This is a genomic window from Arthrobacter cavernae (genome assembly GCF_017368795.1).
In the GTDB taxonomy this organism is placed as follows: Bacteria; Actinomycetota; Actinomycetes; order Actinomycetales; family Micrococcaceae; genus Arthrobacter; species Arthrobacter cavernae.
Genome location: NZ_JAFNLL010000007.1, coordinates 115,344 through 171,325 on the forward strand (window position 1 = coordinate 115,344; position 55,982 = coordinate 171,325).

At 66.3% G+C, this 55,982-nt stretch carries 57 protein-coding genes, 1 tRNA gene and 1 pseudogene (2 of these 59 cut by a window edge); 32 read left to right on the forward strand and 27 right to left on the reverse strand.

Annotation, left to right across the window (positions count from 1 at the left end):
• Positions 1-2,560 carry the 3' portion of a DUF4011 domain-containing protein gene (locus J1902_RS04570; protein WP_207615062.1) on the forward strand. The gene continues 1,553 nt to the left of window position 1, outside the view, so the window shows 2,560 of its 4,113 coding nt (coding positions 1,554-4,113); the start codon falls outside the window, past its left edge; it ends in the stop codon at positions 2,558-2,560.
• 17 nt (positions 2,561-2,577) lie between these two features.
• On the opposite strand, the gene cpaB is transcribed toward J1902_RS04570, so the two are convergent.
• From cpaB to J1902_RS04585, 3 genes are all read right to left on the reverse strand, one after another.
• Positions 2,578-3,330, reverse strand: coding sequence for a Flp pilus assembly protein CpaB (gene cpaB, locus J1902_RS04575; RefSeq protein WP_207615063.1), 753 nt, complete (start codon positions 3,328-3,330; stop codon positions 2,578-2,580).
• Positions 3,331-3,482: 152 nt separating this feature from the next.
• Entirely contained in the window at positions 3,483-3,755 is a 273-nt protein-coding gene (locus tag J1902_RS04580; RefSeq protein WP_207615064.1) for an FmdB family zinc ribbon protein, read from the reverse strand.
• Positions 3,756-3,904: 149 nt separating this feature from the next.
• Complete coding sequence (locus tag J1902_RS04585; protein ID WP_207615065.1) at positions 3,905-4,537, reverse strand: 5-formyltetrahydrofolate cyclo-ligase; 633 nt, start codon at positions 4,535-4,537, stop codon at positions 3,905-3,907.
• A 113-nt stretch (positions 4,538-4,650) separates the two neighbouring features.
• Here J1902_RS04585 and galU point away from each other — a divergent pair, with 113 nt between their 5' ends.
• From galU to J1902_RS04610, 5 genes are all read left to right on the forward strand, one after another.
• Positions 4,651-5,556 carry a UTP--glucose-1-phosphate uridylyltransferase GalU gene (galU, locus tag J1902_RS04590; protein ID WP_207615066.1) on the forward strand — a complete coding sequence of 302 codons (906 nt, stop codon included), beginning with the start codon at positions 4,651-4,653 and terminating at the stop codon, positions 5,554-5,556.
• Between the two features lie 4 nt (positions 5,557-5,560).
• Positions 5,561-6,187 (forward strand): GNAT family N-acetyltransferase, encoded by a 627-nt coding sequence (locus tag J1902_RS04595; protein WP_207615067.1) that lies wholly within the window; start codon positions 5,561-5,563, stop codon positions 6,185-6,187.
• A 300-nt stretch (positions 6,188-6,487) separates the two neighbouring features.
• A complete protein-coding gene (locus tag J1902_RS04600) occupies positions 6,488-7,225 on the forward strand; it encodes a hypothetical protein (RefSeq protein ID WP_307794368.1) in 738 nt (245 codons plus the stop codon).
• Positions 7,226-7,468: 243 nt separating this feature from the next.
• Positions 7,469-7,541 (forward strand) — tRNA-Ala (locus tag J1902_RS04605).
• A 343-nt stretch (positions 7,542-7,884) separates the two neighbouring features.
• Positions 7,885-8,037, forward strand: coding sequence for a hypothetical protein (locus tag J1902_RS04610; protein ID WP_207615068.1), 153 nt, complete (start codon positions 7,885-7,887; stop codon positions 8,035-8,037).
• Between the two features lie 105 nt (positions 8,038-8,142).
• Here the strand turns inward: J1902_RS04610 and J1902_RS04615 are convergent, their stop codons facing one another.
• From J1902_RS04615 to J1902_RS04640, 6 genes are all read right to left on the reverse strand, one after another.
• Entirely contained in the window at positions 8,143-8,694 is a 552-nt protein-coding gene (locus J1902_RS04615; RefSeq protein ID WP_207615069.1) for a HutD/Ves family protein, read from the reverse strand.
• 5 nt (positions 8,695-8,699) lie between these two features.
• Entirely contained in the window at positions 8,700-9,989 is a 1,290-nt protein-coding gene (locus J1902_RS04620) for an ammonium transporter (protein ID WP_207615070.1), read from the reverse strand.
• Positions 9,990-10,058: 69 nt separating this feature from the next.
• The gene (locus tag J1902_RS04625) at positions 10,059-11,042 is read right to left on the reverse strand and encodes a heme-dependent oxidative N-demethylase family protein (RefSeq protein ID WP_207615071.1); all 984 of its coding nucleotides are present in this window, start codon (positions 11,040-11,042) and stop codon (positions 10,059-10,061) included.
• Positions 11,039-11,995 (reverse strand): PDR/VanB family oxidoreductase, encoded by a 957-nt coding sequence (locus J1902_RS04630; RefSeq protein ID WP_207615072.1) that lies wholly within the window; start codon positions 11,993-11,995, stop codon positions 11,039-11,041. The genes J1902_RS04625 and J1902_RS04630 overlap by 4 nt, the downstream gene beginning before the upstream one ends.
• Positions 11,992-12,393, reverse strand: a complete 402-nt coding sequence (locus J1902_RS04635; RefSeq protein WP_207615073.1) for a dimethylamine monooxygenase subunit DmmA family protein — start codon at positions 12,391-12,393, stop codon at positions 11,992-11,994. The genes J1902_RS04630 and J1902_RS04635 overlap by 4 nt, the downstream gene beginning before the upstream one ends.
• Before the next feature lie 151 nt (positions 12,394-12,544).
• On the reverse strand, positions 12,545-12,925 hold the full coding sequence (locus J1902_RS04640) for a cupin domain-containing protein (RefSeq protein WP_207615074.1): 381 nt from the start codon (positions 12,923-12,925) through the stop codon (positions 12,545-12,547).
• 233 nt (positions 12,926-13,158) lie between these two features.
• On the opposite strand from J1902_RS04640, the gene glnT reads away from it, so the two are divergent.
• From glnT to J1902_RS04675, 7 genes are all read left to right on the forward strand, one after another.
• Positions 13,159-14,538, forward strand: coding sequence for a type III glutamate--ammonia ligase (gene glnT, locus J1902_RS04645; RefSeq protein WP_207615075.1), 1,380 nt, complete (start codon positions 13,159-13,161; stop codon positions 14,536-14,538).
• A gap of 55 nt (positions 14,539-14,593) precedes the next feature.
• Positions 14,594-15,502: a class II glutamine amidotransferase domain-containing protein gene (locus tag J1902_RS04650; protein ID WP_207615076.1), complete on the forward strand. Its 909-nt coding sequence runs from the start codon at positions 14,594-14,596 to the stop codon at positions 15,500-15,502.
• A gap of 40 nt (positions 15,503-15,542) precedes the next feature.
• Entirely contained in the window at positions 15,543-16,268 is a 726-nt protein-coding gene (locus J1902_RS04655) for a GltB/FmdC/FwdC-like GXGXG domain-containing protein (RefSeq protein WP_307794369.1), read from the forward strand.
• A gap of 9 nt (positions 16,269-16,277) precedes the next feature.
• A complete protein-coding gene (locus J1902_RS04660) occupies positions 16,278-17,657 on the forward strand; it encodes an FMN-binding glutamate synthase family protein (RefSeq protein ID WP_207615077.1) in 1,380 nt (459 codons plus the stop codon).
• Positions 17,657-18,805: an FAD-dependent oxidoreductase gene (locus tag J1902_RS04665; protein ID WP_207615078.1), complete on the forward strand. Its 1,149-nt coding sequence runs from the start codon at positions 17,657-17,659 to the stop codon at positions 18,803-18,805. The genes J1902_RS04660 and J1902_RS04665 overlap by 1 nt, the downstream gene beginning before the upstream one ends.
• On the forward strand, positions 18,802-20,022 hold the full coding sequence (locus J1902_RS04670) for an allantoate amidohydrolase (RefSeq protein WP_207615079.1): 1,221 nt from the start codon (positions 18,802-18,804) through the stop codon (positions 20,020-20,022). Before J1902_RS04665 ends, J1902_RS04670 begins: the two co-directional genes overlap by 4 nt.
• Before the next feature lie 79 nt (positions 20,023-20,101).
• A complete protein-coding gene (locus tag J1902_RS04675; RefSeq protein ID WP_207615080.1) occupies positions 20,102-20,734 on the forward strand; it encodes a helix-turn-helix domain-containing protein in 633 nt (210 codons plus the stop codon).
• Between the two features lie 109 nt (positions 20,735-20,843).
• On the opposite strand, the gene J1902_RS04680 is transcribed toward J1902_RS04675, so the two are convergent.
• The gene (locus J1902_RS04680; protein WP_207615081.1) at positions 20,844-22,562 is read right to left on the reverse strand and encodes a dihydroxy-acid dehydratase; all 1,719 of its coding nucleotides are present in this window, start codon (positions 22,560-22,562) and stop codon (positions 20,844-20,846) included.
• A 4-nt stretch (positions 22,563-22,566) separates the two neighbouring features.
• Positions 22,567-22,812, reverse strand: a complete 246-nt coding sequence (locus tag J1902_RS04685) for a hypothetical protein (RefSeq protein WP_207615082.1) — start codon at positions 22,810-22,812, stop codon at positions 22,567-22,569.
• Between the two features lie 752 nt (positions 22,813-23,564).
• Here J1902_RS04685 and J1902_RS04690 point away from each other — a divergent pair.
• The 3 genes from J1902_RS04690 to J1902_RS04700 all read left to right on the forward strand — a co-directional run bounded on the left by J1902_RS04690 (position 23,565) and on the right by J1902_RS04700 (position 26,669).
• Positions 23,565-24,752, forward strand: a complete 1,188-nt coding sequence (locus J1902_RS04690; RefSeq protein WP_307794370.1) for an alcohol dehydrogenase family protein — start codon at positions 23,565-23,567, stop codon at positions 24,750-24,752.
• A gap of 2 nt (positions 24,753-24,754) precedes the next feature.
• A complete protein-coding gene (locus J1902_RS04695; RefSeq protein WP_207615083.1) occupies positions 24,755-25,879 on the forward strand; it encodes a mandelate racemase/muconate lactonizing enzyme family protein in 1,125 nt (374 codons plus the stop codon).
• A 109-nt stretch (positions 25,880-25,988) separates the two neighbouring features.
• Positions 25,989-26,669, forward strand: a complete 681-nt coding sequence (locus J1902_RS04700) for a GntR family transcriptional regulator (protein WP_242701614.1) — start codon at positions 25,989-25,991, stop codon at positions 26,667-26,669.
• Here the strand turns inward: J1902_RS04700 and J1902_RS04705 are convergent.
• The 7 genes from J1902_RS04705 to J1902_RS04735 all read right to left on the reverse strand — a co-directional run bounded on the left by J1902_RS04705 (position 26,666) and on the right by J1902_RS04735 (position 33,325).
• The gene (locus tag J1902_RS04705; RefSeq protein WP_207615085.1) at positions 26,666-26,950 is read right to left on the reverse strand and encodes a hypothetical protein; all 285 of its coding nucleotides are present in this window, start codon (positions 26,948-26,950) and stop codon (positions 26,666-26,668) included. The genes J1902_RS04700 and J1902_RS04705 overlap by 4 nt on opposite strands.
• 67 nt (positions 26,951-27,017) lie before the next feature.
• Positions 27,018-27,809 carry a 2-keto-4-pentenoate hydratase gene (locus J1902_RS04710; protein ID WP_207615086.1) on the reverse strand — a complete coding sequence of 264 codons (792 nt, stop codon included), beginning with the start codon at positions 27,807-27,809 and terminating at the stop codon, positions 27,018-27,020.
• Positions 27,810-27,894: 85 nt separating this feature from the next.
• Entirely contained in the window at positions 27,895-29,481 is a 1,587-nt protein-coding gene (locus J1902_RS04715) for an aldehyde dehydrogenase (NADP(+)) (RefSeq protein WP_207615087.1), read from the reverse strand.
• Between the two features lie 86 nt (positions 29,482-29,567).
• Entirely contained in the window at positions 29,568-29,984 is a 417-nt protein-coding gene (locus J1902_RS04720) for an ester cyclase (RefSeq protein ID WP_207615088.1), read from the reverse strand.
• A complete protein-coding gene (locus tag J1902_RS04725; protein ID WP_207615089.1) occupies positions 29,981-30,550 on the reverse strand; it encodes a flavin reductase family protein in 570 nt (189 codons plus the stop codon). Before J1902_RS04725 ends, J1902_RS04720 begins: the two co-directional genes overlap by 4 nt.
• Before the next feature lie 12 nt (positions 30,551-30,562).
• On the reverse strand, positions 30,563-31,885 hold the full coding sequence (locus tag J1902_RS04730) for a flavin monoamine oxidase family protein (RefSeq protein WP_207615090.1): 1,323 nt from the start codon (positions 31,883-31,885) through the stop codon (positions 30,563-30,565).
• Positions 31,886-31,915: 30 nt separating this feature from the next.
• A complete protein-coding gene (locus tag J1902_RS04735) occupies positions 31,916-33,325 on the reverse strand; it encodes an LLM class flavin-dependent oxidoreductase (RefSeq protein WP_207615091.1) in 1,410 nt (469 codons plus the stop codon).
• Positions 33,326-33,629: 304 nt separating this feature from the next.
• Here J1902_RS04735 and J1902_RS04740 point away from each other — a divergent pair, with 304 nt between their 5' ends.
• The 8 genes from J1902_RS04740 (at position 33,630) to J1902_RS04775 (ending at position 39,888) form a co-directional block, all read left to right on the forward strand.
• Positions 33,630-35,003 (forward strand): MFS transporter, encoded by a 1,374-nt coding sequence (locus tag J1902_RS04740; RefSeq protein WP_307794371.1) that lies wholly within the window; start codon positions 33,630-33,632, stop codon positions 35,001-35,003.
• A gap of 103 nt (positions 35,004-35,106) precedes the next feature.
• On the forward strand, positions 35,107-35,922 hold the full coding sequence (locus J1902_RS04745) for an IclR family transcriptional regulator (protein WP_207615092.1): 816 nt from the start codon (positions 35,107-35,109) through the stop codon (positions 35,920-35,922).
• A 20-nt stretch (positions 35,923-35,942) separates the two neighbouring features.
• Positions 35,943-36,776 carry an HpcH/HpaI aldolase family protein gene (locus J1902_RS04750; RefSeq protein WP_207615093.1) on the forward strand — a complete coding sequence of 278 codons (834 nt, stop codon included), beginning with the start codon at positions 35,943-35,945 and terminating at the stop codon, positions 36,774-36,776.
• A gap of 12 nt (positions 36,777-36,788) precedes the next feature.
• Entirely contained in the window at positions 36,789-37,754 is a 966-nt protein-coding gene (locus J1902_RS04755; RefSeq protein ID WP_207615094.1) for a quinone oxidoreductase family protein, read from the forward strand.
• A gap of 19 nt (positions 37,755-37,773) precedes the next feature.
• On the forward strand, positions 37,774-38,034 hold the full coding sequence (locus J1902_RS04760) for an SDR family NAD(P)-dependent oxidoreductase (RefSeq protein ID WP_207615095.1): 261 nt from the start codon (positions 37,774-37,776) through the stop codon (positions 38,032-38,034).
• On the forward strand, positions 37,959-38,129 hold the full coding sequence (locus J1902_RS19660) for a hypothetical protein (RefSeq protein WP_207615155.1): 171 nt from the start codon (positions 37,959-37,961) through the stop codon (positions 38,127-38,129). Before J1902_RS04760 ends, J1902_RS19660 begins: the two co-directional genes overlap by 76 nt.
• Before the next feature lie 171 nt (positions 38,130-38,300).
• Complete coding sequence (locus tag J1902_RS04770) at positions 38,301-39,119, forward strand: IclR family transcriptional regulator (protein ID WP_207615096.1); 819 nt, start codon at positions 38,301-38,303, stop codon at positions 39,117-39,119.
• A 529-nt stretch (positions 39,120-39,648) separates the two neighbouring features.
• Positions 39,649-39,888 (forward strand): hypothetical protein, encoded by a 240-nt coding sequence (locus tag J1902_RS04775; RefSeq protein WP_207615097.1) that lies wholly within the window; start codon positions 39,649-39,651, stop codon positions 39,886-39,888.
• Positions 39,889-39,907: 19 nt separating this feature from the next.
• Here the strand turns inward: J1902_RS04775 and J1902_RS04780 are convergent, their stop codons facing one another.
• Both J1902_RS04780 and J1902_RS04785 read right to left on the reverse strand, forming a co-directional pair.
• Positions 39,908-40,087 (reverse strand): helix-turn-helix domain-containing protein, encoded by a 180-nt coding sequence (locus tag J1902_RS04780; RefSeq protein ID WP_207615098.1) that lies wholly within the window; start codon positions 40,085-40,087, stop codon positions 39,908-39,910.
• 19 nt (positions 40,088-40,106) lie between these two features.
• Complete coding sequence (locus tag J1902_RS04785; protein ID WP_207615099.1) at positions 40,107-40,529, reverse strand: riboflavin kinase; 423 nt, start codon at positions 40,527-40,529, stop codon at positions 40,107-40,109.
• Between the two features lie 574 nt (positions 40,530-41,103).
• On the opposite strand from J1902_RS04785, the gene J1902_RS04790 reads away from it, so the two are divergent.
• The 3 genes from J1902_RS04790 to J1902_RS04800 all read left to right on the forward strand — a co-directional run bounded on the left by J1902_RS04790 (position 41,104) and on the right by J1902_RS04800 (position 43,529).
• Positions 41,104-41,457: a zinc ribbon domain-containing protein YjdM gene (locus J1902_RS04790; protein ID WP_207615100.1), complete on the forward strand. Its 354-nt coding sequence runs from the start codon at positions 41,104-41,106 to the stop codon at positions 41,455-41,457.
• 61 nt (positions 41,458-41,518) lie between these two features.
• Positions 41,519-42,538, forward strand: a complete 1,020-nt coding sequence (locus tag J1902_RS04795) for an NYN domain-containing protein (RefSeq protein ID WP_207615101.1) — start codon at positions 41,519-41,521, stop codon at positions 42,536-42,538.
• A 460-nt stretch (positions 42,539-42,998) separates the two neighbouring features.
• A complete protein-coding gene (locus J1902_RS04800) occupies positions 42,999-43,529 on the forward strand; it encodes a ferritin (protein ID WP_207615102.1) in 531 nt (176 codons plus the stop codon).
• Positions 43,530-43,561: 32 nt separating this feature from the next.
• Here the strand turns inward: J1902_RS04800 and zapE are convergent, their stop codons facing one another.
• From zapE to J1902_RS04815, 3 genes and pseudogenes are all read right to left on the reverse strand, one after another.
• Positions 43,562-44,140: an AFG1/ZapE family ATPase gene (zapE, locus tag J1902_RS04805; protein WP_242701592.1), complete on the reverse strand. Its 579-nt coding sequence runs from the start codon at positions 44,138-44,140 to the stop codon at positions 43,562-43,564.
• Positions 44,137-45,131, reverse strand: a pseudogene (gene corA, locus J1902_RS04810) (magnesium/cobalt transporter CorA). The gene zapE and the pseudogene corA overlap by 4 nt, the downstream one beginning before the upstream one ends.
• A 91-nt stretch (positions 45,132-45,222) precedes the next feature.
• Complete coding sequence (locus tag J1902_RS04815) at positions 45,223-45,744, reverse strand: Lrp/AsnC family transcriptional regulator (RefSeq protein ID WP_207615103.1); 522 nt, start codon at positions 45,742-45,744, stop codon at positions 45,223-45,225.
• Between the two features lie 162 nt (positions 45,745-45,906).
• Here J1902_RS04815 and J1902_RS04820 point away from each other — a divergent pair, with 162 nt between their 5' ends.
• Complete coding sequence (locus J1902_RS04820) at positions 45,907-47,142, forward strand: MFS transporter (protein ID WP_207615104.1); 1,236 nt, start codon at positions 45,907-45,909, stop codon at positions 47,140-47,142.
• 3 nt (positions 47,143-47,145) lie between these two features.
• On the opposite strand, the gene J1902_RS04825 is transcribed toward J1902_RS04820, so the two are convergent.
• Complete coding sequence (locus J1902_RS04825) at positions 47,146-47,652, reverse strand: Lrp/AsnC family transcriptional regulator (protein ID WP_207615105.1); 507 nt, start codon at positions 47,650-47,652, stop codon at positions 47,146-47,148.
• Between the two features lie 132 nt (positions 47,653-47,784).
• Between J1902_RS04825 and J1902_RS04830 the strand changes: the two genes are divergently transcribed.
• Complete coding sequence (locus J1902_RS04830; protein WP_207615106.1) at positions 47,785-48,948, forward strand: trans-sulfuration enzyme family protein; 1,164 nt, start codon at positions 47,785-47,787, stop codon at positions 48,946-48,948.
• Positions 48,949-48,978: 30 nt separating this feature from the next.
• Here the strand turns inward: J1902_RS04830 and J1902_RS04835 are convergent, their stop codons facing one another.
• Positions 48,979-50,217, reverse strand: a complete 1,239-nt coding sequence (locus J1902_RS04835; protein WP_307794372.1) for an MFS transporter — start codon at positions 50,215-50,217, stop codon at positions 48,979-48,981.
• A gap of 144 nt (positions 50,218-50,361) precedes the next feature.
• On the opposite strand from J1902_RS04835, the gene J1902_RS04840 reads away from it, so the two are divergent.
• Complete coding sequence (locus tag J1902_RS04840; protein ID WP_207615108.1) at positions 50,362-51,336, forward strand: LysR substrate-binding domain-containing protein; 975 nt, start codon at positions 50,362-50,364, stop codon at positions 51,334-51,336.
• Here the strand turns inward: J1902_RS04840 and J1902_RS04845 are convergent.
• Complete coding sequence (locus tag J1902_RS04845) at positions 51,311-52,360, reverse strand: NAD(P)H-dependent flavin oxidoreductase (protein ID WP_207615109.1); 1,050 nt, start codon at positions 52,358-52,360, stop codon at positions 51,311-51,313. The two genes, J1902_RS04840 and J1902_RS04845, sit on opposite strands and share 26 nt — an antisense overlap.
• Before the next feature lie 136 nt (positions 52,361-52,496).
• Here J1902_RS04845 and J1902_RS04850 point away from each other — a divergent pair, with 136 nt between their 5' ends.
• Positions 52,497-53,372 (forward strand): N-acetylglucosamine kinase, encoded by an 876-nt coding sequence (locus J1902_RS04850; RefSeq protein ID WP_307794374.1) that lies wholly within the window; start codon positions 52,497-52,499, stop codon positions 53,370-53,372.
• 56 nt (positions 53,373-53,428) lie between these two features.
• On the opposite strand, the gene J1902_RS04855 is transcribed toward J1902_RS04850, so the two are convergent.
• Entirely contained in the window at positions 53,429-54,451 is a 1,023-nt protein-coding gene (locus J1902_RS04855) for a pirin family protein (protein ID WP_207615111.1), read from the reverse strand.
• 49 nt (positions 54,452-54,500) lie between these two features.
• Between J1902_RS04855 and J1902_RS04860 the strand changes: the two genes are divergently transcribed.
• A protein-coding gene (locus J1902_RS04860) for a glycoside hydrolase family 35 protein (RefSeq protein ID WP_207615112.1) crosses the window boundary here: on the forward strand, positions 54,501-55,982 show its 5' portion. 312 nt of this gene lie beyond the right edge of the window; the window shows 1,482 of its 1,794 coding nt (coding positions 1-1,482); its start codon is at positions 54,501-54,503; the stop codon falls past the right edge of the window.

Here is a 55,982-nt window from a genome sequence, read left to right on the forward strand (position 1 = left end):
AATCCGTTTGGGCGCAAACTTCACCGAGTGGGGTGGGCAGCTCGAACTCCTGATGGCTGTCCGGGAGAGCCTGGACAAATTCACCCCCGACATTTTCGACCGCCCGGTCCACGACTTGATTTCCGCCACGGCAAGCTCCGCTTGGCGCCGGGAACATCATCTTGAAATGCCGTCCATGCAGCGCTCCCGCCTGCGCCGAGTGGCCAAAGAATACGTCCGCCCCGGCGTGCACATCGCCGACCTCCACAGCTCCCTCGTGCAAGTGCAGGAGCAACGTGCGCAATGGTCCGGGTACGCCACAACGCAGCGGCACCCGGCGGTGCCATCCGGCCTGGCCGATCTCGGGACCCTGTACCGCGAGCTGGACCGCGACTTGCGTGGTCTCGGGGATGCCCTCCAGCACACCGCCGACGGCGGAGGTCTCCACGGCACCGACTACCTTGAACTCGTGGCCCGCCTGGAAGGGCTGGTTGCAGACTCAGCCACGCTCGAAACGCTGCCAGAGCGGACACTTCTGATCGAGAACATGCGCGAGCACGGACTCGCGGAGCTGCTGACGGACCTCGCCGAGCGGGAAGTCCCGGCCGGATCCGTCGCTGCGGAGCTGGACCTCGCCTGGTGGCAGTCCGCATTGGAAGCCATGATCAGCGGGGACGACTACCTGGCAATGTCCGACGGCGATTCCCTCCGCAAGCTCGAAGCCGAGTACCGCCTCGCGGACCAGGCACACGTTGCCAGCGGCGCAGCCCGGCTACGGTGGCAGCTTGCCGAAAGGTGGCGGGCGGGCATCGCGGAGAACCCCCGCCAGGCAGAACTGCTGAAGGCACTGATCAAGGACGGCCGCGTAACACTGGCAGCCCTGAGCGCCCAGGCACCGGACCTGGTGCCTTTGCTGGTGCCCGTCTGCTCGGTCAGCCCCTATCTGCTCACCGGTGTGCTGCCGGCGGAGCAGAAATTCGATGCCGTTGTCATTATCGATGCCGAGACCACCTCGCTGCAGGCCGTGTTGCCGGCCATCGCAAGGGCAAAACAGGTAGTGGCCTTTGGCGATGCCAAGGTCGCCAACGCGCGGATATTCAGCGTCGCCGTGGAGCCGCCAGTTGCGGGCGTGGCCAGCCATGAAGCCGTGGACAGTGCCTTCAGCGCGCTGGCGCGGGTCCTGCCCACGTGGCAGCTTAACTGGGTCTACCGGGCCGTGGATGAAGACCTCGTGCTGCAGCTGAGCAAGAACTACTACGACGGTGCCCTCAGGCGCCTGCCCGACGGCCAGTCGGTGACAGGCCTCGACCGTTCCATCCTGGTGGAATACATTCCTGATGGCACGGGATTGCCTGGCGCCGACCACGAGGGCGTTGAGTCCGTGGCCGCCGAGGTCAATCGCGTGGTGGACCTGGTCTTCGAGCACGCCCGGCAGCGGCCACGCACGTCCTTGGCGGTTGTGACGGCCAGCCTGCGCCATGCCGCCCGCGTTGGCGAAGCCATCCGCCTCCAGTTGCCGAACCACCCCTCGCTGGCACCGTTCTTCGGCGCAGGGCCGGAATCCTTCCGGGTGGTGGACCTCGAGCGGGCCCAGGGCCTGGTCCGGGAACACGTCATCTTCTCGCTCGGCTACGGGCGGACACCACACGGCCGCGCGCTGCACACCTTCGGGCCGCTGTCGGTGGAAGGCGGGCGCAACCGCTTCGCACTGGCGATGACCCGTGCCAGGCGGTCCATGCACGTCCTGAGCTGCTTCCGGCCAGAGGACCTGGACCTTGACCGACTGGCCCACGGCGCGGTCGACTTCTACGAACTGCTTGACCGGGAGCTGTCCGGCAACAGCAACCTCGGGACGCCCGCGTCGAGGTCGGCCGCGAGCGAGCAAGCGCTGGGCGAGGATCCTCTTGTGGCGGACCTTGGCGAGCGGCTTCGGGCACGGGGTGCCCGCGTCTGGCATCTCTACGACGGCGCCCTGGACATTGCCGCTGCTGCCGATCCGGTCCACACCATCGGCCAGGACCACGCTGAGCTCCCCACGCCCGTGGCCATCGAATCCGACGGTACGGAACGGTACCGCCGCATGAGCGTCCGTGAGCGCAGCAGGCTCCGGCCACAGCTCCTGGAACGCATGGGGTGGCGCTACATGTCTTTGTGGACCATCGAGGTGTTCACCGACCCCTCCACGTGTGCTGACCGGATCGCAGCCTACCTGGGCCTTGAGAAGCAAACGGATCGCCGCGTGGGTGCAGCGGAGCATGGCTTCCTGGACGTGGATGTTGAACAATTGGATCTGGAAAACATGACGGCGCTTGGCAGCTACCGGGCGGCGGCAGGCTCGGAACACACGGAAGGACCGGCCGTGGAGCAGAAGCACGAACGTCATCAGGGCATCGCCGACGCCGGTGCCAACGACACGAAAAACGCAGGAGTGAAGACAGGCTTGAACGACACCGCGAGGAAAGACACGGGGGGAGTCCTGCCGAACAAGGCCTCGGAGGATGACCCGAGCCGTTGGGGCGACAATGCGGGCTATGACCACGACGCGTGGCTGAAGGAGCAGAAGCCCCCGCACTGGGGCTGATTGTTTGTCGGCAGCGCTCAACGGGGCGCTCCCGGACCGGGTCCGGCGATGGTGGCCGGGGGATTGACCAGCACGAAGAACAGCTTGCCCTGTGTCGACGCACCGGCAAGCTTTTCGGCCTGCGCAGGGCCCGCTGCCACCACCACCAGGCCGTCGGTCTCTCCGGTACCGAGCCACTGCCCGGGTTGTCCGCCCTGTGCCGAGGTCCAAAGCACCGGTACGGCAGTGGCGAGCACTTCGCTTTTCCTGGATTCCTCGAAGCCGCCGGTGCCGGTCAGTACGATCGTGATGAGATGTCCGGGGGAGAGCAGACGGATCGACGCCGGATCGGCTACTCGCAGCGGCACCGCGGCGGAGCCGGCCGGAGCGCCCGTGAGGAGCCCAGGGCCGAGGAGCTGCGCTTCGGTGGGGATCTGGCCCCTTTGCAGGGGAGCGGCGAGCTGCCTGCCGGAAAAGGCGGTGCCCGCCTGCATGGCGCCTGGCAGGGCCATGTCGGGCGGCACGTCCAGGGGCATGAGATCGGCAGCGCCCAGACTTGAACCTGCGGGAAGGTCCCGGGCCGCTGCCAGGACCTGAAGGCGTTGCTCAGAAGCCGGGGTCAGTTGATGGACGGCAATGCCTGCGGCGGCGCACAACAACAGTGCCACCATCAGGCGGCGGTTCCGGTTCAGCCAGCCACTGATTTTCCGGGGCAGTGCCATCCGGCCGGCGACGGAGATCGTCTCGCGGTACCCGGCTCCGTTCTGAAGACGGTGCGGGGTACGTGCCATCCGGCCGGACCCCGCAGACTGCTGTGGGCGCCGTGCGCCAGCCGGGGACCGTGCGGGCTGGGATGTCTGGAATCGTTGTGGCATGCAGCCACGCTAGCCAGCATCCGGCGTCGAACGGCAGGGCCCGGAGGCCCTATGTGGATAAGTAGTTGCTAGCTGGCCGCGGCAACGGGGGCCGGCGCGGCGGCAGGTGCCGCGGCGGGGGCCGGGGGTGCCGAGGGGGCGGCGGACACGGTGCTGCCCTTGGCGTCCCGGGAGTCAGTGCGGTAGAAGCCTGAACCCTTGAAGACCACACCAACGCTGTTGAACTTCTTGCGCAGGGAGCCCTGGCATTCGGGGCACTCCGTCAAGGAGTTGTCTGTGAAGGCCTGGACGATGTCAAAGGCATGGTCGCAGTCCTTGCAGGCGTAGGCATATGTGGGCACTGATGATCCTCCTCCAGGACAAAGTTCAGGTCCTGCGCTGCGGTACCGGATGTTACGGTGCCTAGCAGTCTCAGGGCCTGAGTGCCAATTCTATCATCCGGGAGGTTCGTCTCGGCCATGGAATATGCCGGTTATCACAAGCGGCAGTGTTAAGGCGCACCCGGTCCGGGATCCGCCGTCGACCCCGGACCGAGCCGGACGACGCCGGAGGGCGTCAGCGCCTCGGCCACGGGGCGGTCAAACGGCTCCGCCGGGATGGTGCCGGCAGGCAGCACTTCGCTGTCGTACACCACAGCGATGGTCGGCGGCCGGACTCCCGAACTGTCGAGGAAATCAAGAAGCCGGTCATAGTAGCCTCCGCCCTGGCCGATCCTGTTGCCGTCCCTGTCCACGGCTGTGGCAGGCAGGAAGATGCCCGCCGCGCTGGCCGCCGCCGTACTGGGAAGCCGCTCGCCAACAGGCTCGTTAATGGGGGCGTAGCTGGAGCTGACAAATGGCGTGGAGGGCGTCCAAAGGACCCAGCTGAGCTGCCGCGAGGGCTCGCACACAGGAAGGAGCACCCGGTGTCCTGCCGCATGGAGTGCAGCCATGAGCAGGAGTGTGGGTGGTTCAAAGGAAACCCCCAAGTAAACGGCAAAGGCAGCCGGGGCTCCACCGGCCCGCCCTGCTGCCCAGTCTGCGCCGTGCACGGCCACGCCTGAACCGGCATCCTCCAGTTGGGTCGGGCTAAGGGTCTTGCGGAGGCGCCGGTGCTCACTCCGGATCTCTTCCTTGGATGCCATGCTCTTCCGTTCCTTTGTACCTGGCCGCAGTCGCGGTCGGGCCCAGGGCCACGAAGAAGTGCCCCTGGACCGGTGTTTAGTTGTTGTTGTTGCCCTTCCGTTAGATTAGTCCCGTGACTTTCGACAACAATGCCGTCCGTAAGGCCGTGATTCCCGCCGCAGGGCTCGGAACCAGGTTCCTGCCCGCCACGAAAGCTATGCCAAAGGAGATGCTGCCTGTCGTGGACAAGCCGGCCATCCAGTATGTGGTGGAGGAAGCCGTCAAGGTTGGCCTGAACGACATCCTGATGATCACTGGCCGCAACAAGCGCGCCCTGGAGGACCACTTTGACCGTGTTCCCGCGCTTGAAGCCACGCTTGCGGAGAAGGGCGACACAGGCAAACTGGAGGCCATCCAGTCCGCTACAAACCTCGGCGACATCCACTACGTCCGCCAGGGTGACCCCAATGGTCTCGGCCACGCCGTCCTGCGTGCCAAGCAGCACGTGGGTAATGAGCCTTTCGCTGTGCTCCTCGGCGATGACCTCATCGATGCCCGTGAAGACCTGCTCGCCGAGATGATCGCCGTCCAGCAGAAGACCGGCGGTTCCGTTGTGGCTCTGATCGAGGTGGAACCTTCGAAGATCAGTGCCTACGGATGCGCCGACATCGAGGAAACAGATGAGGACGGCTACGTCCGCATCAAACAGCTCGTGGAAAAGCCCACCGTCGAAGAAGCCCCTTCGAATCTCGCGGTCATCGGCCGCTACGTGCTGCACCCCGCCGTGTTCGATGTGCTGGAAAACACGGCGCCGGGCCGCGGTGGTGAAATCCAGCTGACCGACGCGCTCGAAGTCCTGGCTGCGGGCCAGGGCGAAGGTTACGGCGTCTACGGCGTCGTGTTCCGCGGACGCCGCTACGACACCGGCGACAAACTCAGCTACCTGAAGGCCTGCATCGAGCTTGCTTGCGAACGTGAGGACCTTGGTCCTGAACTGCGCGGCTGGCTCCCGGGCTTTGCCTCCACGCTGAGCAAGTAGCCCCATGTGGGGCTCGGCCATCTGGCCGGTGACACTGGAGCACGGCGATCTTGCGCTTCGGCCGATCCGCTACCGCGACCGCCGGGAATGGACCGAAGTACGTTCCCGCAACAGTGAATGGCTGGCGCCGTGGGAGGCCTCCAACCCGGCGCCGGGAGGGCACCTGCCCAATTACCGGCAGATGGTGGCATCCCTCAACGAGCAGGCACGGCATGCGTCGGCGCTGCCGTTCGTGATCACGGAACGGACGCCCGGCTTCAGGAAACCAAAGATCGTGGGCCAACTGACTGTCTCCTCGATCGTATGGGGGTCCGCGATGATGGCAACCCTGGGGTATTGGGTCGACAAGGAGCGTGCCGGCCGTGGCATAGCACCGACAGCCGTGGCCTTGGCCACCGACCATTGCTTCCGGACGCTCGGGCTCCACCGCATGGAGATCAACATCCGCCCGGAAAACGCCCCCAGCCTGCGGGTAGTGGAAAAGCTTGGCTTCAGAGACGAGGGATACCGGGAGCGGTTCCTGCACATCAACGGGGAATGGGCGGACCACCGCACCTTTGCCCTCACCTCCGAGGAAGTCCCAGAAGGGATCCATGCCCGGTGGATGAAGGGCGGCGCCGGGTCTGCGTAGGGGAGCCTGGCGTCATATATCCAATCATTCGAGGACTGTGGGGCGACACACCGCATCTAATGCGGCGGCCCCTATCGAAATGCTTCTACGGTTTTGATTGTGGACTTCCCTCTCAGTAGCTCAGTGATACTCGTGGTCACTGTCGCGCTCTGGATGGTGTGGGTGGCACCCCACATTCTCAGGAACCGACGGCCGCAGCTTCAGGCCGCCGGCGCAGGGATGGCGGACACAATTGACGATGAAGCAGACGAGCCGCGCGCCGGGATGGTCCTGAAACTGGCCCCTCAGCAGGAGAAACCAATGGAGACTATGCACAGCACCGCCACCGCATTGCCCCAGGGATCCGGCGAGACTGGGCGTTTGCCTGAGGCAACGGCGGCCCCTGCAGCCTTCAAGGTCAGGTCTGGCCGGTGCGCCATTGCCCTGGCTGGACTTGGCTTCCTGCTGACGGCTGCGGTATCCGGAGTGCTGCGTATCTTCGGGCTGGGCTCCGCGGCCCTGCCGATCGCCTCGCTTCTCGGGACCTTTGGGGTTGTGGTGCTTTTGCGCCAGCTGGCCCTCCGCGATCGGCGGGTCAAGCGCGCTGCGCGCGCTGCGCGGGCTGCCGCACCGCCGGCGAAGCCGGTGACGGAACAAGCCGATGAAGCCGTTGAGCCTCCCGCGACGGAAGTGTTCGACGCCGAAGCCGGCCGCCGCGAGGGAGCCCGCCTGTCCGCCGTCGAGCTCCGCCAGGCCGCACTGGCCGTTGCCGTGGCGGCCGGTGACGATTCGGTCCGCAGCTCCCCTGACGCGAAGAGCGGAAGCTGGAAGCCGGTCGACGTCCCCAAGCCCACGTATGTCGCTGCGGCCAAAGCCCCGCGCCCCGCACCGGAACCGCTGGATCTCCCTGCGGCGCCCAAGCCGCTGGGCAAGCCGTCCCTGAAGCAGGGCACTGCCGAGCAAGCCGTTGCCACCGCGGCTACGCAGGCCCAGGCCACGGCCAAGGGCCAGAGCGCACTGGGCAACCTGGACGATGTCCTGCAGCGCCGCCGCGCCTAGCCTGGCATGACCTCCATCTTGCGTCGTTGGTGGAACCGGGTAGATCGGCCGTGAGCTCGTACGGCGGGCTGGCCGCAGCCCAGGCGGCGGGCGCGCCGAAAGCCGTGGCGCCTACTTGGGCGCGGGAAAGGACCTGCTCCCGGAACAGCGGTGCGGCTCCGATACGTTCGTGTCGTGGTTGGCAAAGCGCCGGGATAGTTTGTAGCCTAGGGACACTGGCCGCGCCACGTTGGCGCCGGCCCGGGGGCTATAGCTCAGTTGGTAGAGCGCTTCGTTCGCATCGAAGAGGTCAGGAGTTCGAATCTCCTTAGCTCCACACAGAAAGCCCTTTGACCCGCGGAAACGTTGGGTTGGAGGGCTTTTCTCTTGGCCGTTTCCGGGCCAAGCCGAGCGGCAGCGGAGGTCTTGGTGACATCAAGCCTCCAGTCGAGAGAACAGCCAGGAGTCGTAGTCTGTCCGGCTGATGCGCAGGTGCCTGCCGATTCGGTAGGCGCGAGGACCCAGGTGTTTAACCCGCCACTGGGGACGGCCATCGTAACTGCCTTGATCATCAACGCCCGCCCTCAAACGGTGGGACCTGGATCCCAGGAATAAGAGGCAAGGACCTCGCTCACAGGCAAGCCAGTCTCTACCGACGGACCGCATCCGGATGTCCCCGGATGCGGTCCCACGTTGCCCGCGCTAGCCAGAACTCGGACACGTCCTGGGGTTTCCTTGAGCCGGGAACCACCGTCCACATGGCGCCGGGCTGGCTCGGGCGCTGGGTGATCGCGGAGCCGATCACGAAGGTCTGCACCGTTATCAACCTCTAAGGGTCTGGCCGCAGGCCGAGCAAAAGCTCCATGGAAGAGGCACGCCATGAGGCTTCTTCCATGGAGCCTTGGCCGATACCTACGTCAGGGGGGGCGGCTTCGCGGTTATACCGTGCCCAGTGTGATCACGGCAAGCCGGCCTTTTCCGTGGACGGTCCGGGGCGAAGGGGCCGCCAGGACCGTGTCCAGAAGCGCCAGTTGGTGGCCTTCGACGGCGGCATGCCCTTCGAAGAGGACAGCCATTTGGCCGGTCTGAAGCTCCATTTCCGGCCCGGACAGTGTTTCTACCCTGACTGACCCGTTCATCGTGCCGGTCATGAAGATCAGGTTGAGATTCCGGACCGGGCCCGCGAGAAGGGAGGCCTCGGTCTTCGCTCCGCCGTCGAAGATAAACGGGCGGAACCGCCCGGGCGAATGTCCCACTCCGTCGACCACCAGGCCGAGGGGCCCGCCTTCGATCACCGTCAGGATCCGCGTGGTGCCGGGGAAGTGCGAGAAGGGCCCGGGCGCCCTTACTTCCGCGACGCTCAGCCGCCAGTCCCAGCCCGCATGGCTGCCGCCGGCACGGGGATCTCCCGCCGTGCCGGCCGCGATTTCCCTGGTGCTCCCGCCGCCGTTCAGCCAGGGAACGGAGCCGAGACCGGCGAAACTGACCACGCCATTCATGTCCGCGACGGCGAACCGAGTTGCACGGGCTCCTCATCGATCACGTAGGCCTCCTCCGCGTGGGCGGCGATATCGATGCCACGCAGTTCGTCCTCCGGATCGATCCGCAGCCCCACGGTGAGCTGGACGATCTTCGCGCTGATCCACGTGACAACGAAGGAGTACACCAGCACCGCGGCCGTGGCCAGGGCCTGCGTTCCGAGGAGCGTGAACCCGCCGCCGTAAAAGAGGCCCGCGGTCTTGTTCGGTGCGGCTTCGATGGCGAACAGCCCGATCAGCAGAGTGCCGATGACGCCGCCCACCAGGTGGACGCCGACGACGTCGAGCGAGTCGTCGAAGCCGAGGCGGAACTTCCACTCGATGGCCAGGGAGCACACAGCCCCGGCGATCGCTCCGATGGCGATGGCGCCCAGTGGGCCGACGGCGCCGCAGGCCGGGGTGATGGCGACCAGGCCGGCGACCAGGCCGGAGGCGGCGCCCACACTGCTGGCCCGTCTGAGACGCAGGCGTTCGACGGCGATCCAACCCAGCAGGGCTGCCGCACCGGCGACTGCCGTGTTGAGGAAGACAACCGCGGCGGAGTTGCCGGCAGCCAGGGCCGAACCGGCGTTGAAACCGAACCAACCCACCCAGAGCAGGCCTGCGCCCACCAGGACCAAGGGGCGGCTGTGCGGACGGACGTGCTCACTCTTCGGCCAGCCGGCGCTGCGGCCCAACACCAGGGAAAGTGCCAGGGCGGCGATTCCGGCGTTGATGTGTACGGCGGTTCCTCCGGCGAAGTCGATCGCCTTAATGCCGTTGAGGATCCAGCCGCCCGTAACGGAGCCATCGGGGGAGCTCAGCGCGAACACCCAGTGCGCCACCGGGAGGTAGACGAGGGTGGACCAAATCCCGGCGAACAGCATCCAGGCGCCGAATTTCATCCGGCCTGCGGCGGCGCCGGCGATGATCGCCGTGGTAATTCCTGCGAAGAGGAGTTGGAAGGCCGCGAACAGGGCAACGGGGATGGGGGCGTCCGGGTTATCTGCCAGCAACTGGTCGAGGCCCGGGTATTGGGTCACGTCGCCGATCAGGCCAAGCTTGCCGACGGAATTGCCGAAAACGGCCGAATAGCCGAAGAGGGCCCAGAGGACGGCGACGACGCTCACGCCGCCGAAGCACATCATCATCATGTTCAGGATGCGGCGGGAACCGACCATGCCTCCGTAAAAGAGTGCCAGGGCCGGGATAAGGATGCAGACCAAGGCCGCTGCGGCCAGGATCCATGCGGTGTGTCCGGTATCCACGGAAACTCCAATCGTTGGGTGCGTTGGGATGGTGAAGGATTGGGATGGTGAAGGAACGGAGAGGTGCTGTCAGGCGCCGAGGAGCCAGCGCGAGGCGGCGTGCCTGTACCGGCTGATGCCTTTGTAGTCGGCCATGTCCTCGGGAAGTTCGGCGAGCACTTTGCCGAGGCGTTCCCGCCAGGCGGGGACCGTGGCCAGTTCTTCGAGGGAGGCCAGGTGGGTGCGGACAAGGAACATCAGGGCTCCCGACCGGGGGAGCCGGACGAGGTGCTGCACTTCGACCCGCAGGTGGAGGCGGGCGGGCAAAGCCGGGTCATCGGCCACCGAGGTTCTGTCCGGCCCCCACTCCGGGTAGGTTTCGATCGAGGTATCGAGGCGGCGGCCCACCGTCATGGTCCAGTTGCTGCGCCGGTAGTCCTGGCCCGGCTGCAGCCTCATGAGGAACTGCTGGGCGCGGGTGATGATCTCTTCCTCGCGGATGCGGGGCACCGGCCCGTGCACCTCCAGGAAGCGCATGCCGACGTCGAAGCCCATGGACCAGTCGGCCGCGAAGGTCACCACTCCGCCGTCGAGCCATAATGCGTCCTCCCGCTGGTCCAGCAGGACGATGTCCTCCTGGACCTGGCTCGACAGGAAACCGAGCGGGCCGCCCGGGAGCGAGGAATCGTCTCCCACCGTGAATTCCCACTCTTCGCCGAGGAGCCGGTTGTTCCAGCGACAGGCCCGGCCGGCGCGGCTGAATTCCATGTCTTCGGGGTATTCCGAGGCCAGAGTCTCCAGGACGGTCAGCAAAGCGTCCCAAGCTGCCGGGCGCATGTGGTCCAGCAGCGCCAGGCGGCTGGGATCGCGCCGCAGGATGGCGTCCCGTTCGGCGAGTTCGGCGCGGTAGTCGCCGTCGATCTCGATCAGCTTGTCTCCCCAGCTTCCGGCGGGGGTTGCCACGGTTGTCAGGGCCGGTTCGACGTTCGCGCTGTAGCGGTACGCGTCCTCTGGGAAGGGGAACGGGAACCGTGCCAGCCGGTGATCCAGGGTTGCAGGGAGGGCGGTGTTCATAGCTCCAGCTCCAGGTGTGGCTCGTGGCTGCGGGAGACGCAGCACATGATGGTGGTGTTGGCGGCCTTATCGCTTTCGGACAAATACAGGTCGCGGTGTTCGGGGCGGCCCTTGCTGACCGGAATGCGGCACTCCCCGCAGACTCCCTGCCGGCACAGGTTCGGCACCGGCACGCCGGAGTTTTCGAGTGCCTCCAACAAGGAGGTGCCGGACGGTACGTCCACGGACCGGCCGGTACGTGCCAGGTGGGCGGTGAAGGGCTTTCCCGGGTCAAGGTCCGCGGCTCCGAAGGCCTCCAGGTGCAGCCGTGATTCGGGCCAGCATGCGGAGCGTGCTTCGGCAATGACGCTGTCCATGAAGCCAAGCGGACCGCAGACGTGCAGGTGCGTGCCAAGCGGCTGTCGCCGCAGTGCTTCGGCCAGCCCGGTCCGGAATGCCTTCCGTTCCGTGAACTCCATGAGAAACAACGACGGCGAACTTCCGCACAAGGCGCGGATGTCCTCCAGATGGGCGGCGTGCCCGGGCCGGAACGAGTAGAGCAGCTCGGCCTCCCGGCCCCAGGCTGCCGCGGCCCGCAGATGGGAAAGAATGGGGGTGATCCCGATCCCGCCGGCGATGAGCAAATGGCGCCGGGCCGTAGCGACGGGCGGGAACGCGCTCCGGGGGCCGGACACTTTGACCCGCTCGCCGTGCCGGAACCGGTGGACGGCAGAGGAACCTCCTCGGCCGTCCGGGCGTAGCTGGACGGAGATGCGGTACTCCTCAGGGGAATCGCCGGACCCCGTGAGGGAGTAGGCGTTGGCCCTGCCCCCGCACTCTATGACGATGTGGCTTCCGGGGATGTAGCTGGGCAGGACCTCCTGCTGTCCAGCGGATATGCGCCGCAGTACGATCTCGCGGATGTCCGGGGCAATGTATTTTGAGTCCGCGACGGCGAGTTCCAGCACGTTCATCGGATGGCCTCCAAGATTCGTCCTACGCCGGCTGGCGTCGTTCTTCCAGCCGGCTCTTCGGCGCCGGCCATGAAGCCCAGGTAGCTTGCGGTCCGGCGCGAAAAATGGTGATAGATCTCAAGGTTCCGGCCGCAGCCGGAGCACGGAACGATGGCCCCGATGCCCTGCAGGGTCGCTGTCCGTGCCTTGCAATGGGGACAAAAGACGCGTTTCGCCCGGTCACTGGTCACCGCCAGGATCAGCTCTTCGCCGACGAGTCCCGATTCGAGGGCAAGAGCCGAAGCCCGCTGCACGTCGACTTGTGGTCCGGCCAGCAGGATCCGAATCCCGACGGCGGCCGAGGTGATGTATTCGTCGAGCCTGCCGATGGCGAAACGGTCCGCTTCTTCCGCAACCACATGGCGTCTCCGCGACGGGGAAGGGGACCGGGCGAGCCACGCATCGGCAGCCGCCCTGCCCTCCTCTCCGAACGACAATGCAAAGAACTCGCGGGCCCGCCCAGGTGGAGCCGGTTCGTTGGTTGCCGGGACGCTGCTGTGCTGCCTCATCTCAGGGAGCGAAGGTGCGGTCGCCGACAAAGAAGCCCACGGCATGGTCCGGCGTCTCGAATTTCACCGTGGTGCCCTGGGGAAAGAAGAGGATGTCGCGTTCCTTGGCAACAGTGGTTTCGCCGCTCGCCATGTCGGTCAGGATGAATTCGCCCTGCACGACGATCTTCATTTCGTCGTAGGTGTACTCGTAGACCAGCGGTTCGCTCTTTTTGAGTTCGAAGAATCCGGCGCACATCGCCGAACCGCCGGGGTTGGCCAGGGAATCTCCGATGAAGGCTTCGGATCCCGGCACGTCCATGCCAGGCAGGCCGAGGTAGCCACTTTCGACTTTCTGGATGGCTCCGGCGGTGCTCAGGGTGCCCATCAGGGTGCTGTCCATTGCTTGCTCCTTGGGTGATGTGTGTAGCGAGGGTCGATCACTAACAAGAAACAATAATCACTGACATTCAACCGCAGTGGGTTTCGGTCGGGTTAATTCGGCGTTGCCCCTCGCGGCGTCCGGCCGAAACACCGTTTTTACATGAAGGGCGTTGTTCTGAAACATTCACTATGAGTAACTGTAGTCAACATAGTTTCCTGACAGGGAACGGATATGGAAAGATTGGATGCACGATGACAGCACTCGTTTCAGACTCCGCCGCCGACCTGGCTGCCTTTAGCCAGGAAGCCCCCGGTCCCTTGGCCGAGCTTGCGGCCGCCCATGGCACGAGGTTCATCCTTGCCACCTTCGTGGACATGAACGGCAAGCCCTGTGCCAAGCTGGTGCCGGTCTCCGCGGTTGCCGAACTTGAGGCCGGGAAGCTCGGCTTCGCCGGTTACGCGGCGGGCCTGATCGGCCAGGACCCGCAGGACGGCGATCTGTGCGCCATGCCGGACCCGGCGAGCTTCACCCCGCTGGACTCGGTGCGTCCGGGCCTTGCGCTGGTCCATTGCGATCCCTACGTGGATGGCAAGCCCTGGCCATTCGCGCCCCGGGTCATTCTGAAGCAGGCGCTGGCGCGGCTTGCGGAGCGGAACATGTCCGCCAAGGCCGGGGCCGAAGTGGAGTACTACCTGGTGACCAAGGACGACGACGGTGTACTCGCCACGGCCGACGCCAAGGACGACGGTGCCCACCCCTGTTACGACGCACGTGGCGTGACCCGGATGTATGAGCACTTGACGGAGATCTCGGACGTCATGAACGGCTTGGGCTGGGGCAATTACGCCAACGACCATGAGGACGGCGCGGGCCAGTTCGAGCAGAACTTCGACTACGACGATGCCCTGGTCACCGCGGACCGCGTGGTCACGCTCCGGTACCTCCTCAACGTCTTCGCCGAGCAGCGCGGCATGGTGGCGACCTTCATGCCCAAGCCGTTCACCAACCGCACGGGAAACGGCCTGCATTTCCACCTTTCGCTCTGGGATGCCGACGGCGGCGGGGAACTTTTCCCGACAGCAGGCGAGGACCCGCATGGGCTGGGTTTTTCAGGAACTGCGTACAGCTTCCTGGCGGGAATTCTGGACCACGCTCCGGCGCTGCAGGCGTTCCTTGCTCCCACGGTCAACTCCTATAAGCGGACCGGGGCGACCAGCACAGAGTCCGGAGCCACCTGGTCCACCAACAAGGCCTCCTACGGCGGCAACGACCGGACCCACATGATCCGGGTTCCCGACACCCACCGCATCGAACTCCGTTCCGGGGACGGTTCCGCCAACCCGTACCTCGCGATCGCTGCCGTCATTGCCGCCGGCCTGGACGGACTGGACCGTCAACTCGATCCGGGAGCGCCGTGCGGGCCTGGAGAACGCCGGCTCGACGCCGCGACCTTGCCGCCCACGCTCCTGCACGCCATGCAGGCACTGCGGGAGGACCCCGTGATCTTGTCCGCGCTCAGCGGATCCGAAGACGTAGGACGCTACTACGCCGCCGCGAAGGAGACCGAGTTCTTCCAGTGGCACAACCAGGTCACCGATTGGGAAGTCGCCCAGTACCTGACCGCCATCTGACCCTGGACCACAACCGCCCGCAACCACCAAAGAAACCAAGGAAGAGGAACACGCCATGTGCGGAATCGCCGCATTGCAGCTTCGCAATCCCCAGCTGCGCCCGAAAATGGGCTCCCTGCTCTCCACCATGCTCTGCGAAATCGTCGACCGCGGCCCGGATTCGGCCGGCCTCGCCGTCTATGACAACCCCGAACTCAACACTCTCGGAAAGAGCACCCTCAGCCTCCTGGGCGCGGATCTGGAGATCAGCTCCGCGGACATCGACGCCCTGCTGGCCGAGCTGCTTCCGGAAGGAGCAACGTCCGAAGTCCGGATTGTCGGAGACACCACCCTCGTCTCTGCAGAAGTCGCCACCGAGGACCTCGCCGGTGCGGTGGCGCGGGCCTACCCGGAAGCGGTCGTCGCCGGACGTGGCGAGCGGGTCACCGTCATGAAGAGCGTGGGCCACCCCGTGGAAGTGGCTGAACGCCACGGACTTGAGGGCATGTACGGCTCCCAGGCCGTGAGCCACACCCGGATGGCGACCGAATCGGCCGTCACCGCGGGCGGTTCGCATCCTTTCTCGGTGGCCAACGACCTGTGCCTGGTGCACAACGGTTCCTTTTCCAACCATGCGTCCGTGCGCCGGGAACTCAAGCGCCTCGGGGTCGAGTTCGATTCCGAGAACGACACCGAGGTGGGCGCCCGTTACGTGGCCCACCGCCTCCAGCAGGGCGACGACCTCGAAACGGCACTGGTGAACCTCGGCAAGGTCCTGGACGGCTTCTACACCCTGGTGGTCACCACAGCGGACAGCATGGCCGTGGTCCGCGATCCCATCGCCTGCAAGCCGGCAATCATCGCCGAAACCGATGACTGGGTGGCCATGGCCTCCGAGTTCCGTGCCCTTGCCGAATTGCCGGGGATCGAGAACGCCCGCATTTTCGAACCCGAGCCCGGCCGTGTTTACACCTGGTCGCTCTGAGTCCGCGCCGATCTTTCCCTACAGTCCCTAAGGAGTCCCAGTGACCACCACCCTTGAAACCAGCCTGACGGCGCAAGGCGCCGAAGCGCCTGTGGAAACATTCGACCTCAAAGTCGACGATGTCCGCGCCCTCAACAAGGCAATCCACCAATCGGCAAACGGCAGGTCCTTCGCCGTCGAACACCCCGGCGGCAAGCACAGCCTCGCGGTCGGCGTGAACGCAAGCCTCGACGTCGAAATCAACGGCCATGCCGGCTACTATGCAGCCGGCATGAACCAGGGCGGGCGCATCACCATCCACGGCAACGCCGGTGTCGGTGTCGCTGAAAACATGATGTCCGGCATCGTCCACGTGACCGGTGATGCCTCCCAGTCCGCCGGTGCCACCGCCCATGGCGGACTGCTGGTCATCGACGGCAACGCCTCGGCGCGGTGCGGAATCTCCATGAAGGGCGTGGACATCGTGGTCGGCGGGAACATCGGCCACATGTCCGCCTTCATGGCCCAGGCAGGACGACTTGTAGTGTGCGGCGATGCCGGGGAGGCCCTGGGCGACTCCATTTACGAGGCCCGAATCTACGTCAAGGGCAAGGTCGCTTCCCTGGGGGCGGACTGCGTCGCGAAGGAGATGCGCGAGGAGCACCTGGCCGAACTCGCAGGCCTCCTCCACGCCGCCGGCCGGGACGGTGACCCCGCGGATTTCACCCGCTACGGCTCCGCCCGCACCCTCTACAACTTCCACGTCGACAACTCCAGCGCCTACTAGGAGACCGCCATGACCCTCACCGCCCCTGACCACACCCAGGCAGTCCCGGCCCTTGCCGCACCTTCCCTCGCGGAGCTCGGCCTGCGCGAATCAGCCACCTTCGATCGAGCCACCATCGCGGACATCCAGCGCGCCGCCGAAACCGGCATTTACGACATCCGCGGCTGGGGCGCCAAGCGCAAGGTTCCGCACTTCGACGACCTGCTCTTCCTCGGCGCCTCCATGTCCCGCTACCCGCTGGAGGGCTACCGCGAAAAGTGCGGCACCGACGTCGTGCTCGGTGGCCGCTACGCCTCCAAGCCCCTGCGCCTGGAGACCCCGGTGACCATCGCCGGCATGAGCTTCGGCGCTCTCTCCGCTAACGCGAAGGAGGCCCTGGGCCGCGGCGCCAGCGCCGTGGGCACCTCCACAACAACGGGCGACGGCGGCATGACGCCTGAGGAGCGCGGCCAGTCCAAGCACCTCGTCTATCAGTACCTGCCCTCCCGCTACGGCATGAACCCCGATGACCTGCGCAAGGCTGACGCCATCGAAGTGGTTCTCGGCCAGGGCGCGAAGCCGGGCGGCGGCGGCATGCTCCTGGGCCAGAAGATCACCGAACGCGTGGCCGGAATGCGCACGCTGCCGATCGGCATCGACCAGCGCTCGGCCTGCCGGCACCCCGACTGGACCGGCCCGGACGACCTCGAGATCAAGATCGCCGAACTGCGGGAAATCACCGACTGGGAGAAGCCGATCTACGTCAAGATCGGTGCTTCGCGCCCCTACTACGACACCGCGCTGGCCGTGAAGTCCGGCGCGGACGTCGTGGTCCTTGACGGCATGCAGGGCGGAACCGCCGCCACCCAGCAAGTCTTCATCGAAAACGTCGGCATCCCCACGCTCGCCGCCATCCCGCAGGCTGTCCAGGCGCTGCAGGAGCTCGGCATGCACCGCAAGGTCCAGCTCATCGTCTCCGGCGGCATCCGCACCGGCGCCGACGTCGCCAAGGCCATGGCCCTGGGTGCGGACGCCGTCGCCATCGGCACGGCCGCGCTCATCGCCCTCGGCGACAACAACCCGCGCTACGCCGCCGAATACGCAAAGCTCGGCTCCGCGGCCGGCTTCTACGACGACTTCCAGGACGGCCGCGACCCCGCGGGCATCAGCACCCAGGACCCGGAGCTGTCCGCGCGGCTGGACCCCGTGGCCGGCGGGCGCCGCATCGCCAACTACCTCCGCGTACTGACCATGGAGGCCCAGACCATCGCACGTGCCTGCGGCAAGGCCCACCTGCACAACCTGGAACCGGAGGACTTGGTGGCACTGACCATCGAGTCGGCCGCGATGGCCCGCGTCCCGCTCGCCGGCACCTCCTGGGTTCCCGGCGCCACGGGTACGGGTTTCTGATGGACAGCTATGACTACGTCGTGGTGGGTGCCGGTCTTGCCGGTGCCGCCACGGCGTGGCGTCTGGCCGCCCGCGGGCACCAGGTCGCCGTCGTCGAACGCAGTGAACCCGCGAACGACGACGGCAGCTCGCACGGATCCGCGCGGATCTTCCGGTACGCCTACGCGGAGTCCGGGTACTCGGCCATGGTCAAGGAATCCCTGTCCGGGTGGGCGGAACTCGAAGGCCTCGCCGGGGATCCCCTGATCATCCCGACAGGCTGCGTGGACTACGGCCAGGACCGCGAACCGGAGGGACTCGCCGCCGTGCTCTCCGAGGTTGGCGTGGACCACGAACTGCTGTCCGCCGATGACGCCCGCAGCCGCTGGCCGCAGTTTGCCTTCGACACGGAGGTGCTCTGGCACTCCGGCGCGGGAGTGCTCGACGCCCACCGGACGGTCCACACCATGGTGAGTGCCGCCGTCGGGCTCGGAGCGCATTTCTACGGGAACTGGCCGCTGGCCTCCGCACGCCGCTCGGGCGCCGGGTTCCTGCTCACCAACGGGCGCGGCGAACAGCTGCGGGCCGGGCATCTGGTGGTCGCCGCAGGCGGCTGGCTCCCGGGGCTGCTGGGCGGATTGGACCTCCCGACGGCGTTCCTCGCCGCACTGCCTACGTTCAAGGTCATGCAGGAGACGGCGTTCCACTTCCCTTACAAAGAACAGCCGGCTCCCGGGGACAGCTGGCCCACCTTCATCCACAAACTGCCCGGCATCCAGACCTATGGACTGCCCGGCGGCCGGGACGCGGACTTCCGGGGCCAGAAGCTGGCCGAATTCAACGGCGGCAAGGCCATCCCGGATGCCTCCGCGCACGACCACCTGATCGATCCGGCCCACCGTGCCCGCATCATCGACTACGTCAAGCAGTACGTTCCAGGCCTGGTTCCTGAGCCCTATGCCGAGACCACCTGCTTGTTCACCAACACCCCCACGGAGGATTTCGTCATCGACAGCACCGACGGCATCACCGTGCTCTCACCCTGCAGCGGCCACGGCGCCAAGTTCGCGCCCCTTCTTGGCACCCTCGCGGCAGACCTCGCCACCGGGGCAGGTTACGTTCCCTCGCGGTTCCGCCCCACCCTCGCAGCAGCAGGACGCGGCGCATGACGGCAACTGTCTCGGGCCTCATGGCCGAAATCGCAGACACCGGCCGCGACGACGCCCGGGGCGGGTACAGCCGGCCCGTGTATTCGACTGCGGAACAGGACCTGCGGGAATGGTTCTCCGAGCAGGCGCGGCGGCGCGGCCTGGATACCGGAACCGACAGCAACGGCATCATCTGGGCCTGGTGGGATACCCCGTTCGGAGTCCGGGATGACGCGGTGGTGACCGGAAGCCACCTTGACTCCGTGCCCGGAGGCGGCGCATTCGACGGTCCGCTGGGGGTGGCCTCCGCACTCGCCGCCGTCGACCTCCTGCGGGAGCGCGGGTTGACCCCGGCCAAGCCGATCGCGCTCGCGGTCTTCCCGGAAGAAGAGGGCTCGCGCTTCGGCGTCGCCTGCCTTGGCTCGAGGCTGCTCACCGGTGCCATCGATCCGGACAAAGCCAGGAACCTCCGCGACCCGGATGGAAACACCTTCGCCGACGTCGCTGCCGCCGCCGGCCTGGATCCGCGCCACGTGGGCCCGGACCCGGACGCGCTCGGCCGCATCGGCTCCTTCGTGGAACTGCACGTGGAGCAGGGCCGCGGCCTGATCGACCTCGACCAGTCGGTGGGCATCGGCTCGTCCATTCTTGGCCACGGCCGCTGGCGGCTGCGGGTGCTGGGGCAGGGAAACCACGCCGGCACCACCCTCATGGAGGACAGGCACGATCCCATGGTTGCCGCCGCCGGGATCGTCACAGCCGTGCGCGACTGCGCCCTGCGCCACCCCGGCGCGCGGGCCACGGTGGGGCGGATGGTGCCCGTTCCCGGCGGAACCAACGTGATCGCGTCCGCCGTCGATCTGTGGCTCGACGTCCGGCATGCCGACGACGCCGTGACGGCCGCCGTCGTCGAAGCCATCCACGCCGAGTCCCTCCGGGTGGCGGCGGCGGAAGGCTGCACTGTCCGGCTCACCGAGGAATCATTGAGCCCCACCGTCCACTTCGACCCGGCACTGCGCTCGCGGCTTGGCGGCTTGCTGCCCGGCGCGCCGGTCCTGGACACCGGGGCCGGCCACGACGCCGGGGTTTTGGCGGCGGCCCTGCCTACCGCCATGCTCTTCGTCCGGAACCCCACCGGAGTTTCGCACTCGCCTGAGGAGCACGTGGAAGACGACGACGCCGAGGCCGGGGCACGCGCGTTGGCGGACGTTCTGCAGGGGCTGGCAGGAAAGGGCTGAGGAACCTGATGCAGTGGCGGCAGGCATGGCAGTAGCAGGAATTGCGGGGACGCACGCCATGCCTGCCTATACTCAATCCATGTCAACCAGGGAGGCCGAAGGCCCACAGCAGGGCGAAGCCGAGCCAACGGACACCCAGGAACCCGCGGGTCCGGGTTCGCTTGAGGCCGTCATTGCCTCGCAGGTCAAGCGGTACCGGACGGAGGCGGGAATGTCCGCGGCCGAGCTCGCAGTCCGGACGGGCCTTTCCAAGGCGATGGTCTCCAAGATCGAGTCGGCAAGCACCTCGTGCTCGCTGACCACTCTCCAGCGCCTCGCCCAGGGCCTCAACGTGCCCGTCACTTCACTGTTCCAGGGGGCGGACACCGAGCGGGAAGCGACCCTGACCCGTGCCGGCGAGGGCAGCGTCACGGTCCGCACCGGCACAAGGCACGGCCACGAATACCGCTCCCTCGGCTCCCTGAAGCGCCGGGAGAACGCGGTTGAGCCCAGCCTCGTCACCCTGACGAGTGCCTCGGACATCTTCCCGCAGTTCCAGCACACCGGCACGGAGTTCATCTACATGCTCGAAGGACGGATGGTCTACGGCCACGGCTCCTACGAGTACGAGCTCGCCGCCGGGGACTCCTTGGTCTTTGAGGGCGAGGGCCCCCACGGTCCGCTGCGCCTGATCGAGCTGCCGATCCGCTTCCTGGCAGTCGCTGCGCACTAGGATGTTGCGAGATTGACAAAGCGTATCCCGTTCCCATGGGCCACAGCCTAGACGTTGCACCCCAGACGACGCCGTGGTTGCTCGGTGTTGGGTGATCGCCCGGATTCGACTACTGCAAGAAGTCCAGGTCCGCGCCGTCGGAAGCCTGGGTGACGCTCGAGGCGTAGAGCCTGCTCCAACCGCGTTCGGGCAGGGGCGGGGCTGCAAATGCGGCCCGGCGGCGGGCGAGTTCCTTGTCATCGACCAGCAGGTCCACGGTGCGGTTGGGCACGTCGACGCGAATGGGATCGCCGTCGCGTACCAGGGCAAGCGGCCCGCCCAGCGCGGCTTCCGGAGTGCAATGCAGCACGATCGTGCCGTAGGCGGTGCCGCTCATCCGGCCGTCGGAAATCCGCACCATATCCTTGACGCCTTGTTCGGCCAGGTACCTCGGGATGGGGATGGACCCGGCTTCCGGCATGCCCGCCCCCACCGGCCCGATGTTGCGCATCACCAGAACATGGCCGGGAGTGAGGGCCAGGGATTCGTCGTCCAGCCGGGCCTCAAGGTCTTCGAGGGAGTCGAAAACGCAGGCAGGGCCTTCGTGAACCAGCAAATGGCCGGACGCGGCCGCAGCTTTGATGACCGCGCCATCCGGGGCCAGGGAGCCGCGCAATGCGACCAGCGAGCCGGACGGACCCAAAGGGTTGTCCAGGGTGCGGATCGTGTCCTGCCAGGGTTGCGGACCTGTCATGCCGTCCAGAACTTCGCCGAGGGTTTCGCCGGTAATGGTGAGGGCGTCGAGATCGAGCAGCGGCTCAAGCGCCTTCAACAAAGCCGGCACGCCGCCGTCGCGATGCATGTCCGGAAGGTAGTTCCTGCCGGCAGGCTTGCAGTCCACCAGGAGCGGGACGCCGGCGGCGATCCGGTGGATGTCTTCGAGCGACAGCTCGATCTTCAGCCGCCGCGCGATGGCTGTTAGGTGGATCACGGCATTGGTGGAACCGGAAACCGCAGCGAGGACCGCCGCGGCGTTGCGGAATGACCCTTCGCTCAGGAGGTGGGACGGCCGGCGGTCTGCGACGGCGATCTCCACCGCGCGTCGTCCGGTTGCCACGGCGAGGCGCAGTCGCTGGGACGAGACCGCGGGAGCCGTTCCCGAAAACGGGAGACCCATGCCCAGGGCCTCGACAATGCAGGCCATGGTGGACGCCGTCCCCATCACCATGCAGGTCCCGGCGGTGGGGGCCAGTTCCTGGCTGACCTCGGCGATCGACTCTTCGTTGAGCCGTCCGCCGCGGTAGTCGCTCCACATCCGGCGGCAGTCCGTGCAGGCGCCGAGGCGCTCGCCTTTGTACGAACCCACGGACATGGGGCCGACCACCAGTGAAATCGCCGGAACATCGGCGCTCGCCGCGGCCATGAGCTCTGCGGGGACTGTCTTGTCACAGCCGCCCAGCAGGACCACAGAGTCCATCGGCTGGGATTTGATCTGCTCTTCCAGCTCCATGGCCATCAGGTTGCGAAACAGCATGGTGGTCGGACTGGTGAGGATTTCGCCCAGGGACATCACGGGGAAGACGAACGGCAGTCCGCCGGCTTCCATGACGCCGCGTTTGACGTGCTCGATCAGCTGCGGCATGTCGCGGTGGCACGTGGTGTAGTCCGATGCCGTGTTGACGATGCCGACCACCGGGCGGCTGAGGTCTTCGGCGTCGAGTCCTGCCGAGGCGAGGAAGGTGCGGCGGAGGAACTTGCTGAAGCCGGGGTCGCCGTAGCTGGTCAGCCTGCGGTCCACGCCGCGCGGGGTGTCGTTCCCGCTGGGTGCTTCCTTCGCCGGAGTTTGCATGGGTCTACTTGCCGCTCAGCAGGGTGTCGAGGAAGCGGTCCAGTTCGACGGCGACGGCGGCGTCGCCCGGGTGCGGAGCCTCGGCGGCGTTCCCCTGTTCGAGGTAGAGGCCTTCCCAGGGCAAGCAGCTGATCGTTGAGGAGCTGATCGGCGAGGAGCTGTGCTCCTCGCTGACGGGACGCGGCGCGTGGTCCACGCTGGTGGACTTGCGGGAGATGAACGGGGCGGAGAAGCGGTGTGCGATGGCCATGATGGCTTCCTCTCTGAAGCTGACGGGCTATCCAAAATTGAACGTGACGTTCATTTAATGAACGTTGTTGAAAGTATGGCATGGGTCACAGGGTGTTTGCAAGGGTCCGCCGGCCGCCTTGTGCCGCGGAGGGGATGGGTTGTCATGGCCCTTCGCCTAGCGGCGACCCGGGTGGGTTCCATCGCGGAGATCCCTAATCCGCCATGTCGGGAAATAGCGGTCCGCTGTAGTCCACGGCCGGCGCCGCCGCCTTGGGTGAATCATCCCTGGCCGCCACGAAGTTGGCTGCATCCCGATTTTCCCTACTGACCCTGTCTCGACGTGTCATTGCGGATCACTCCTCTAGATTTGAACGTGGCGTTCAAAATATGAACTAACTTCAGTGTGGCATGTATCACAAGAAAGTCAAGAGAAAATGAACGCGATGTTCAATTTGTGAAAGCTCTGCCTCTCCATCCAGGGATCGCGACCTTCCAATCCAGTGGCTTGCGGCCGGATGGGCCGGGAAGGCCATTGGCGCAGATGATCACCCTGTCGCCCCGGAGCAGTGTTGTTTCGCGTTCCAGGGGTTCGCATCCTGCGGCGGTGACGCGTTGGCAAGGTGCGCCGCGGATAGCGCCCGTCAATGTTTTCGGTTTACCGTTGACAATCTCGTTTCGAGGATCGTATGTTGAACGTCACGTTCACCTTGTGATCTGAATCAAGTGGGCGCTCCATTCATCAACCTCAGCGGATACGAACAAAGGAATGCCGTGAGCATTAGTACGGAAGAAGGGGTCGGTATGGACAAGCTGCCGTCCAGCAATGTGCCGACCAGCAAGGAACTGCCGGCAACGATGGCTGCGGTGCTGCTTACCGGCCACGGTGGCCTGGAGAAACTCGAGTACCGCACGGACGTTGCTGTCCCGCTTCCGGGCGACGGCGAAGTCCTCATCCAGGTCGCCGCGGCAGCCATCAACAACACTGACATCAACACCCGGATCGGCTGGTACTCAAAAGCCGTCGATTCCGGAACGAATGCTGGCGGTGCTGCGGGTTTCGCCGAGATCACCGATTCCGACGCCGCTTGGTCCGGTGAGGCGCTGACGTTCCCCCGGATCCAGGGCGCCGATGTCGCCGGCCGCATCGTCGCCGTCGGCGCCGGTGTTCCGGAGGAACGGATCGGCGAGCGGGTATTGGTGCGGAACATGCTGCGTACGTATGTCGGGTACCGCCCGTACGAATGCTGGACGTTCGGCAGTGAATGCGACGGCGGATTCGCCCAGTTCGCTGCTGCTCCGGCCCGCGAAACCTACGCGGTGAATTCCGACTGGAGCGACGCGGGTCTGGCAGCCATCCCTTGCGCCTACTCGACGGCGGAAAACATGCTGCACCGTGCAGGCGTCGGCGCCGAGTGCGTTCTGGTCACCGGAGCATCCGGTGGAGTGGGCCTTGCCGCCGTCCAGTTGGCCAAGCGCCGTGGTGCAACCGTGACTGCAGTCTGTTCCGCTGAAAAAGCCGAGCAGGTCCGGGCCGAAGGCGCAGACCGGACCGTCGACCGAGGAAGCGATCTCGTTGCCGAGCTCGGAAGCAACTCGTTCGACGTCGTCATCGACATGGTCGGCGGCAGCCAAGCGGGTCAACTTCTGGAACTGCTCCGGTCCGGCGGCCGGTACGCCATCGCAGGCGCGATTTCCGGCCCCCTGGCGCAGATCGACCTGCGCACCATCTACCTCAAGGACCTGAGCCTGCTCGGCTGTACCTTCCAGGAAGACGAGGTCTTCGAAAACCTGATCGGCTACATCGAAGCAAACGGGATCCACCCCGTGGTCTCGAAGACCTACCCTTTGGCCGACATCGCCCGGGCGCAGGAAGACTTCCTGTCCAAGAAGCACACCGGAAAGCTCGTCCTCATCCCACCGGCCGTGAACGCGGCCAACCCCAACGGAACGGAGATCTGACAATGAAGATCGATCGCATTGAACTCTTCCAGGTGGACCTGCCGTACTCCGGCGGCACCTACCACTTGTCCGGTGGCCGCACCTACGAATCCTTTGACGCCTCCATCGTCAAGATCACCGCCGACGACGGAACAACAGGCTGGGGCGAAAGCACGCCGTTCGGTGCCACGTGGATCGCCGCCCACGCCTTGGGTGCCCGTGCCGGCATTGCCGAATTGGCGCCGGCCCTCCTGGGCCGCGACCCCCGCCGGGTGGACCGGAACTTCGACCTCATGGACGCCACGCTGGTGGGGCACAACCACGCAAAAACACCGCTGGACATCGCCTGCTGGGACATCTTCGGAAAGTCGGTGGGCCTGCCCGTTTACGAGCTGCTGGGCGGCGGCACGGGAACGCCCATGGCCATGATCTCCTCCATCCACGCGGGGGACCCGGAAGAAATGCGCGCCCGGGTGGCCGACCACCGCGCCCGCGGCTACCGTGGCCATTCCATCAAGGTCGGGACGCCAGACAGCGAAGGCGGGCCCGCTCTCGACGCCGAGCGCATCATCGCCTGCCTCGCGGACCGGCAGCCGGGGGAATTCTTCCTGGTTGACGCCAACGGCGGCATGACGCCCGAAAGCGTCCTGCGGATGCTCGCCATGCTGCCGTCCGGGCTCGACATCGTCATCGAGGCCCCCTGCGCCACCTGGCGGGAAACCATGTCAGTGCGGCAACGCTGCCCGTATCCGATCGTCGTGAATGAACTTATCCAGCAGGACGAGGACGTCACGTGGGCCATTGCCCAGGACGCGGCGGACGGCATCGGCTTGAAAATCTCCAAGTCCGGCGGACTCACGCCCGGGCGGCGGCAGCGCGATATTGCCCGTGCCGCCGGACTGACGGTCAGTGTCCAGGACACGGTAGGTTCCATGATCGCTTTTGCCGGCATCGCCCAGCTCGGTGCGACGGTTCCCGAAAAGCTGCTCCGCTGTATCTTGAACACCGCAGACATGGTCACCCTCAAGACTGCGGAGTTCGACTTCATCCAGCGCGACGGCGGCATCCTGCCCCCGGAGGCCCCTGGCCTTGGCATCACCGTCAACGAAGAGGTTCTCGGCGAGCCCGTCGCTGTCTGGGGCGATTAGGAACAATCCGGAAGCCTGACTCCTTGCGAGGGCAGAAGTGGGCACGGTAAACGGCAGACCGTTTACCGTGCCCACTAGACTGAACGGGGAAACAGGAAAGGTGGAAGACATGGCTGGAGCGCGGCGCATCACCAGGGCGGAAGCACTCGGCGCGCAGGTAGTGTCCGCATTGCGGGCCGATATCCTGACCGGCGATCTTCAACCGGGGGATCTGCTCGTCGAGGCTTCGCTGGCGGAGAAATTCGAAGTCAGCCGCGGCCCAGTCCGGGATGCCTTGCGCATTCTGTCCGGGGAAGGGTTGATCGCGTCCTCGGGCCGGAGTTTCCGTGTGGTCGGCTTGGATGAGAAGGACCTCCGCGATCTTTTCGCACTGCGTGAACTGCTTGAGATAGCGGCCGCGCAGCAGTGCGCCACCTCGAACCCGGAAGGGTTCCGGCAGGTGGCCGACGCAGCTCTTGAGGACATGCGGAACGCGGCCGCGAACGGAGATACAGATGCTTTCGCCCGTGCCGACGTCGCCTTTCATTCGGCATTCTTCAGCGCATGCGGGAACCGCCGGCTGCTGGCGGTCTGGGAGCAGCACGTCCCTACCTTCGCAGAATTGTTCCGCCTGACCACAGCCTTGGATGAACCGTTGTCGCGTTCGGTGGAATGGCACCAGCAGATGCTCGACACCGTCATGGGCAAGGATGCGGATTCCATTGCGGCCGAGGTCCACAAGCTTGTGGTGGGCGGCGAAGAACAAATCGTCGCTGCCCAACGGCAATTGCTGGAGCAGCGGAACAGCTAGTCCCGGCCGTACGAACGGTTCCGGCGTGCGGTGGTCTTGCGTTTCCGGTACACCCGGAGCCGGTCGGTCTTGTGGACCATGGATCTGCCCATGCCGTCCTTCTGCATGATCCAGAAGACGCTGCCGTCCGGGCCGCGCATTTCCACGTGGCCGGAGGTGCTGGGGAAGCCGTTGGCGTAGATGACAACTTCGTCGCCCCGGGACAGCGTTGTCCAGTTGGCTACGGGTTCCAATGATGCGGTTCCCTGCTGCTCAGGGTCCAGTTGACGGGCGGCACTCATTCCTGTCCTTAGTGATCAGATGCGAAAGGTGGCCGGGGCACTTGCCCCGGCCACCTTGTCTTCGAAATCAGGCTCCGACAGTCACGTCGAAGTCGATGCTTCCCCAGCCTTCGAAGGTGCCGGTCCAGCGGCCGGCCTCATTCATGGGAACGGCCTGGAGGCAGCTGCCCGGGAGGATGACCTGCCCGGCTTCGAACTCGACGTCGTACTCCGCCAGGCGGTTGACGAGCCAGGCGACGGCGGCAATCGGGTTCCCGAGGATGTTCCGGGTGTTTCCGGAAATCACTTCCTTGTCGTTGAACCGCAGCACGCCGCGGGTGTCGCGCAGGTTCAGTTCGGTGATCTTCCGGGGCGTTCCGCCAAGGAGCACCGCGCCGGTGGAGCCGTTGTCGGCCAGGGTGTCCGGGAGCCCGATGGCCCAGTCCTTGACGCGGGAATCGATGATTTCGATGGACGGCAGGGCGTAGTCGATCGCATTGATGACGTCCGCAACCGTGGTGTTCCGGCCGCCCAGGTTCCGCTTCAGAACGAAGGCCGGCTCCAGCTCCACGAACGGCGCGATGAAGTCTTCGCGGCGCAGGCTGGTTCCTTCGTACGCGAAGAAGCCGGCCAGCAGGTGGCCGTAATCAGGCTGGTCAAGGCCGAAGGCGTCCTGCATGACCTTGGCGATGTTGCCGAGCTTGTAGCCGACCAGGCGGTCGCCGTTGGCGACGGCGTGCGCCACACCCGCTTTCTGGACGGCGAAGGCGGCGTCGACGTCCAGGGCCGGCCAGGTTTCCGTCGGGGCGGCGATGGGCGATCCCTGCAGGCGTGCGGCCCGCAGGGTGTCGGCGATGTTCTCGATGGCGAGGGTAGACATGGGCGTGTTCCTTTGGTGAGTGGATTTCCGGCCCGGGCGCTGTATGGCACCGTTGCGAGTTTGCCCGGGCCGGAAGTTGGGGGAGTTACTGCTGGGCGAGGGTGATTTCGCCGTCGATCAGCCGGTTCACGTTCCAGGGGTTTGCGTCCCGCAGCGGTGCCGGGAGCAGCTGCTGGGGGAAGTTCTGGTAGGAAACCGGCCGCAGGAAGCGGTCGATCGCCAGGGTCCCCACGGACGTGGTCTTGGAATCGGACGTGGCGGGGTACGGGCCGCCGTGGACCATCGCGTGGCCCACTTCGACGCCGGTGGGCCAGCCGTTGATGATGATCCGGCCCACCTTGCGTTCCAGCACAGTGACGAGCGGCGCAACCGTGGCGTAGTCGGATTCAGCTGCCTGGAACGTTGCCGTCAGCTGGCCTTCGAGCCGGAGCGTGGCGCCGATCAGGTCCTCAACGGCTTTGTACCGGACAACGAGGCTGGCGGCCCCGAAGATTTCTTCGTGCAGGGTCCGGTTCTTCTTGAAGACATCGAGGTCCACGCTGAAGATCGCGGGGGCCGGTGCGTTCGCCGTCGAACCGGAAGTGCCGCGGGCCACGAGTTCAGTTTCCGCGACGTCGTCCACGGCCTCGAAACCGGACTGCCAGGAGGCTGCGATCCCCGGGGTGAGCATCGTCTGGCCTGCTTGGCCGCCAACCGCCTTGGCCACAGCGTCGACCAGGCGGTCGCCGTCGTCGCCCACCGGCACAAACAAGAGCCCGGGCGAGGTGCAGAGCTGGCCGGAGCTGCCGGTGACGGAGGTGGTGTATTGGGCGGCGAGGGCCTCGAGGTCGCCCTCCAGGGCGCCCGGCAGTACGTAGACCGGGTTGATGGAGGACATCTCAGCGTAGACCGGAATGGGTTCGGGGCGTGCTGCGGCGGTACGCATGAGGGCGGTGCCGCCGCCGCGGGAACCGGTGAACCCGACGGCCTTGATGACGGGATCGGAGACCAGGGCCTGGCCGATCTTGCTGCCGGCACCGTAGATCAGCGAGAAGACGCCCGGGTGCAGCCCGGCTGCGCGCACGGCCTGCGTGATGGCGCGGCCCACCAGCTCGGAGGTGCCCGGGTGGGCGTTGTGTGCCTTGACGATCACCGGGCAGCCGGCGGCCAGCGCGGAGGCGGTGTCTCCGCCCGCAACGGAGAATGCCAGCGGGAAGTTGCTGGCGCCGAAGACGGCTACCGGGCCCAGAGGAACCTGGCGCAGCCGGATGTCGGCGCGGGGCAGCGGGGTGCGGTCCGGAATGGCGGGGTCGATCCGGACGCCGCGGAAGTCGCCCTGGCGGACAACCTTGGCGAACAGCCGCAGCTGGCCGATGGTGCGGGCGCGCTCGCCCTGCAGGCGGGCGGCGGGAAGGCCGGTTTCCGCAGAGCCCCGCTCGATCAGCTCATCGCCGATCGCCTCGATGTTGTCGGCGATGGTTTCCAGGAAGCGGGCGTGCTTTTCCGGGTCGAGGTTGCTGAAGGATTCGAAGGCGTCCGCGGCGGCATCCGTTGCCGTGCGGAGCTGCGCTTCGCTGATCAGGGTGTAGGCGGGTTCGAGCTGTTGGTTGTTTGAGGGGTCGATGCCGAAGGAAGTGCCGTCGGTACCGACGATCGTTTCCCCGGCGATCAGGGAGTGTCCCGTGAGTGTCATCGTCGCGTCTCCTGTGCGATTGGAAGTGTGAAGGTACGACGGCGGCCCGGCCTGGCCGACCGCCGTCGTGGGTTGTTGCGGGACGGTCAGTTACCGGCACCCAGGTGCCAGATGCCCAGCGCGGAAAGCAGCTCGCGCGGATCCCAGACGACCGTCTCCTCCGCCAGTTTTTCGCCTTCGAAGCGCAGGAAGGAGGCGCCGGCGACGGTGACGCTGCGGCCGGTGGCCGGCACGTCCATGAAGCTGCCCTGGTGGCTTCCCTGGGTCTGCCAGTGGATGGCAACGGTGTCCCCGTTTTCGACGAACTGCAGGATGTCGGTGCGGGTGTCGGGGAAGGCTGCGTGCATCGCCTCGATGTTCGCCTTCAGGGTTTCGTAGTCTTCGCTGCCGGACTTGGAACGGCGGACATAGCCGGGGGCGATGAGTTCTTCGAATGCGGCGAGGTCGCCGTTGCCCCAGGCGTCGTTCCAGGCCTTGAGGATGGTTTCTTTACGGTTGCTCATGATGCGCTCTTTGCTTCAACGGGGGCGGGTGCCGCGGCAGGTGCGGGCATTTCGATGGGGAGGTACTGGCCGAACTTTCCGCCCCGGAACAGGAGGGCGTCGCCGCTGCCCTGTTCCATGGAGACGATGGAGCCGACCACCATGTAGTGGTCGCCCACGGCGACCTCCGCGGTGACGACGCAGTCGATGTACGCGGTGGCGCCTTCGATGTGCGGGGTGCCCAGGGCACAGGTGCTGTTGGGTACGTCTTCGAGCTTCCGGGGGCCCTTGCTCGAGAGCTTGCGGCAGACCGGGACCTGGTCATCGGCGAGGATGTTCGCCGTGAAGTTCTGCAGCTTGCGCACCTTGGGCCAGGTCGAGGAGGACTTGTCCACGCAGAACATGACGAGCGGCGGATCGATCGAGAGCGACTGGAAGGTGCCGACCACCAGGCCGAGCTTCTCGCCGTCGTCGTTGACGCCGGTGATGGCCGTGACGCCGGTGGGCAGGAGCCCGAGGATCTGGCGGTAGTAGGCGGGAGTGATCTCCATGGCCGGAACCTTTTCGGCCGTTGGGGTGATATCCATGACGGGTTCCTTTTACTTTGCTGGGGAGTGCAGTTCTGCGTTGGACTGCAGTTCTGTGTGGACGAGGCGGCCTGCGCGCAGGCCGCTTTCGATGGCGCCGTCGAAGAAGCCGGCCCAGATGTTGGCGGTGTCTGCGCTGGCGAAGTGCAATGCGCCTTCGCTGGCCTGCTGTGCGGCGTGGTACTTGGTGAGCTGGCCGGGGCGCTGGATCTGCCAGGTCTCCTCCGCGTAGGGGTCTTCACCCCACTTGTGTCCGGTGACCTCGAGGACTTCCAGATCGTCGCGCCAGACCTTGATGGCTTCCTGGATCTGCTGGGGATCGGTGACATCGATGCGGTGGGCATCGGCGCCGAAGCCCACCAGCACGGCGTCGGTGTCGCCGACGAACTCGGTGCGGATCACGGACAGCGGCTTGTCTTGGGCGGAGTACGCGAAGAACGGCTTGATCGGGCCCTTGACCCGGATCCAGGCCTTGACGCCCTGGGAGGCGGTCTTTTCCCGGCTGGGGGCCAGCTTGCCTTCGGAAAGGGCGGGCTCGACGTCGAGCTTGTGCAGCACGTTCTGGGGGAGCGTGATGACAACCTTCTTTGCCTGGATTTCCTGGCCGTCGCCGTAGCTGACGGTGGCGCTGTCGGCGTTGTGCCGGACGGCGGTCACCGGGGCGTTGAGGCGGAGGTCCGCGTTGGCGTCTTCGGCGATGGCGTTGGCCAGGCCGTCGTTGCCGTCCTTCAGGCGGTAGATCGCCGAGGCCTCGTGCATCAGGTGCCAGTGCCCGGAGGAGCCGGCGGTCCAGCGCAGCGCGTTGACGTAGGCGCACTGGTCCAGCGGAGCGTTGAAGTGGCCCACCCAGGCGGCCTCGTTCGCGTTCCGCTCGTCCTCGGAGAGGTCCAGCTTGTCCAGCATCTCCTGCAGGTTGTACTGGTCCACGTCGGCCAGATTCTCCACGGTCAGCGGTGCATCCGGGCGGGGCAGCCACTTCATGGTGTCTTCGAGCAGCCGGGTCATTCCGGGGTCGATCAGTTTCATAAAGTCGTCAAGGTTGCCGCGGCGTACTTCGTCGCCGGCCAGCCAGTAGGTTTCCTCCGATCGCGGACCGCGAGAGACCTCCAGCCCGTAGCGGGTGACCTCGGCCCAGACGTGGGGCTGGGTCCAGTGCAGCCAGTTGCCGCCGAGCTCAAGGTTCTGGCCAAGGCGGCGCTCGGTGTAAAGGCGGCCGCCGATCCGGTCGCGGGCTTCCAGGACCACAACCTTGTGGCCGCGGTTACCGAGTTCGCGGGCGGTGATGAGGCCGGCAAGGCCGGCACCGATGACGACGACGTCGGTCTGTTCAGTCATGTGTATCTCCGTTGATATCTGTCGGGATGCTTAGCTGGCGGTGGAGTCGGCTGCGGGGGCTAGCCGTCCCGTGCGGTAGCCGGTGGCCGGGTGGCCGTCCAGGGTGTACTTCTGGCCGAACAGCTTTTCGCGCAGGGTTACCGGGTCCTCGTCCTCCGTGCGTGCAGGGGCCACGAGGCCTTCGGCGCGAAGCACGGGGAGGGCGAGTTCGATGAAGTCATCCCAGCCGCCCGGCTTGGTGATGTAGCTGAGGTTGATGCCGTCGACGCCGGCTTCGTCGCGCCAGCGGCGCAGCTCGGCAGCGACCGTCTCCGGGGAGCCGACGATCGTTGACCCGGTGCCGCCGACGGCGAGGAATTCGGCGATCTGGCGCGGGGTCCAGTCGCGGTCCGGGTCGGCCTTGGAGAACATGTCCACCATGGACTGGCCGGCCTTCGTGCCGACAGACCTCAGAGGAGTGTCCAGTTCGTACTCGGCCATGTCGATGCCGGTCCAGCCGCTGAAGCGGGCCAGGATTCCGTCGATCGGGGCGGTCTCGACGGCCTTCCGGTACTTGGCCTGGGCTTCCTCATCGGTAGGTGCGACGACGACGGTGAGCAGGATGACGATCTTGACGTCCTTCGGGTCGCGCCCCGCATCGGCCACGGCCTGGCGCAACTTGTCCACCGAGCGCTTGGTACCCTCCACCGACGTCCCCTGGAGGAAGACGGCTTCGGCGTGCTTACCGCCGAACGCCATGCCGCGGGAGGAAGCACCGGCCTGGAACAGGACTGGGGTGCGCTGCGGCGAAGGCTCGCAGAGGTGGAACCCGGGGACCCGGAAGTGCGTGCCGGAGTGGTTGATCTGGTGCACCTTGGCGGGATCGATGTAGGTGGCCGACTCGGCGTCGCGCACCACCGCGTCCTCTTCGAAGGAGCTTTCCCAGAGCTTGTAGACCACGTCCATGTACTCGTCTGCCATGTCGTAGCGCTCTTCGGGACTGAGCTGCTGTTCCTTGCCGAGGTTCCGGGCGGCAGCTTCGGAGTAGGACGTCACGATGTTCCAGCCGACCCGGCCGGAGGTGAGGTGGTCCAGGGAACTGAACTTGCGGGCCAGCAGGTACGGCGGCTCGTAGGTGGCCGAGCAGGTGACGCCGAAGGTGAGGTGCTTCGTGACGGCGGCCATGCCGCTGATCAGCACGGTGGGGTCGTTGATGGGGAACTGCGCGGCGTCGCGCAGGGCAGCATCTCCGTTGCCGCGGTAGACATCGTGGTAGCCGACGTTGTCGGCGAAGAAAATGCCGTCGAATCCGGCCTCCTCAAGCTTCCGGGCGATGCCGGTCCAGTACTGGAGATCGGTGTAGCGATGGCCTTGATCGCCTTCGTTGCGCCACGAGCCCGAGGTCAGGTGGGCCGGGGCGAAGACGTCAAAGGCAAAGAGGCTCAGAGGCTCGTTTTTCATGGCGACGGTACTTCCTTGGACTGTGCCGGATGATGCGGCAGATTCATCGGGTCATGCTCAATAAATGAACGTTGCGTTCAATTTAGGTGTTGCGCAGCTCACTGTCAAGAGGTGATCCAAGTCGCGAAAAGTTACGCCCCGACTCTTGACACTCGATGTGGCCGGTGTCATATTTTTGATCACGACGTTCGAATCTTGAACTCCCCGGACTATGAATTCCGGCCCCGAATCCCCACTCCTTGCCGAACAGAGAAGAACCGGCATGTATCCCGTTCGAAGAGCACGATCTACAAGGAAGTCCATCGTGAGTACACCTGTTTCACCGGTCTCCGGACCGTCATTGCAGCCGTCAGCCGGGCCCGGCCCTGACAAGAACCAGGATCCGCACAAGAAGCGGTTCCTCTACAAGCTCAGCGGGGTGATCGCCGGCGGCATGTTCATCGACGGCTTCATCCTGGGCGGCATCGGTCTCGTCATGCCGGCCCTCACCTCGGACCTGAGCCTCTCCGCCACCTGGCAGGGCCTGATCGGCGCCTCGGCCCTGATCGGCATCTTCTTCGGCGGCCCGCTCGGCGGGTATTTCGCCGACAAGATCGGCCGGAAGCCGATGTTCATCGTCGACCTTTCCATCTTCCTGGTCGGATCGGCAGCGCAGTTCTTTGTTGCCGATGGAATGCAGCTGTTCTTCATCCGCCTGCTCATGGGCATGGCGATCGGCGCCGACTATGCCATCGGGTGGCCTCTGCTTGTTGAGTTCTCGCCGGCTAGGCTGCGTGGCAAGCTCATGGCCTTCCAGGAAGTCGCCTGGTACGTCGGCTACATGGGCGCCTATGCACTGGGCTACGTCATGTCCACTGCCATCCACGTTGATTGGCGCATCATCCTGGGCATGAGCACGGTTCCTTCCCTGATCGTCTTCCTGCTACGCCTTGGTACTCCCGAATCCCCGCGCTGGCTGATCAGCAAGGGGCGGACCGAAGAAGCCATGGCCATTGCCAAGGAATTCATGGAGGAGGAGGACGTGCGGGATCTGCAGCATGAGAAGCCGCAGCGCCCCAGCTTCCGCAAGCTGTTCTCGCCGCAGTACTTCAAGTCCACCTTCTTTGTGTGCATGTACTGGGTTACCAATGTGACCCCTTACTTCGCCATCGGCACCTTCGCTCCGATCGTGCTTGAAAATCTCGGCATGGAAGACGGCCTCACCGGTGCGCTGGTGCTCAACGGCGTGGTGGTTGCCGGCTCCGTGGCCGCGATGTTCCTGATCGAAAAGGTGGGCCGCCGCAAGCTGTCGATTCCGCCCATGTGGATCGCCGCCGTCGCGCTGGTTGCCATCGGACTGTTCTCGCACGTCTCGCCGGCCATCATCCTGGTGTCCTTCATGGTGTTCTCCTTCTTCAATGCGATTTCCACCGCGCTCACCGGTGTGTACCCCGGTGAAGTGTTCCCCACGGAAATCCGCGGAGCCGGCGTCGGATTCGCCACCGCCTTCTCCCGCGTCGGCGCGGCCGCCGGCACGTTTATCCTTCCGCTCTCCGTACAGGGCCTGGGCATCGGCACCACCATGCTGATCGCCGCCGCGATTTGTGTGCTGGGCGCTGTCATCTCCCAGTACCTGGCACCCGAGACCAAGGGCCTGAGCCTGAGCGCCACCTCGGCCCCGCTTGCCAAGGTGAACTAGCAACAGGCAGTGCGAAGGCGTCCTTACGGAATATCACCGGACGGGCGCCTTCGTGCTCCTTGCACGAAACCGCACGAAAGACGCACGAAACGAAGAGAAGGCCGTGACTGAACAAGCCAATGTCGGCGAGGCGCTGGACCTGACGAACAAGTCCGTGGTCAAGGCAACGCATCTGCTCAGTGAACTGGGCCGCCACCCCCAAGGGATCTCGGCGACCGGGCTTGCCCAGATTGTCGGAATCACCCGGCCCACCGCCTTCCGGCTCCTCCTGAGCCTGGAGCAGGCAGGATTCGTGGACCGCAGCGACGGCCGTTACCGGCTGGGATGGCAGGTGGCCAGGCTCGGGCGACTGGCAGATCCATACGCCGGTGTCGTGGCCAGGATCCAGCCCGTCCTGGATGCCTACGCGGCAAGCCTGGGCGAAACCATCAACTTCTCCATGCTGCGGGGCGAAACCGACTACGACGTGATCGCTGAAGCGTCCGCCGGGCGCTTCCTCAATGTCGCCACTCTGTATGTCGGACGCAGCTATCCGCTCCACGTCAGCGCGACCGGAAAGCTTGTCCTCGCCGAATTGGACGACGAAAGGATCGCCGAAGTCCTGCCCGAAACCCTGGAGCAGTTCACCGGGCGGAGCATCACCAGCCGCCGCGAACTTCTGGCCGAAGTGCACCGCGTCAGGAAACAAGGCTATTCGATCCTCGACGACGAACTGGAAGACGGGCTCTTCGCTGTTGCATGCCCTGCCCGCGACGCCGACGGTGAACTGTTCGGCATCGTGGTCCTCCAAGGTCCAACCCAGCGGATGAAATCCAGCAGACTGCCGCACGTCATCGAGCAGGTCCGCAACGCCGCTGCCGAGATCGCCCTGGCGTTGGCGGGACACGTCGTCGTCACGGCAACCCCCGAAATCCACTAACAGCAACGGAGCAGAATCCAATGAAGATCCACGGCGAAAGCGAACACCACGCCGGCCTGCCGACTCCACACCTAAACTTCGACGACGGCCAGACCCGCCACGGCGTGTGGATCAGCTTCCGAGATCCCGCCGTCGTGGACATCCTGTCGGCCGAATCATTCGACTGGGTCTGCATCGACGGTCAGCACGGCGCGGCGGAAATCCACGAAGTGCAACCCCTGATCGAAGCCGCACATCTCTTTTCCGTACCCTCCCTGGTCCGAGTCCCCGGCCACGACATGGGAACCATCGGCCGGGTGCTCGACGCCGGAGCCGGAGGCATCATCTTCCCCACCGTGGAGGATGCGGCCACCGCGGAGTCGCTGATCTCCGCCTGCCGCTTTCCCCCGCGCGGCAAGCGAAGCTACGGACCGACCCGCCGGAGCCCCCGCTACCCCAAGACCGTGCCCGGGAACCCGTTGGATGACACCTGGTGCATCCTCATGATCGAAACCGCGGCCGGCCTGGCCAAGCTGGACGAAATCCTGGCCACCGGCCCCGATGCCGTTTTCGTGGGCCCCTACGACCTTTCCCTGAGCCTCGGGATGACCCTGGAGGGACTGACCGGCCAGGGGCCTGACGGCATCCTTGCGGACATCGCCCGCCGCTGCCACGCGGCTGGCGTCGTCCCAGGCATCTACACCGGCGAGCTTTCGCTCTCCCGGAAGATGGCCGATCTCGGCTTCCGCTTCATGCCCGTGGCATCGGACACCGGCCTGCTCGCGGTTGCGGCACGCAATGCCGTGTCCGCCGCAAACGCAGCGTCCGCCGCAAACGCAGCGTCCGCCGTCGGACTGGCCCCGCAGAACGCCTGAGGATCAACAACAGTGAGCCGTGCAATCGTCGCCAGCCAGCCCGGCGGGCCTGAAGTTCTGAAAATTGCCGAGGTTGAAGACCCGGTGGCCCGTCCGGGCCAGCTGCTTATCAAAGTTGCCGCCTCCGGGGTCAACTTCATCGAGACCTACCAGCGCAGCGGGAGCTACAGCGTCCCGTTCCCGTTCATCCCTGGCACCGAAGCCTCCGGTACGGTGCTCGGGGTGGGACCCGGAGTCGAAGGATTCGCCGTCGGCGACCGCGTTGTCTCCGGCGAGACCGGGAATACCTACGCCGAGCTTGCCCTCGTTGATGCCGACAAAACCTTCCACGTGCCGGACGGCGTGAGTGCGGAAACTGCGGCAGGCCTCCTGGCGCAGGGCATGACCGCCCACTACTTAGCCAATTCCACGTTTCCCGCGCAGGAGGGACAGACCGTCCTGGTCCATGCGGCGGCCGGCGGCGTCGGGCTGCTGCTGACCCAGCTCCTGAAGGCCAAAGGCGTGCGCGTCATTGCCACCGTGTCCGATGACGTCAAGGAAGAACTGGCCCGCAAGGCCGGGGCGGAGACGGTCCTGCGGTACGAGGGTTTTGCGGAGCAGGTGCGGGAGCTCACTGGCGGGGAGGGCGTTGACTGCGTTTACGACGGCGTCGGCAAAGCCACCTTCGACGGTTCGCTGGCCAGTGTGAAAGTCCGCGGAATGCTGGTCCTTTTCGGGGCGGCCTCAGGGCCGGTTCCGCCGTTCGAAATCCAGCGGCTGAACGCCGGCGGGAGCGTCTCCCTCACCCGCCCCACCATGGCCCACTACCTGCGCACGCCCGAAGAGCGGGCCTGGCGGGCCGGGGACATCTTCTCGGCCGTGCTTTCCGGAGAACTCGAGGTGCGGATCGGCGCCACGTATCCGTTAGCCGAAGCAGCCCAGGCGCACCGTGACCTGGAAGCCCGGAAAACCACAGGCAAAGTCCTGCTCATCCCGTAACCGCGGGCTGGAGAAAGCAATGCAACTCGAAGGCAAGGCCGCCCTGGTGACCGGCGGCGGGCAGGGCATCGGGCGCGGAATTGTCGGGCGCTTCCTGGCGGAAGGGGCGCGCGTGGCTGTGGTGCAGCGCTGCCCGCTGGACGCTGAGCTGGAAGGAATCCCGCCGTCGTCGGGCAGGCAGCTGAACGGCTTGGCGGCGTCGACATCCTTGTCAACAACGCCGGCGCCATGTTCGAGCGCGGCGTTACCGAAATCCAGCCCCATGAGTGGGACCTCATGATGGCCTTGAACCTGCGGGCGCCGCTGTTCCTGGCGCAGGATCTGGCAGTCTTCCTGGCGGGTGACCGCTCGCGTTCCTCACGGGGGAGACCATAGTGGTCGACGGCGGCAGGACCGCCAAACTGCCGCTGCCCGCCTGACATTGAACTCCCCGTATTTGAACTTGCTGTTCAGCTCTTGGGCATGCCGCCGCTGTAGCGCCTAGGATGGGTGTGGCAACGAGAGTCAGAGCAGCCGGGCCCGGACCGGCGCGAAGCGGGAGCATAAATGGCAGCGGGAAGTAGCACTGCACCGGAAGAAGCCGTCGGTGACGAGGAACAGACCTCCGCGGAACCCTTGGACCTGACCAACAAATCCGTGGTCAAGGCGACCGTGCTGCTCAGCGAGCTCGGCCGGCACCGCCAGGGAATCACGGTCACGGAAATCGCACAGCTTGTGGGGATGACGCGGCCTACGGCCTTCCGACTGCTCCTGAGTCTTGAACAGAGTGGCTTCGTGGCGCGCGTGGACAACCGCTACATGCTTGGCTGGCAAATGGCCCGCCTTGGCAGGCTTGCTGATCCGTATGCCGGTGTGGTCTCGAGGATCCAGCCACTCTTGAACGAGTACGCCGGGAAGTTCAATGAGACTCTCTCCTTCGTCATGGTGACAGGGGAAACGAGCTACGATGTGGTGGCCGAGGCTTCGGCTTCGCGTTTCCTGAACGCCTCCCACATGTGGGTGGGCGGCTCCTACCCGATGCATGCCAGTGCTGCCGGAAAAATGATCCTCGCCGAGCTGAGCGATGAGCAGGTTGTTGCCGCACTGCCGAAGCGGCTCGAGTCCTACACGCCGAAGACCATCACCAGGCGAGACACCCTCCTCGAAGAGTTGCGCTTGGTGCGGGAGCAAGGCTACGCGATACTCGATGACGAACTTGAGGAGGGCCTCTTCGTCATCGCCTGCCCGGTGCGGGATTCGTCTGGGCAGTTGCTTGGGGTGCTGACTGTGAACGGCCCCACCCAGCGGATTAAGGCCGATGACTTGGGGCCTCTTGTGGAGAAGCTGCAGCAGGCGGCAGACAAGGTGGCCGAGGCACTGGCATAGATTCACGCCGTGAAGCGAAAGCCGATAGGACGTGAGCGTGGATTTCTGCACCTGCTCCAGACATACCTTGGTTTCGCTTGGCGCAGGACAAGCAGGTCTCTACGTCCATCGGCGCCGAACAAGGCCTTCAAGTCGTCTGTGAACTGGCGGAAGCGTGCCCATGAATCGGCGTGGATCGGGACGATCAAGCGCTGTCGAGGATCTCGGTAACACGGAGGCACGCATCGTTGCTTAGGGTGGTAGCGCTGAGGTCGGCAGTAGGGCGCCGGGCATGACTGCGCTTCCGGCTTCCGTGCCCCGGTGGACAGTTGCCCCGACGCGCGCGGAATGGGCCCATGCCGAAAGAGCTTTTGCGGCGGCGGCACAGGACATGGAATTTCAGTCGCGCCTGACCGCGGCGCGCCATTACCTGGAAAACCTGTTGTCGGCACTTTCCGCGGCAGCGGCAGTGAGGACGCTTCAGCTTTGACGTTGCGGTTTCCGCGCCTACAGCCCCACCGTCACCTCCGCTGCTGGGCAAATCGTTGCCATGAGCTGGGGTGAATTTGTTGAGAAGCTATCGCCCGAGGGGCACTCCGCGCTGTTGACCACAAGCAGCCTCAGCGTCGGCTTTTCCGGCCATTCCGTCCAGTACGCCGGCACTTACCAGCTGTGGAACCGGAACGCGGGGTCGGCCCGTCCATCCCATGGCGCGTTCCACGGTCGTCTTGAGGCGGGCCCGCAGGTCTGGCGCTGGGTGGAGCACCATGCCATCCCTGGTGAGCGGTGAAGGGCCGCCCTATGTTTCTTTAGCGGGCAGTCCGCTGGCTGCGCAGCTGGTTGAGGCAGCGGCGGGCCAGGCTCTTACTCAACCCGGTGCGGCGGGCGATGTCGACGGCGGTCTTCGGGCCACCGTCGCGGTGTTCAACGTCCAGTGCTGCTGCGACGCGCTGGATCGCCCAGGCCGGAAGCGTTGTCTGGGTACTCATGCCGTTGCTCCAATTGGTTCTATTTCGCCGGAGACGTGCCGGCGATGGGGGATAGGAGCCAAGGCTGGTTCAGCTCTGCCCATCTGCGGGTTTGTTCGACGTCTTCGTGCAGTTGTTCGATCAGCGCTTCGACGCTGGGGAACGCTGCCTGCGGGCGCAGCCTTTCCAGGAGATGGACCCGCAGATGTTGCCCGTACAGCTCCTGTTCCGTGTCCAGGAGGTGCGCTTCGAGCAGGCGTTCGCCCTCCCCGGAGTAAAACGTCCGGCGCCGGCCGATCGAGACCGCTGCCACAGCGAAGGGCACCAGGCCGGTTTCAACCAGCCCGGCCCAGACTCCGTCCAGCTCCGGGTTCCCGAGGATCGGGATGTTGGCCGTGGGGAAACCCAGCGTCCGGCCGCGTTGGTCCCCATACTCCACGGTTCCTTCGACAATTGCTGGCATGGGTGGCCTCCTCGATTCCGGCAACGAAGCGTGTTCATTCAGTGAACGTTGCGTTCAATATAGGATGTTGCATGAGTCGCTGTCAACGTGCTTACCCTTGGCAAAGGGTCAAGACAGGCGTCCTTCGATAACGCGAAACAAGAGTCCCTACTTCCAGGCAAGGCCGGTCGCCAAGGACTCCCCCGGGCTGTACGAACGGACGCCGTTGCAACCTTTGAACCCTAAGGTGAAGGGCCTGTGCGCATCAGCGTTGGCGGCAGTTCCCATCTGGCCGCTCTCTTGACCCGCACCATTAAGGAGCCGCAGATCCTCTGCAGGCAGACGTCGCAGTCTAGATGCACTCGGTCGTGGCGTATCAGCGAGCAGTCCCGTTCATCGCCGCAGCAGCCGGATGGAAAGATGACATGGCAGCGAATGTTCATAGAGTCAAAAATGCCTAGTTTCCGCGGATTATCAACACAACACGAGCCCGTGGCAGCCGTTGAAATACGCCGCCCTCTGAGAAGAGGTCAGGAGTTCGAATCTCCTTAGCTCCACACAAGTTGGGGAACCAGCCCTCGACTACCATTGACCTGTGAACGAGACCCTGCCCCCGTGCCCCGAATGCTCCGGCGAGTACACCTACGAGATGGGTGCCCTGCTGGTCTGCCCCGAGTGCGCACATGAATGGTCCGCCGCGCTCGCAGAGGACGTCGATCAGGCCCAGGAGCGGCTCATCAAGGACTCCGTAGGAAACATCCTGGCTGACGGTGACACCGTCACGGTGGTCAAGGACCTCAAGGTCAAGGGCAGCGCGACCTCCATCAAGGTCGGCACCAAAGTACGCAACATCCGCCTCATCGATGGCGTGGGCGACCACGACATCGACTGCAAGGTGGACGGCTTCGGCCCCATGCAGCTCAAGTCCAGCGTGGTCAAGAAGGTCTGACGCGCCTGCATTCCGGGCCGCCTTCCGCACTCCCAGGGTGCCGGGTGGCTAGGATCGGTGCATGGCACCCCAGAGCGCTATCTTCGTGGACGCCGGCTTCTTGCTTGCCGTAGGCGGACTGTCCCAGGCCCAGACTTCGCTGCGCTCGGCCTTCGACGTGGACCATCAAAAGCTGATCTCCGGCATCAAGGCCCGGGCCGAGGAATTCTGCGGTCTCGAAACCCTACGCATGTACTGGTACGACGCCGCCAAGGACGCAGTGCTGAGCGAGCAGCACAAGAAGATCGGCATGGTTTCCGGCGTCAAAGTCCGGCTCGGCCGGCTGTCCTACGGCGGCGACCAGAAGGGCGTGGACCTCAAGCTCGGCCTGGACCTCGTGGGCATCGCCCGCAACCGGGCCGCCCGGGTGGTCTTCCTGGTTTCCGGCGACGACGATCTCGCCGAAGCCGTTGAAGCCGCCCAGGAACTCGGCGTCAAAGTGGTCCTGATCGGAATCGAGGACCCGTTCCACCGGCTCGGCGTTCGCTCCGTGGCCGAACACCTGGCGTTGACCGTGGACAGCGTCATCACGCTGCCCATGGAGCTCATCGAATCCTGCTTCAAGAGCAAGCCTGCCGCGAGCCGCCCGGCCCCTCCCGCCGACACACAGCCGCCGGGCCAGGCTCCTTTGCCAGGCCCCAAACCCGGCGTCATGGGCCGTCCGGTACCGGGTCCGCCGCACCACGCCGTGGTTCCGGCGAGCGGACTGCACGCAGCACCGCAGCCCGCCACGCTCCACCGCGTCCGGGGCATCGAATCCGGGATTGTCTACAGCAGCGGCCCGGCGTCCGCCGTCGAGGAATCGGCCATCCTCGTCGCGCAGGAGGTGGGGGAGCGGCTGGCCGTCAACTGGCACGGCGCCGCCACCCAGGGCGAACTCAACGATCTCCTGGCCGACAAACCACTGCTGCCGCCTGAACTGGACAGGGTACTCCTCAAGGACTGTGCCCAACGCATCGGTGAGCAAAAGACCGATCTGCAGGGGGTCAGGCGCATGCTCCGGGAATCGTTCTGGAGGAAGATGGAAGAACTGAAGTACTGACCACGCAGCACGGAAGGGGCCGCCGGCATGGCTGAGGCAGGACCCGCGTCCGGATCGCCGCCAAACTGGGCGGGGTACCCTCGTGTGGCGCTTCGTCACGCTGGCGGGCCAGCCAGCCGGTGCTGGTGGTCCCGCTGAATCCCGCGATGCTCCCGCACCATGACGGCTGAGGCCCACCGGCCCGTCCACCTTCACTGGCGGCTTGTCCTGCTGGTGGGGGCCCGACGCCGGCCGGCGGCTGATCCTGCGGCTCGCCGTCGGACGGGCCGGGCGAGTGACGGGCACTGGCCAACGGCATCGGCACCATGGGCGCCTGCTTGCTGCTGCCGCCGGTGGCGCCGGCCTTGCAGCGCTGCTCTGAGCAGATGACGCTCTGGGCTGGCTGAGAATCGTGGCCGGGGGACACTCTGGGGAGTGTTGCTAGCCTGTCGGTGTCGGTGCCCGGCGGTAGGATCGGGCCATGGCTAAGAAGACATTCAATGAACTGTTGTCCACCCAGGTCGCGAATGAGTTTGCGGCATCCCAGCAGTACGTCGCCGTGGCGGTGTACTACGACGGCCAGGATCTGCCCCAGCTGGCCGCACATTTCTACCGCCAGTCCCTCGAAGAGCGTAACCACGCCATGATGATGGTCCAGTACATGCTGGACCGGAACCTGCCCGTGGCCATCCCCGGGATCGGCGCGGTGCGCAACGACTTTGCAGATGCCAAGGAGCCCATCCAGCTGGCCCTGGAACAGGAAAAGGAAGTCACCCGCAACGTCGAGGAGCTGTTCCGTGCCGCACGGGCGGAGAACGATCCCCTCGGTGAGCAGTTCATGCTCTGGTTCCTCAAGGAACAGGTGGAGGAAGTCGCTGCGATGACCACGCTGCTGAACATCACGGAGCGGGCCGAGAACCTCTTCGACATCGAAAACTACATTGCCCGCGAGACTGTCGGCGGCGGCGGACACGACTCCAGCGCACCTCCCACCGCAGGCGGTGCCATCTAAACGGGAAGAACATTGCGCGGGGCGTCGGGGGCCTAGCTCCCGGCGCCCTCGGCAATCCCGATTTCGCCTGGCAGCTCGCTGGCGTCCGGGGACTCAATCCGTCCGAGCAAGGCCAAGCGGCTGGCGGTCCGCACCATCTCCGCTGGGAGTCCTGCTCCCGTGCCCGCGGTGTCCGTCCCCGCGGTGCCCCAGTCAAAGGGGCCGGCCCCGATCAGGAACAGGGCAATGTCCTGTTCGTGAAGCACCTCCACCACCTTGCTGAACCGCTCCCAGTCGGCTGCCGGGCCCAGGGCCTGGGCGAGCTGCGGCGAGGGGACGCCGTCGATCACCCACATCCGGTACTCCGCGGCCAGTGCCCGGAAGTCCGCCTCCGTGGACGGACCGCCGCAGAGCTCAGCGAAGCTGATCCACAGCAGATCCGGTTCGGCATTCCTGGCCGTGATCGGCCGGGTGGTGGGGGTCAGGATCCTGCGCTGGGTGTCCGACGGCGGGAAGAGCCCCAGTCTCCCCAGTTGCCTCGGCGAACCCGGAGTGATGATGCGGCCTGTGCGGAATCCCAAGGCAGGTTCCGCGCCGCGCGTCTGCTCCTGCGGCCGGCGGGCAGCGGTCACAGCCAGCCCTTGCGCTTGAAGATCACGTACATGAGCAGGGCGGCGCCGAACATCAGTCCCACGGCCATGGGTAGCCGACGGCCCAGTGCAGTTCCGGCATGTGGTCGAAGTTCATGCCGTAGACGCCCGCCACGATGGACGGCGCAAAGAAGATGGCGGCCCACGAGGAGATCTTCTTGACCTGCTCGTTCTGGGCCGCGCTGGCCTCGTTCTGCCGGTTTGCCGTCAACGTGCCATCCAGCGTGAGGGCATTCTGGAGCAGGTCGCGGAAGCCGTTGACCCGCGAAATGAGGATCTGGATGTGGTCCTCCACGTCACGGAGGTTGCGCTGCAGTTCGATGTCCACGCCGTATTTCACGAAGCCACGTTTGAGGAGGTCAATCATCTCGGGGAGGGGGTTGATGGCCCGCTGGAACTGGATGACCTCGCGTGCGAGTTCGTAGATGCGGCGTGACACGGTGGTGTCGCCGCTGAAGAGCTGGTCCTCGATTTCGTCGATGTCGTTTTCCAGGCCGGCGACCACTGGCGCGTAGTCGTCCACCACCTGGTCCAGCAGGGCATAGAGCACGGCTTCGGGCCCGCAGCGCAGAAGCTCGGGCTGGTGCTCCAGATAGCGCCTGACCTGGGCAACGCCGGGGGTTTCGGCATGGCGGACCGTCACCACAAAGTTGCTACCGGTGAAGATGTGGAGCTCCCCGAACTCCACGGTCTCGCTCTCGTCCAGGTACCGGGCGGGCCGGAGGACTGTGAAAAGGTTGTTGTCGTAGCGTTCCAGCTTGGGACGCTGGTGGGCGGTCACCGCGTCCTCCACGGCAAGCAGGTGGAGGCCGAACTCGGCGGCCACGGCGGCCATTTCCAGCTCGTCCGGCCGGTACAGCCCGATCCAGACCATGCCCCCATGTGCAGCCAGGGATTCGACGCTTTGCTCGAGGCTGGACGGCGTGGCGGTGCGGACTCCGTCAACGTAGACGGCGTTGTCAATGATGGTCACGCTTTGAGGCTACTGCATGGCCCCGTGCGATAAGTGTGAGAGCCAGTCCATGCCCGAATACTAGCCCCGCCCGGTCAGGGAAGACCGCGGATCACGGGCCCTGTGTTGCGCGTGTTGTCGGGGCCGCCGCAGCTGCCATCAGCCCGATCAGTGGTTCGGTCCGGTAGGGGATATGCGTGTGCAGCGCCAGGACGGTCTCGGTGCGGATGACGCCCCGGATCCGCAGGACGGATCGCAGCGCCGTCTGGAGATTGTGGGTGTCCGCGGCCACGACGCGGCACCACAGATCGCCGCGCCCGGAGATCTCATGGACCTCCAGCACCTGGGGGATCAGGCGCAAGGCGCCGATCACGCCGTCGAGCTCCCGGTGGGTGACCTCGATCGTGACGAACGCGACGACGTCGTATCCCACCTTTTCGAGGTCCACTTCGCGGCCGCCGTTGTTGAGCACGCCCGAGCGCAGCAGGCGCCGGACCCGCGCCTGGGCGGTGTTGCGGGCGATGCCCAGGAGCTCGCTGAGTTCGGCGATCTGGATCCGGGGCTCCTTGATCAGTTCCAGGAGAATTTTCAGGTCCAGGGGGTCGAGGCTGTTCAAAACGTCACTCCGGATCATGTTGGCATCACATCTTTGAGTATTCCGCTCAATTTTCCCACGATTGTCTGCCCTTTGGATCAACGGCTATTGCATTCTGTTGCCATCAAGACTTGACCGCCCGGCTGCCCCTGTCCCACAAAGACGCGGCGGCCGTCCGGCCACCTAGGCAAAGGCACGGCAATGACTGTCTTTAGCGAACTGCGCATGCGCCCGGCCACCGCCGGGCGCTGGGGCTGGGATGCTTCCACCACCGCGAGGCTGGTGCTCGCCGGCGTCGTGATTTTCACGTTGCTGCTCGGGGCCAATCTGGCGACCCCGCTGTACCCGCTCCTGCAGGAGCAACTCGGCATCTCGTCCCTGGGCGTGACGGTGGCCTTCTCCAGCTACGTGCTCGCTTTGGCGGCGGTCCTCATGCTTGCCGGGCACTGGTCCGACCACATCGGCCGCCGGGCCGCCCTTGTCCTGGCTGTGCTGGTGGGGCTGCTTGGCGGCACGGTCTTTGCCAACGCGGACAGCCTGCTGGCGCTGTGCGCGGGCCGGGCCCTCCAGGGCGTGGCCGTCGGGCTGGCCACGGGTGCCAGCTCCGCTGCCCTGCGCGAGTTGCTGCCGCAGCGTCCGGACTGGGCCTCGCGGTTCACCCTGTTGTCCTCGGCCGGGGGAGTCGCGGCCGGCCCGGCCATCGGCGGTCTGCTGTCGCTGCTTCCCGGGGCCACGTCCACGCCGTATTATGTCCATTCGGCCGTGCTGCTGGCTGCGCTCGTGCCGCTGTGGCTGCTGAAGGCCCGTCCGGCAATCGCACCCGGTGACGGCCCCCGGCCCTTCACGGCGCTGGCGCCCCGCAAGCCCTCCATCTCGCGCGAAGCGCGGGGTGCATTCTGGCTGGCGGCGTCGGTGGGCTTCCTGAGCTTTGCCGTGTTCGGCTTCTGCCTGTCGCTGGCACCGGGCTATTTTGCCGCGGCAGTCCATGCCGATACGCGGCCGCTCGTCGGCATTCTGGCCGGCCTCACGCTGGGTGCCTCGGCCCTGAGCCAGTTGCTGGCGGTCCACGGCCGCTTCACGGTGCCTGCGGGCCTGGCCTTGCTGGGCGTCTCGGTGGTGCTGGTGGGTGCGGCAGCGGCCTGGTCCAACCTCTGGCTTCTGGTGGTTGCCAGCCTTGCCGCAGGCGTGGGGCAGGGCCTGGCCTTCCGCCAGGTCTTCAACGACGTCGCCGGGAAGCTGGAGGCCTCCCGGCACGCCCAGATCATCAGCACCCTCTACGTCATCACGTATCTCGGCAGCGCCGTCCCGGTCATCGGGCTTGGGCTCGCCGTGTCCGCGCTTGGACTCGGTACCGCCGTCGCGGGATTCACTGTACTGTGCGGCGTCGCGGCACTGGTCCTCGCAGCAGTCTCGCTGCGGGGCATCACCCGGCGCTAGTCCCTACTCCGGCAGCGGACCGCGGTTGCCCGGGATGTGCTGGAAGACCATGGTGGTTTCCGTATGGCCCACCACGGGGTCCGTGGCCAGGTTGTCCAGGAGCCAGTTGCGCAGCTCGTCCGTGTTCGCCACGGCGATGTGCAGGAGGTAGTCCACGGAGCCGGTGGTGTGGAACGTGGAAATGACGGCCGGCAGCTTCGGGACCCTGGCCGTGAAGCGGTCGATCTGGTCGCGGTCATGGGCGCGGAGCCGGACGGCGATGAGAGCCTGCACCGAACGGCCAATGGCAGGCAGGCTCAGCACGGCCTCGAAGCCCTCGATGATGCCGCGCTCGCACAAGGAGCGTGTACGCATGAGCGCCGTGGAGGGGGCAATGCCTACCAGCTCGGCCAGCTGCTTGTTCGAGATCCGGGCATCGTCCACCAGGGCGGCCAGAATGCGCTCGTCGATGGCGTCCAACGGCTCGGCGTTGATCACGCTGGGCCGAACATTCTTCGCGGGGTTGCTCACAGATCCTCCTGAAAGTGCGTTCCGTTCATCATAATCCGTGGTTTCGTGACATTCCATTCATGGCTTGTATCCAGTTCCGAATTATTGCCAGATACTGGCCGGATTCAACGGTGAATAATTCAAAGGAGAGACGTGAGCACCTTCGACACACTTGCAGTCCACGCCGGCCGGGACGGTCTGACGGAGCAGGGCGTCCATGCCGTGCCGATCGATCTGTCCACCACGGCCCCGCTTCCCTCGGTCCACGAGGGCGGCCTGGCCTACGAGCAGATGGCCACGGGCGGGGTGCCCCTAGAAGGCCAGAGCACCGTGTACCAACGTCTGTGGAACCCCACCGTGGCGCGGTTCGAGGCCGGGGTGGCCGCACTCGAAGGAGCCCCCGAGGCCGTGGCCTTCGCCACCGGCATGGCTGCGCTGAGCGGCGTCCTGCTCGCCATGAAGTCCACTGGAAAGAACCATGTGGTGGCGGTGCGCCCCCTCTATGGCGGAACCGACCATGTGCTGGCGAGCGGCCTCCTCGGAACTGAAACCACCTTTGCCACGCCCGCCGAGGTCCGTGGGGCTCTTCGCCCGGACACCGGGCTGGTCATCGTGGAAACTCCCGCCAATCCCAGCCTGGAGCTGGTGGACCTGGCCCGGCTCGTCGAGGAGGCGGACGGTGTGCCGGTCATGGTGGACAACACCTTCGCCACACCGGTCCTGCAGCGGCCCCTCAAGTACGGCGTCGCCATGGTCCTGCACAGCGCCACGAAGTTCCTGGGCGGCCACGGCGATGCCATGGGCGGCGTAGTGGCCACGAGCGCGGAATGGGCCGTTCGGCTCCGCAGCGTCCGCGCGGTCACGGGAGGCATCCTGACGCCCTGGCCGGCGTACCTGCTGCACCGGGGCCTGGCGACCTTGCCGATCCGGGTGCGGGCCCAGCAGGACGCCGCCCACAAGGTGGCCATGGCTCTCGCCGGCCACGAGCTTGTGGGCAAGGTGTATTACCCGGGACTGCCCGAATGCGATCCCCTGGGCCTGGTGGGTACGCAGATGTCAGGCCCCGGCTCCCTCATGGCCTTCGACGTCGAATCCGCGGAACACGCCGAGCGCATCCCGGGCGCCGTCCGGCTCCTGACGCACGCGGTGTCGCTGGGCGGCATCGACACCCTCATCCAGCACCCGGCCGGGCTGACCCACCGCCCCGTCGCGGCCGACGCCAAGCCCCACGCGCAGATGCTCAGGGTTTCGATCGGCCTGGAGGATCCGGCGGACATCCTCGATGACCTGGTCCAGGCCATCGAGTCCACCCGGTAGCCGCCTGGCCGTACTGCCCAGGGTAGCGGCCTAGCCAGCCGGCGCCCCCGCAGGGGAGCGGTGCACGACGGCGGTGATCACCGCCGTCGTGCATGCCAGGGCGGTGAGGCTGAGCGCCAGGGCCTGCCAGCCGAACGCCTGGAACACCAGGCCGCCCGCCCAGCCGATCACGCTGGATCCCAGGTAGTACGAGAGGTTGTAGAGGGACGCGGCCTGGGCCCGGCCGTCCACGGCGATGGCCCCGGTCCAGCCGGCCCCCACGCTGTGGGCGGCGAAGAAGCCACCGGTGAACACGACGAGTCCGAGAAGGATCACCACCAGGTTGTCCAACGCGGTTAGGGCGAGTCCGCCGGCCATGATGCCGATGCCCGCGAGCAGCACGTTCCGGCGGCCAAAGCGTAAGGTCAGGCCCGCTCCCCATCGGGAACTCACTGTCCCGGATAGGTAGGCCAGGAAGATCAGGCTGACCAGCGTGCCCGGCAGCGCAAAGGGATCCGCATGCAGCCGGAAGCCGAGGTAGTTGTAGACGGCCACGAATCCGCCCATGAGCAGGAACGCCTGGATGTAGAGGGCCAGGAGCTTCGGGTTGGCGCTGTGCCTGCCCAGCGTACGCATGGCGCCCCGGAAGCCGCCGGCCGGTGCAGGGCGGAAGCGCCTTTGCTTGGGCACTAGCACCAGGAACAGGACCGCCGAGACCGTCGCGAGCAGGGAAACCGCCAAGGCCGCGGAACGCCAGCCCCAGAGTTCGCCCACCGGCCCGGCCACGAGGCGGCCCGCCAAGCCGCCCAGCGTGGTGCCGGCGACGTAACTGCCGGCTGCGAGCGCGGTGTGGATCCTGCTGACCTCCTCATTGAGATAGGCGATGGCGATGGCCGGGATGCCGCCCAGCGCCATGCCCTCGAGGGTGCGCAGCCCCAGAAGCACCGGCATATTCGGGGCCAGCGGGACCAGCAGGCCGAATACCGTGGCCGCGGTAATGCCGATGGCCATGGCCCGCACACGTCCGATCCTGTCCGCAACGAAGGACCACGGGAGGACGGTGACGGCGAGGCCCACGGTTGCCAGGGAGATGGTGAGCGCGGCCTCGGCGGCGGTGATGTGCAGATCGGCGGCCATGAGGGGAAGCACTGCCTGGGTGGAGTAGAGCTGCGCGAAGGTCGCGACGCCGGCCAGGGCGAGGCCTGCCAGGATGCGGCGGTACCCGCTTGAACCCTTGAGATGGCCCTCCCAGCCTGAGGCCACGGCGTTTGTGGAAAGTGTTTTGCTCACCGTGTCAGCGTAGGACTGCTCTGGAAGATACTTCCAATGCATGATTTAGTTGGCTTTCATGCGTAATTCGCATTGAATCCCGCTGCTCGAACCCTGCGCGCTCCGCCGGAGTCGGCGAAGGCGCAGCCCCCGGAAGGCCGGTCCATGGACATCGAACACAAGCAGCTGGTCCAGCTCCTGCCCCTGCTGCCGGTGCTCGCACAACTGGGGCGCACGCAGCACGTCACCGAAACCGCCGAGATCCTCGGCGTGCCACAGCCCACGGTGAGCCGGGCGCTTGCCCGGGCCAGCGCCGTGGTGGGCACCGAGCTGCTGGTGCGGGACGGCCGTGGGATCCGCCTGACGCCCGCTGCCCGGACGCTCCTGCCCTACATCGAGGCGGCGCTCGCCGAGTTCCAGGCGGGCCTGGACCGGGTCAGGCACGAATCCGCTGTGGTCCGGGGCCGGATCTCCGTGTCTTTCCAGCACACCTTCGGCGAGGCGACGCTGCCCATCCTGATCGGTGCCTTCCGGAGTCGCCACCCGCACACGGCCTTCGAACTGAGCCAGGGCGCGCGTTCGGGCTGCCTTGAGGAACTGGCCGCCGGCGACGCCGACTTTGCGCTCACTGCCCCGGTGGCGCCGGAGGGCAGGGGCATCCGCTCGGCGGCCCTGTACCGGGAACCGCTGCGCTTCGTGCTGCACCACCGGCATCCCCTGGCCGGCAGATCCAGGGTGCATCTGTCGGAGCTGCGCAACGATCCTTTTGTGTCCCTTCCCTCCGGGGTCGGCCTGCGCTCGCTGAGCGACGCGCTCTTCAGGGAGGCAGGCTTCCGTCCGCGCACGGCCTTTGAAGGCCAGGAAACTTACACGGCCCGCGGCCTGGTGTCCGCCGGGCTCGGCTTCGGCATCCTCCCGCCCGCGGGTCCTGGATCCGGCGGCGGACAGTACCTCCGCGCCGCCGGCCTGGGCCTGGTGGAGGTGCCCATCGACTCCGGGCTGGCCTTCCGGGAAATCGGGATCGCCTGGCGGGAACGGGCCGCGGAACCGGATCCCGTGCGGCTGTTCCGCGAACTGGTCCTGTCGGAGGGGGCGGAGCTGCTCGCCGGCCTGGTCAAAGCCCGTTCAGGAACTCCGTGACCACGGCTACGACGGAACCGTCCTTGGCTTCCCGCCAGCCGGTTCCCGCCCACAGGTTGAGCCGTTCTGCGTCGCCGGCCGCGGCGGCGGCTGCCCGCACGGGCGCTGTCAGATGGTGGATGGCCGGGTAACCGTCCGGTGCGTCGGCGTGGTCCCGGACGAACTCATTGACGAGGGCACGCGCCCAGCGGCCCGTGAACGCACGCGTCATGGCCGTTTCGGTGAAATGCGGGTTGGCGAGCGCGTCCTTGTGCAGTTGCCTGGCCCCGCTTTCCTCGGTGCGCACCAAGGCGGTCCCCAGCTGCCCGGCCACGGCGCCTTCCTGCAGTATTGCCCGCAGCTCCGCGCCGTCCATGATCGCGCCTGCCGCAATGAGGGGGATCCCGACGGCGGCGCGCACCTCGGCCACCAGCTCCGCCGTCGTGCCGGCCCGGGAAAGCCGCTGCGGCTCCGGGAGAAAGGCTGCGGTGTGCCCGCCCGCCGAGCCGTGCTGGACCACCAGGGCATCCGCGCCCTGCTCGACGGCGAGCCGGGCCTCCGCTGCACAGGTGACGCTGGCGATCACCGCGGTGCCTGCCCGCTGCAGGGCCCGGACCACGGGAGCGCCGGGCAGCCCGAAGGCGAAGCTGGCGAACTCGACCGGTTCGGCCAGCAGGGCATCGATCTTGGCCTGCCAGGCGTCGTCGTCATCGAGCCGCAGCTCCGGGATGGCGACCCCGTAACGCCGGCCCTCCGGCAGCAGTGCGGCGCGGTACGCCTCCAGTCCGGCGGTCGCCGCTGCACGCGCAGCCTTTCCGGCGTCAGCCAGCAGACCGGCGTCGGGCACAAAAACATTGACGCCGAAGCGGACACCGGCGTCGCGGGCAGCCCTGATCTCGGCGGCCATGCCCTCGGCGCTCTTGTACCCTGCCGCCAGGAAGCCGAGCCCGCCGGCAGCGTGGACGGCCTCCACCAGGTGCGGCGTGGAGGTTCCCCCGGCCATGGGCGCCGCGATCAGCGGCGTTCCGAACAAGGACTCCGTCATGCTGTGCTCCTCCTTCAGGGGTGCTTCAAGCTACTCTGTCCACGTGAACAATGCCCGCAACATCCTGCCCGCCGCAACCCCATCCGCCGTCGAACAGGGCGTCGTTGAACCAGGAACCAGCGCTGTCACCGGCACCGTGATCGGGATCGACATCGGGGGGACCAAGACGCACGGCGTCCGCTTCGAGGACGGCGTGCCGGTGCGCGATGAAAGCACCGGCAGTTCCAACGTACAGAATGTCAGCCGCGAAGTGGCGGCGGCCAACCTTGCCGCCCTGTTCGGGATGATCGGCGGCGGCAGCGTGGACGAGGTCTACGCCGGAGCCGGCGGGATCGACACCGAGGAAGACGCCCAGGCGCTCGCAGCGCTCATCAGCCCGCACGTATCCGGTGCCCGGGTCACTGTGGTCCACGATTCCCGCCTCCTGCTGGCGGCCGGAGGTGCGAGCACCGGCGTGGCCGTCATCGGGGGAACCGGTTCGGCCGCCTGGGGCAGGAACGACGACGGCGACGAAGCGCGGGCGGGCGGCTGGGGCTACCTCCTGGGCGACGAAGGCAGCGGCTACTGGTTGGGCCGCGAAGCGGTCCGCCACAGCCTGCGCCGGATGAACCGCAAGCTCAAAGCCGATGAACTCACCACCGCCCTGCTCGAATCCTGCGGGATCGACGGCCCGGACAAGCTCATCGCACTGTTCCATTCCCCGGATACCGGGCGGCGCTTCTGGGCGCAGCAGGCCAGGCTGGTGGTGGAAGCCGCGGCGGCCGGCCACGAAGCAAGCAACAGGCTCGTGGAGCAGGCCGGCCGGGACCTCGCGGATTTGGCCGCACAGGTGGTCCGGCAGCTGGGCATCGCCGGGCCGGTGATCCTGGGTGGCGGTCTCGGCATGAACGTGCCGGCCCTGCAGGACTCGTTCCGGGCGGGCCTCGAGGCCCAAGGCATCGCGGATGTCCGCGTCCTGGACCAGGAACCCGTGTTCGGTGTACTGCAGCTGGTGGCTGAGCAGCGCGGCTGAGCAGCGCGGCTGAGCCGAGCTGCTCAGCCCGCGCTCAGCCAGCGCGGGCTGCAACGTTAACGGCGGGTGCGTGGCCGGAGCTTCACGCCCGGCAGGGGCGGCGCCGGAATGCGTCCGGCTTCGGGGCCCGCATCGGGTCCGTGGCCGGCGATGAAGCCGAAGCGCGCGGCGGCAGCGGCGGTGTCGTCTAGTCCGGCCTGTGCTTCCCAGTCCTCCCGGGCCTGCTCCACTTCCTCGTGCGTGCGACCCACGAAGTTCCACCACATGAGCAGGTCCTCCTCGAAGGGCTCGCCGCCCAGGAGCATGAAGCGGGTGTCCGGGGCGGCCTCGAGCGCGAGAGATTCACGGCCGGAACCCAGGTGGGCCAGGGGGCCAGGCTCCACGGCCTGGCCGTCGATCACCACGCTCCCGTCCAGTACCAGCACGGCGTGCTCGAAGTGCACCTTGAGCGGGAGGACGATGTGCCCGGCTGCCGTAATTTCGGCGCCGACGATGGGGCTGTACATCGTGGCCGGTGACTGCTGCCCGGCGAATTCCCCCACCATCACCTTCGCTGTGAACCCGGGACCCGTAGCCACGGGCAGCTCGCGGTGCTGTTCAAAGGCCGGAGGCCGGTGCCTTTCCGTGTCCGGCAAGGCCACCCACAGCTGCAGCCCCCGCGAGACCGGCAGCACATCGCCGTCGTTCAATCCCACACCCTCCGGGAGGACGGAGAACTCCGAGTGCGAGATCCCCCTGCCCGCCGTCATGATGTTCAGCTCGCCGGGCCGCACCACCACATCGCTGCCGACGCTGTCCCGGTGGCGCACCGGACCCTCCAGCGGCCAGGTGACCGTCTGCAGCCCCGAATGGGGGTGGGGGAGGACGCTCATGGCCACGCGGTCCGGTCCGAAATTGTCCAGGAAGCACCAGGCTCCGACGGTCGGCAAAGCGCGCTGGGGCAGGGTCCGGAAGACGTTCATCGCGCGGACTCCACCCAGCGGGACCTCGCGGGCCGGCCACAACTCCACGCACGGCGCCTGGCCCGGATGGCCTGCCGGGCAGAGCTCCTGGACCGGAGCTGCATCGAGATTCGTCACGGGGACCTCCATGTGCATAAATGTTGGAAAATGTACTAATCTGCTTCGTGTGACCCACGCCATCCTGAGCTACCACGACGCTGTCCTCTACCGTTCTGGCGAACGCTACCGCATCCTCGCCGGAGCCATCCACTACTTCCGGGTCCACCCGGAGCACTGGGCGGACAGGCTGCGCAAACTCAAGGCCATGGGCGCCAACACGGTGGACACCTACGTGGCGTGGAACTTCCACCAGCCCAAGGCGGGCGTGGCTCCCGACTTCACGGGCTGGCGCGATCTTGGCCGTTTCATCGACACTGCTGCCGCGGAAGGCCTCGACGTTATCGTCCGCCCCGGGCCCTACATCTGTGCCGAATGGGACAACGGCGGGTTCCCCGCATGGCTCACCGGAACGCCCGGAATCGGCCTGCGCTGCATGGACCCGCAGTTCACCGGCGCCATTGAGGAATGGTTCGACCGCCTGCTGCCGATCATCGCCTCGCGCCAGTCCTCCAACGGCGGGCCCGTCGTCGCAGTGCAGATCGAAAACGAATACGGCAGCTACGGCGACGACCACGACTACATCCGCTGGAACCGGCGCGCACTGGAGGAACGCGGCATCACCGAGCTGCTGTTCACGGCCGACGGCGGCAACGACTACTTCCTCGACGGCGGCTCCGTGGAGGGAACCTGGGCGACGGCGACGCTCGGCAGCCGCGGCGACGAGGCCGTGGCCACCTGGCAGCGCCGCAGGCCCGGCGAGCCGTTCTTCAACATTGAGTTCTGGGGCGGCTGGTTTGACCATTGGGGCGAACACCACCACCGCCGTGACGCCGGCGACGCCGCCGCGGAGGTCCGCAAGATGCTGGACCTGGACGGCTCCGTCTGCCTCTACATGGCCCACGGAGGCACCAACTTCGGCCTCGGCTCCGGCAGCAACCACGACGGCACCAAGCTCCAGCCCACCGTCACCAGCTACGACTCCGACGCCCCCATCGCCGAAAACGGGGCCCTGACGCCCAAGTTCCACGCGATGCGCGCCGAGTTCTTCCGGGCGCAGGGCATCGAGAAGCTCCCCGAACTGCCGGCGGAACTGCGCGCCGAACCGGCGGTCCTGCCCGCGCAAGTCCTGCCGCTCAGCCCGGCACCCGGGCTGCTGGAGCTCGCCCGCGGCGCCGGCCAGCCGGTGCGCAGCGTCCGCCCCCTGAGCTTCGAACAGCTCGGCCTGGACTCCGGCATGGTGCTGTACTCGGCGGAAGCCATCCTGCCCGGGCGCCCCGACGCCCCCGCCGAAACCCGCATCAGGATCACCGGACTCAACGACCGCGCCTACCTCTGGGTGGACGGCACCTTCGCCGGAGTGCTCGACGACGTCACCGGGGCCGAGGGACTGGCCGTCACCGGCACAGGTGTGCCGGCCAGGCTCGACATCCTGGTGGAGAACCTGGGACGCATCAACTACGGCCCCCTCACAGGCCACGGCAAGGGCATCCTGGGCGGCGTGCTGGTCAACCAGCGCTACACCTTCCACTGGACCCAGACCCCCGTTCCC

Bases quoted from the DNA above. Each gene is read 5' to 3' on its own strand.
- J1902_RS04585 (WP_207615065.1), bottom strand. From the start codon at position 4,537: ATGGCATCCAAGGAAGAGATCCGGAGTGAGCACCGGCGCCTCCGCAAG.
- J1902_RS04735 (WP_207615091.1), bottom strand. From the start codon at position 33,325: ATGAAAAACGAGCCTCTGAGCCTCTTTGCCTTTGACGTCTTCGCCCCG.
- J1902_RS04785 (WP_207615099.1), bottom strand. From the start codon at position 40,529: ATGCCAGCAATTGTCGAAGGAACCGTGGAGTATGGGGACCAACGCGGC.
- J1902_RS04775 (WP_207615097.1), top strand. From the start codon at position 39,649: ATGAGCTGGGGTGAATTTGTTGAGAAGCTATCGCCCGAGGGGCACTCC.
- J1902_RS04730 (WP_207615090.1), bottom strand. From the start codon at position 31,885: ATGACTGAACAGACCGACGTCGTCGTCATCGGTGCCGGCCTTGCCGGC.
- J1902_RS04640 (WP_207615074.1), bottom strand. From the start codon at position 12,925: ATGGACAGCACCCTGATGGGCACCCTGAGCACCGCCGGAGCCATCCAG.
- J1902_RS04610 (WP_207615068.1), top strand. From the start codon at position 7,885: ATGCGGTCCCACGTTGCCCGCGCTAGCCAGAACTCGGACACGTCCTGG.
- J1902_RS04675 (WP_207615080.1), top strand. From the start codon at position 20,102: ATGTCAACCAGGGAGGCCGAAGGCCCACAGCAGGGCGAAGCCGAGCCA.
- J1902_RS04845 (WP_207615109.1), bottom strand. From the start codon at position 52,360: ATGACGGAGTCCTTGTTCGGAACGCCGCTGATCGCGGCGCCCATGGCC.
- J1902_RS04705 (WP_207615085.1), bottom strand. From the start codon at position 26,950: ATGAGTGCCGCCCGTCAACTGGACCCTGAGCAGCAGGGAACCGCATCA.
- J1902_RS04700 (WP_242701614.1), top strand. From the start codon at position 25,989: ATGGCTGGAGCGCGGCGCATCACCAGGGCGGAAGCACTCGGCGCGCAG.
- J1902_RS04725 (WP_207615089.1), bottom strand. From the start codon at position 30,550: ATGGATATCACCCCAACGGCCGAAAAGGTTCCGGCCATGGAGATCACT.
- J1902_RS04665 (WP_207615078.1), top strand. From the start codon at position 17,657: ATGGACAGCTATGACTACGTCGTGGTGGGTGCCGGTCTTGCCGGTGCC.
- J1902_RS04720 (WP_207615088.1), bottom strand. From the start codon at position 29,984: ATGAGCAACCGTAAAGAAACCATCCTCAAGGCCTGGAACGACGCCTGG.
- J1902_RS04750 (WP_207615093.1), top strand. From the start codon at position 35,943: ATGAAGATCCACGGCGAAAGCGAACACCACGCCGGCCTGCCGACTCCA.
- J1902_RS04840 (WP_207615108.1), top strand. From the start codon at position 50,362: ATGGACATCGAACACAAGCAGCTGGTCCAGCTCCTGCCCCTGCTGCCG.
- J1902_RS04780 (WP_207615098.1), bottom strand. From the start codon at position 40,087: ATGAGTACCCAGACAACGCTTCCGGCCTGGGCGATCCAGCGCGTCGCA.
- J1902_RS04660 (WP_207615077.1), top strand. From the start codon at position 16,278: ATGACCCTCACCGCCCCTGACCACACCCAGGCAGTCCCGGCCCTTGCC.
- J1902_RS04595 (WP_207615067.1), top strand. From the start codon at position 5,561: ATGTGGGGCTCGGCCATCTGGCCGGTGACACTGGAGCACGGCGATCTT.
- J1902_RS04800 (WP_207615102.1), top strand. From the start codon at position 42,999: ATGGCTAAGAAGACATTCAATGAACTGTTGTCCACCCAGGTCGCGAAT.
- J1902_RS04625 (WP_207615071.1), bottom strand. From the start codon at position 11,042: ATGAACACCGCCCTCCCTGCAACCCTGGATCACCGGCTGGCACGGTTC.
- J1902_RS04670 (WP_207615079.1), top strand. From the start codon at position 18,802: ATGACGGCAACTGTCTCGGGCCTCATGGCCGAAATCGCAGACACCGGC.
- J1902_RS04770 (WP_207615096.1), top strand. From the start codon at position 38,301: ATGGCAGCGGGAAGTAGCACTGCACCGGAAGAAGCCGTCGGTGACGAG.
- J1902_RS04820 (WP_207615104.1), top strand. From the start codon at position 45,907: ATGACTGTCTTTAGCGAACTGCGCATGCGCCCGGCCACCGCCGGGCGC.
- J1902_RS04650 (WP_207615076.1), top strand. From the start codon at position 14,594: ATGTGCGGAATCGCCGCATTGCAGCTTCGCAATCCCCAGCTGCGCCCG.
- glnT (WP_207615075.1), top strand. From the start codon at position 13,159: ATGACAGCACTCGTTTCAGACTCCGCCGCCGACCTGGCTGCCTTTAGC.
- J1902_RS04760 (WP_207615095.1), top strand. From the start codon at position 37,774: ATGCAACTCGAAGGCAAGGCCGCCCTGGTGACCGGCGGCGGGCAGGGC.
- J1902_RS04795 (WP_207615101.1), top strand. From the start codon at position 41,519: ATGGCACCCCAGAGCGCTATCTTCGTGGACGCCGGCTTCTTGCTTGCC.
- J1902_RS04695 (WP_207615083.1), top strand. From the start codon at position 24,755: ATGAAGATCGATCGCATTGAACTCTTCCAGGTGGACCTGCCGTACTCC.
- J1902_RS04685 (WP_207615082.1), bottom strand. From the start codon at position 22,812: ATGGCCATCGCACACCGCTTCTCCGCCCCGTTCATCTCCCGCAAGTCC.
- J1902_RS04710 (WP_207615086.1), bottom strand. From the start codon at position 27,809: ATGTCTACCCTCGCCATCGAGAACATCGCCGACACCCTGCGGGCCGCA.
- J1902_RS04680 (WP_207615081.1), bottom strand. From the start codon at position 22,562: ATGCAAACTCCGGCGAAGGAAGCACCCAGCGGGAACGACACCCCGCGC.
- J1902_RS04630 (WP_207615072.1), bottom strand. From the start codon at position 11,995: ATGAACGTGCTGGAACTCGCCGTCGCGGACTCAAAATACATTGCCCCG.
- J1902_RS04715 (WP_207615087.1), bottom strand. From the start codon at position 29,481: ATGACACTCACGGGACACTCCCTGATCGCCGGGGAAACGATCGTCGGT.
- cpaB (WP_207615063.1), bottom strand. From the start codon at position 3,330: ATGGCACGTACCCCGCACCGTCTTCAGAACGGAGCCGGGTACCGCGAG.
- J1902_RS04815 (WP_207615103.1), bottom strand. From the start codon at position 45,744: ATGATCCGGAGTGACGTTTTGAACAGCCTCGACCCCCTGGACCTGAAA.
- J1902_RS04600 (WP_307794368.1), top strand. From the start codon at position 6,488: ATGGAGACTATGCACAGCACCGCCACCGCATTGCCCCAGGGATCCGGC.